The organism is Variovorax sp. VRV01 (assembly GCF_014852545.1).
GTDB classification, from domain to species: Bacteria; Pseudomonadota; Gammaproteobacteria; order Burkholderiales; family Burkholderiaceae_C; genus Variovorax; species Variovorax beijingensis_A.
In genome coordinates, this window is sequence record NZ_JACVBS010000017.1 from 111,362 (window position 1) to 164,699 (window position 53,338).

General features: G+C 67.3%; 49 protein-coding genes and 1 pseudogene (1 of these 50 only partly in view). 32 read left to right on the forward strand and 18 right to left on the reverse strand.

Translation table 11 applies throughout. The annotated features are described in order from the left end of the window. On the forward strand, nt 1-617 hold the 3' portion of the coding sequence (locus IB278_RS25835) for an MmgE/PrpD family protein (RefSeq protein ID WP_192326502.1). Its footprint begins 778 nt before the window's first position; the window shows 617 of its 1,395 coding nt (coding positions 779-1,395); its start codon lies beyond the left edge, outside the window; its stop codon occupies nt 615-617. Between the two features lie 56 nt (nt 618-673). Here IB278_RS25835 and IB278_RS25840 read toward each other — a convergent pair whose 3' ends face one another. After that, entirely contained in the window at nt 674-1,606 is a 933-nt protein-coding gene (locus IB278_RS25840; protein WP_225613170.1) for a LysR substrate-binding domain-containing protein, read from the reverse strand. Between the two features lie 98 nt (nt 1,607-1,704). Between IB278_RS25840 and IB278_RS25845 the strand changes: the two genes are divergently transcribed. The 4 genes from IB278_RS25845 (at nt 1,705) to IB278_RS25860 (ending at nt 6,965) form a co-directional block, all read left to right on the forward strand. Continuing rightward, the gene (locus IB278_RS25845; protein WP_192326504.1) at nt 1,705-2,682 is read left to right on the forward strand and encodes a Bug family tripartite tricarboxylate transporter substrate binding protein; all 978 of its coding nucleotides are present in this window, start codon (nt 1,705-1,707) and stop codon (nt 2,680-2,682) included. Further along, nucleotides 2,682-3,074, forward strand: a complete 393-nt coding sequence (locus IB278_RS25850; protein ID WP_145746922.1) for a 5-carboxymethyl-2-hydroxymuconate Delta-isomerase — start codon at nt 2,682-2,684, stop codon at nt 3,072-3,074. Before IB278_RS25845 ends, IB278_RS25850 begins: the two co-directional genes overlap by 1 nt. A gap of 589 nt (nt 3,075-3,663) precedes the next feature. Then, a complete protein-coding gene (locus IB278_RS25855; RefSeq protein ID WP_225613171.1) occupies nt 3,664-5,343 on the forward strand; it encodes a hypothetical protein in 1,680 nt (559 codons plus the stop codon). After that, a complete protein-coding gene (locus IB278_RS25860) occupies nt 5,340-6,965 on the forward strand; it encodes a phospholipase D family protein (RefSeq protein ID WP_192326506.1) in 1,626 nt (541 codons plus the stop codon). The genes IB278_RS25855 and IB278_RS25860 overlap by 4 nt, the downstream gene beginning before the upstream one ends. Nucleotides 6,966-7,039: 74 nt before the next feature. Here the strand turns inward: IB278_RS25860 and IB278_RS25865 are convergent, their stop codons facing one another. Continuing rightward, the gene (locus tag IB278_RS25865; RefSeq protein ID WP_225613172.1) at nt 7,040-7,597 is read right to left on the reverse strand and encodes a methyltransferase family protein; all 558 of its coding nucleotides are present in this window, start codon (nt 7,595-7,597) and stop codon (nt 7,040-7,042) included. Between the two features lie 114 nt (nt 7,598-7,711). Here IB278_RS25865 and IB278_RS25870 point away from each other — a divergent pair, with 114 nt between their 5' ends. After that, nucleotides 7,712-8,014, forward strand: a complete 303-nt coding sequence (locus IB278_RS25870; protein ID WP_192326510.1) for a DUF5676 family membrane protein — start codon at nt 7,712-7,714, stop codon at nt 8,012-8,014. 741 nt (nt 8,015-8,755) lie between these two features. Here IB278_RS25870 and IB278_RS25875 read toward each other — a convergent pair. From IB278_RS25875 to IB278_RS25895, 5 genes are all read right to left on the reverse strand, one after another. After that, nucleotides 8,756-9,166, reverse strand: a complete 411-nt coding sequence (locus IB278_RS25875; protein ID WP_225613173.1) for a hypothetical protein — start codon at nt 9,164-9,166, stop codon at nt 8,756-8,758. A 268-nt stretch (nt 9,167-9,434) separates the two neighbouring features. Then, nucleotides 9,435-10,283: a fumarylacetoacetate hydrolase family protein gene (locus IB278_RS25880; RefSeq protein ID WP_192326512.1), complete on the reverse strand. Its 849-nt coding sequence runs from the start codon at nt 10,281-10,283 to the stop codon at nt 9,435-9,437. A 49-nt stretch (nt 10,284-10,332) separates the two neighbouring features. Next, on the reverse strand, nt 10,333-11,085 hold the full coding sequence (locus tag IB278_RS25885) for an IclR family transcriptional regulator (protein WP_261380428.1): 753 nt from the start codon (nt 11,083-11,085) through the stop codon (nt 10,333-10,335). Nucleotides 11,086-11,103: 18 nt separating this feature from the next. Beyond that, a complete protein-coding gene (locus IB278_RS25890) occupies nt 11,104-12,603 on the reverse strand; it encodes a bifunctional 3-(3-hydroxy-phenyl)propionate/3-hydroxycinnamic acid hydroxylase (RefSeq protein ID WP_318646714.1) in 1,500 nt (499 codons plus the stop codon). Further along, the gene (locus IB278_RS25895) at nt 12,596-13,153 is read right to left on the reverse strand and encodes a VOC family protein (protein WP_225613174.1); all 558 of its coding nucleotides are present in this window, start codon (nt 13,151-13,153) and stop codon (nt 12,596-12,598) included. The genes IB278_RS25890 and IB278_RS25895 overlap by 8 nt, the downstream gene beginning before the upstream one ends. A gap of 148 nt (nt 13,154-13,301) precedes the next feature. Here IB278_RS25895 and IB278_RS25900 point away from each other — a divergent pair, with 148 nt between their 5' ends. Together IB278_RS25900 and IB278_RS25905 are read left to right on the forward strand one after the other, a co-directional pair. After that, the gene (locus IB278_RS25900; RefSeq protein WP_192326514.1) at nt 13,302-14,291 is read left to right on the forward strand and encodes a Bug family tripartite tricarboxylate transporter substrate binding protein; all 990 of its coding nucleotides are present in this window, start codon (nt 13,302-13,304) and stop codon (nt 14,289-14,291) included. A gap of 329 nt (nt 14,292-14,620) precedes the next feature. Then, on the forward strand, nt 14,621-14,854 hold the full coding sequence (locus IB278_RS25905; protein WP_318646715.1) for a hypothetical protein: 234 nt from the start codon (nt 14,621-14,623) through the stop codon (nt 14,852-14,854). On the opposite strand, the gene IB278_RS25910 is transcribed toward IB278_RS25905, so the two are convergent. The 5 genes from IB278_RS25910 to IB278_RS25930 form a co-directional block, all read right to left on the reverse strand. Beyond that, nucleotides 14,851-15,090: a hypothetical protein gene (locus IB278_RS25910; RefSeq protein WP_192326516.1), complete on the reverse strand. Its 240-nt coding sequence runs from the start codon at nt 15,088-15,090 to the stop codon at nt 14,851-14,853. The two genes, IB278_RS25905 and IB278_RS25910, sit on opposite strands and share 4 nt — an antisense overlap. Before the next feature lie 90 nt (nt 15,091-15,180). Further along, a complete protein-coding gene (locus IB278_RS25915; RefSeq protein ID WP_192326518.1) occupies nt 15,181-15,381 on the reverse strand; it encodes a hypothetical protein in 201 nt (66 codons plus the stop codon). Between the two features lie 14 nt (nt 15,382-15,395). Then, nucleotides 15,396-15,641, reverse strand: coding sequence for a hypothetical protein (locus IB278_RS25920; RefSeq protein WP_192326520.1), 246 nt, complete (start codon nt 15,639-15,641; stop codon nt 15,396-15,398). Next, entirely contained in the window at nt 15,638-15,820 is a 183-nt protein-coding gene (locus IB278_RS25925) for a DUF3606 domain-containing protein (protein WP_192326522.1), read from the reverse strand. Before IB278_RS25925 ends, IB278_RS25920 begins: the two co-directional genes overlap by 4 nt. 157 nt (nt 15,821-15,977) lie before the next feature. Beyond that, on the reverse strand, nt 15,978-16,256 hold the full coding sequence (locus tag IB278_RS25930) for a hypothetical protein (protein ID WP_192326524.1): 279 nt from the start codon (nt 16,254-16,256) through the stop codon (nt 15,978-15,980). Nucleotides 16,257-16,390: 134 nt separating this feature from the next. Between IB278_RS25930 and IB278_RS33960 the strand changes: the two genes are divergently transcribed. Both IB278_RS33960 and IB278_RS33965 read left to right on the forward strand, forming a co-directional pair. After that, nucleotides 16,391-16,591 (forward strand): hypothetical protein, encoded by a 201-nt coding sequence (locus tag IB278_RS33960; RefSeq protein WP_225613175.1) that lies wholly within the window; start codon nt 16,391-16,393, stop codon nt 16,589-16,591. A gap of 118 nt (nt 16,592-16,709) precedes the next feature. After that, nucleotides 16,710-16,928 carry a hypothetical protein gene (locus IB278_RS33965; RefSeq protein ID WP_225613176.1) on the forward strand — a complete coding sequence of 73 codons (219 nt, stop codon included), beginning with the start codon at nt 16,710-16,712 and terminating at the stop codon, nt 16,926-16,928. Between the two features lie 5 nt (nt 16,929-16,933). Here the strand turns inward: IB278_RS33965 and IB278_RS25940 are convergent, their stop codons facing one another. From IB278_RS25940 to IB278_RS25950, 3 genes are all read right to left on the reverse strand, one after another. Next, a complete protein-coding gene (locus IB278_RS25940) occupies nt 16,934-17,221 on the reverse strand; it encodes a hypothetical protein (RefSeq protein WP_192326526.1) in 288 nt (95 codons plus the stop codon). A 483-nt stretch (nt 17,222-17,704) separates the two neighbouring features. Continuing rightward, on the reverse strand, nt 17,705-18,715 hold the full coding sequence (locus IB278_RS25945) for a nucleotidyl transferase AbiEii/AbiGii toxin family protein (RefSeq protein ID WP_192326528.1): 1,011 nt from the start codon (nt 18,713-18,715) through the stop codon (nt 17,705-17,707). Beyond that, nucleotides 18,708-19,304, reverse strand: a complete 597-nt coding sequence (locus tag IB278_RS25950) for a DUF6088 family protein (RefSeq protein WP_192326530.1) — start codon at nt 19,302-19,304, stop codon at nt 18,708-18,710. The genes IB278_RS25945 and IB278_RS25950 overlap by 8 nt, the downstream gene beginning before the upstream one ends. A gap of 432 nt (nt 19,305-19,736) precedes the next feature. Here IB278_RS25950 and IB278_RS25955 point away from each other — a divergent pair, with 432 nt between their 5' ends. Then, a complete protein-coding gene (locus tag IB278_RS25955; protein ID WP_225613177.1) occupies nt 19,737-20,630 on the forward strand; it encodes a type IV toxin-antitoxin system AbiEi family antitoxin domain-containing protein in 894 nt (297 codons plus the stop codon). A 185-nt stretch (nt 20,631-20,815) separates the two neighbouring features. Here IB278_RS25955 and IB278_RS25960 read toward each other — a convergent pair. The 3 genes and pseudogenes from IB278_RS25960 to IB278_RS25970 all read right to left on the reverse strand — a co-directional run bounded on the left by IB278_RS25960 (nt 20,816) and on the right by IB278_RS25970 (nt 25,484). Then, nucleotides 20,816-22,055, reverse strand: a pseudogene (locus tag IB278_RS25960) (tyrosine-type recombinase/integrase). A 267-nt stretch (nt 22,056-22,322) separates the two neighbouring features. Continuing rightward, nucleotides 22,323-24,650 (reverse strand): ATP-binding protein, encoded by a 2,328-nt coding sequence (locus IB278_RS25965; protein WP_192326532.1) that lies wholly within the window; start codon nt 24,648-24,650, stop codon nt 22,323-22,325. Nucleotides 24,651-24,656: 6 nt separating this feature from the next. Beyond that, nucleotides 24,657-25,484, reverse strand: a complete 828-nt coding sequence (locus IB278_RS25970) for a DNA-binding response regulator (RefSeq protein WP_192326534.1) — start codon at nt 25,482-25,484, stop codon at nt 24,657-24,659. 648 nt (nt 25,485-26,132) lie between these two features. On the opposite strand from IB278_RS25970, the gene IB278_RS25975 reads away from it, so the two are divergent. The 21 genes from IB278_RS25975 to IB278_RS26075 all read left to right on the forward strand — a co-directional run. After that, entirely contained in the window at nt 26,133-31,529 is a 5,397-nt protein-coding gene (locus IB278_RS25975; RefSeq protein WP_192326536.1) for a tandem-95 repeat protein, read from the forward strand. Nucleotides 31,530-31,601: 72 nt separating this feature from the next. Continuing rightward, nucleotides 31,602-32,936 (forward strand): TolC family outer membrane protein, encoded by a 1,335-nt coding sequence (locus tag IB278_RS25980; RefSeq protein ID WP_192326538.1) that lies wholly within the window; start codon nt 31,602-31,604, stop codon nt 32,934-32,936. Continuing rightward, on the forward strand, nt 32,933-35,125 hold the full coding sequence (locus IB278_RS25985) for a type I secretion system permease/ATPase (protein ID WP_145746903.1): 2,193 nt from the start codon (nt 32,933-32,935) through the stop codon (nt 35,123-35,125). The genes IB278_RS25980 and IB278_RS25985 overlap by 4 nt, the downstream gene beginning before the upstream one ends. Continuing rightward, entirely contained in the window at nt 35,122-36,357 is a 1,236-nt protein-coding gene (locus tag IB278_RS25990; protein WP_192326540.1) for an HlyD family efflux transporter periplasmic adaptor subunit, read from the forward strand. Before IB278_RS25985 ends, IB278_RS25990 begins: the two co-directional genes overlap by 4 nt. 51 nt (nt 36,358-36,408) lie before the next feature. Next, entirely contained in the window at nt 36,409-36,852 is a 444-nt protein-coding gene (bamE, locus tag IB278_RS25995) for an outer membrane protein assembly factor BamE (protein ID WP_192326542.1), read from the forward strand. Nucleotides 36,853-36,947: 95 nt separating this feature from the next. After that, nucleotides 36,948-37,892 (forward strand): LysR substrate-binding domain-containing protein, encoded by a 945-nt coding sequence (locus IB278_RS26000; RefSeq protein WP_192326544.1) that lies wholly within the window; start codon nt 36,948-36,950, stop codon nt 37,890-37,892. Nucleotides 37,893-37,993: 101 nt separating this feature from the next. Next, complete coding sequence (locus IB278_RS26005) at nt 37,994-39,745, forward strand: carboxylesterase family protein (RefSeq protein WP_225613178.1); 1,752 nt, start codon at nt 37,994-37,996, stop codon at nt 39,743-39,745. Between the two features lie 49 nt (nt 39,746-39,794). Continuing rightward, nucleotides 39,795-40,745, forward strand: a complete 951-nt coding sequence (locus IB278_RS26010) for a LysR family transcriptional regulator (protein ID WP_192326546.1) — start codon at nt 39,795-39,797, stop codon at nt 40,743-40,745. A gap of 156 nt (nt 40,746-40,901) precedes the next feature. Further along, on the forward strand, nt 40,902-41,411 hold the full coding sequence (locus tag IB278_RS26015; RefSeq protein ID WP_145746899.1) for a hydroxyquinol 1,2-dioxygenase: 510 nt from the start codon (nt 40,902-40,904) through the stop codon (nt 41,409-41,411). Between the two features lie 20 nt (nt 41,412-41,431). Then, the gene (locus IB278_RS26020; RefSeq protein WP_145746898.1) at nt 41,432-42,439 is read left to right on the forward strand and encodes a hydroxyquinol 1,2-dioxygenase; all 1,008 of its coding nucleotides are present in this window, start codon (nt 41,432-41,434) and stop codon (nt 42,437-42,439) included. Between the two features lie 134 nt (nt 42,440-42,573). Beyond that, nucleotides 42,574-44,037, forward strand: coding sequence for an aldehyde dehydrogenase family protein (locus IB278_RS26025; protein ID WP_192326598.1), 1,464 nt, complete (start codon nt 42,574-42,576; stop codon nt 44,035-44,037). Between the two features lie 34 nt (nt 44,038-44,071). Next, a complete protein-coding gene (locus IB278_RS26030) occupies nt 44,072-45,049 on the forward strand; it encodes a tripartite tricarboxylate transporter substrate binding protein (protein ID WP_225613180.1) in 978 nt (325 codons plus the stop codon). A 20-nt stretch (nt 45,050-45,069) separates the two neighbouring features. After that, the gene (locus tag IB278_RS26035) at nt 45,070-46,137 is read left to right on the forward strand and encodes a maleylacetate reductase (RefSeq protein ID WP_192326548.1); all 1,068 of its coding nucleotides are present in this window, start codon (nt 45,070-45,072) and stop codon (nt 46,135-46,137) included. A gap of 49 nt (nt 46,138-46,186) precedes the next feature. Next, complete coding sequence (locus tag IB278_RS26040) at nt 46,187-47,440, forward strand: ABC transporter substrate-binding protein (protein ID WP_192326550.1); 1,254 nt, start codon at nt 46,187-46,189, stop codon at nt 47,438-47,440. Between the two features lie 8 nt (nt 47,441-47,448). Continuing rightward, nucleotides 47,449-48,168: an ABC transporter ATP-binding protein gene (locus IB278_RS26045; protein WP_145746895.1), complete on the forward strand. Its 720-nt coding sequence runs from the start codon at nt 47,449-47,451 to the stop codon at nt 48,166-48,168. After that, complete coding sequence (locus tag IB278_RS26050; protein WP_145746894.1) at nt 48,165-48,881, forward strand: ABC transporter ATP-binding protein; 717 nt, start codon at nt 48,165-48,167, stop codon at nt 48,879-48,881. The genes IB278_RS26045 and IB278_RS26050 overlap by 4 nt, the downstream gene beginning before the upstream one ends. Continuing rightward, on the forward strand, nt 48,874-49,746 hold the full coding sequence (locus IB278_RS26055; protein ID WP_145746893.1) for a branched-chain amino acid ABC transporter permease: 873 nt from the start codon (nt 48,874-48,876) through the stop codon (nt 49,744-49,746). The genes IB278_RS26050 and IB278_RS26055 overlap by 8 nt, the downstream gene beginning before the upstream one ends. 14 nt (nt 49,747-49,760) lie before the next feature. Next, a complete protein-coding gene (locus IB278_RS26060; RefSeq protein WP_225613181.1) occupies nt 49,761-50,807 on the forward strand; it encodes a branched-chain amino acid ABC transporter permease in 1,047 nt (348 codons plus the stop codon). Then, the gene (locus IB278_RS26065) at nt 50,791-51,657 is read left to right on the forward strand and encodes an intradiol ring-cleavage dioxygenase (protein WP_192326554.1); all 867 of its coding nucleotides are present in this window, start codon (nt 50,791-50,793) and stop codon (nt 51,655-51,657) included. Before IB278_RS26060 ends, IB278_RS26065 begins: the two co-directional genes overlap by 17 nt. Before the next feature lie 403 nt (nt 51,658-52,060). Further along, a complete protein-coding gene (locus tag IB278_RS26070) occupies nt 52,061-52,339 on the forward strand; it encodes a hypothetical protein (protein ID WP_192326556.1) in 279 nt (92 codons plus the stop codon). Between the two features lie 125 nt (nt 52,340-52,464). Further along, the coding region (locus tag IB278_RS26075; protein ID WP_192326558.1) for an IS1182 family transposase at nt 52,465-53,338 on the forward strand (874 nt) is incomplete at its 3' end.

Sequence of the window (53,338 nt, forward strand, 5' to 3'; positions counted from 1 at the left end):
GACTCGATGCGCCCGAGCGGCTGCACACCGCCACCATCAAGGCCTGGCCGGCGTGCGCGATGCTGTTCACGCCGCTCGACGCGATGCGCGCGTTGATCGAGGAACACCGCATCGGCGCCGCCGACGTGCAGGCGATGGAGATCGAGATCTTTCCGCATGCGCTCAAGATCGCAGGCGTGCAGTGGCCCGCCAGGCCGGCCGAGGCGAGCTTCTGCCTGCGCTACCTGCTGGCGGTGCTGCTGGAGAAAGGAGGCGTGCTCGGCATCGCGGATACGGAGGCCCCCGATCTCGACAACCCGGGCCTGCGCGCCCTGGCCGCGCGCATGCAGGTGCGGCCGAACGAGGCGTTCCAGCAAGCCTTCCCGCAGCGCCGCCCCAGCCGCGTGACCCTCATGCTGCGCGATGGAAGGCAGATCAGCGCCTACCGCGATCTGCGCCGCGGCGACCCCGAAGACCCGTACAACTGGGCCGGCCTGCAGCAGCGCATGCGCAGCTTCGCGCCCGCCATGGAGGAGGCGCAGGCCGCCGCACTGGTGAGGTGGTGCGAGGGCTTCACCGATGCAGCGCAGGACGCCTTGCCCTGTGCGCCGGCCGGCGCGCTGTTCGGCGCAGCCTAGCGCGGCCCCCGGCACCGGGGCGGCGCCATGGCTCCGCCGCGTTCAGGTGGCCAAGCTCAGCCCGGCAAGCCGGCCTTGATCCGGGCCGCCAGGCCATCGGCCGCAGCGTGCATCGCATTCCAGAGGCACACGGCAGCATGCGTGTGGTAGCGGTTGAGCGAACGTATCAGGCAGGCCGTTCGCGCGAGCGTGGGATCATCGATGGCGACGGCGCCGCGCACATCGAGGCTCAATGCCGTGGCCGCATTCACCACGGCCGTCATGCCCCGGTGGCGCGCGGCATGCACCAGGTCTTCCTGGGCATCGGACTCGAAGCGGACCTGCGGCCTGAGGCCTTGCGCGGCAAACAGGCTGTCGATCCGGCGGCGCATGGCGTATTCGGGCGGCAGCAGCGCCAGCGGCTCGCCGGCGAGTTCGGCCAGCGCCATGGGACGCCGCCGCCTGCCCGATCGCACGGCGACATAGGGTTCGGCAAAGCAGGGCTGGACATCCATGTCCGGGCGGTCCGACGCATCGAAGGTGACGGCGAAATCCAGGTCGCCGCGCGCGACCCCTTCGGCCAGCGCCGACACCGTGCGGCGGGACATCGAGATGGACAGGTCCGGCCAGCGCGCCTGCGCCGCACGCACCACCGGCGCCACCCAGCAGCTGCCGTACGACTGGACCAGGCCGATGCGCACGGTGCCCGAAACGGCAGCGGAACGATCGCTCGCGGCGCGCAGCGCCGCCTGGAGATCTCCCATGGTGGCGGTGATGCGCCGATGCAGTTGCAGCGCTTGCTGCGTGGGAATGGCCCGCCGGCCCACGCGGTCGAAGAGGCGCAGGCCCAGGGCCGACTCGAAGGCGGCGATCTGCTCGGACAGCGCGGGCTGCGAGATCGAGCATTCGCTGGCGGCCTTGCCGAAGCTGTCGGCCCGGATGACTGCGTTGAAATAGCGAAGCTGGCGCAGCGAGACGAGTTCCAGCGGATCGCGGGCACGACGGGACATATTGATAGGTTTTTCCGAAGAATATCGAGGATAGAACCGATTTGATCAATTCCCTCCTATCCGTGACATTGGGATGTACCCAAGCAACCCCGAGAATCATGCAGACACGCCGACACTTCATCCAAGGCGCCGTGGCAATGGCCGCGGCCGGCAGTTCGTGGACCGCAGCGCTTGCGCAGGGCTTTCCGGCAAAGCCCATCCGCATCATCTGTCCCTACCCGCCCGGTGCCACTACGGATGCGATCTCCCGCCTGATGGCCACGGCGCTCCAGACCACGAGCGGCGCCACGGTGCTCGTCGACAACCGCGGCGGCGCGGGCGGCAACATCGGGACCGAGGCCGTGGCCCGCGGCGATGCCGATGGCTACACCCTGCTGCTCGGCGCGCTGGGGCCGCTGAGCGCGAACGAGGCCTTGTACCCCCGGCTGGGCTTCAACCCCGGGCGGGACTTCAAGCCGCTGGCGCTCGCTGCGGTGGTGCCGCTGATCATGGTGGCGCACCCGTCGTTTCCCGCAGCCACGCCGGCCGAGGCTGTCAAGCTGCTGCGTGCGAACCCCGGGAAATACGCTTACGCATCGGCCGGCAACGGCACGCCGCAGCATCTCGCCGGTGAACTGTTCAAGCAGGTCACCGCCACCGACTTCGTGCATGTGCCGTACAGGGGCTCGGGCCCGGCGCTCAACGACGCCATGGGCGGGCAGGTCCAGCTGCTGTTCGAGGCCTCGCCTGCCGTGCTGCAGCACATCAAGTCCGGGCGGTTGAAGGCACTGGCCGTCACCACCCGCGAACGGATCGCGGGCTTGCCCGGGGTACCGACATTGAAGGAGTCCGGCATTGATGCCGATATCGGCGGCTGGTACGGCTTCCTCGCCCCCGCGGCCACGCCCGCCGACAGGGTGGCCTGGCTGTCGGAGCAGATGCGGCGTGCCCTGGCCGATCCGCTCGTGCAGACGCGCCTGGCAGACCTGGGATCGCAGAAGGTCGACAGCTCGCCGCAGGCGTTCGCCCGGCTGATCGACGCCGAGCGGGCGCGCTGGGGCCAGTTGATCCGCGAACGCGGGATAAGGCTCGACTGATGCCGCACCTGCATATCGAAGTCAGCGCGGACCTGGCCGCCGCATTGCACTGGAAACAATTGGCCCGCGACATCCACCTCGACCTGGCTGCCCGCGAATGGGCCGACATCGGCGACCTGAAGACACGGGTCCTGGTTTGCGCCGACACCCTGTCGGGCCAGGATGGCGGCGCGCAGCAACTGGTGGCGACCTTGATCCTCACCCGGGCGCGTGCGCCCGAGCTGCAGCGCGCCATGAGGGACCGGGTGATGGCGCACCTGGAACAGGCCGTGGGTGCGTTGCGGCCCGTGCATTGGGTCCAGTGCTGCGTCTTCATCCAGGCCACACCCAGGGACGACTATGCGAAGCGGCAGTGGAACGCGCCGGCCGCGCTGCTCCCGCGCGTGAGATGAGCGGCGTGGCTGCGGCGACCCGCCCTGAGCGGGCGTCAACGCACGGAATTCGCCATACGGCTGGAAGCCACTTGGGCGCAAAGGTTGCCGCCGATCGGCGGTTCGTGCGACCGCCTGGAGCGATCGCGCGCGGCCACATTTCAGGAAGCCGGTTCGAACCATGTTCGCCCTTGCAGGCGAGTGCATGTCCCAGCCCGCTCGCGCGGAACAGCATGCGCCAGGCTGGGCATCTGGCATTCCATCCTGGGCGACTGAAGCGGCATGGGCCTGCGGGCGCGTCGAGCGGGTCGGCGGGCCCCCCACTTTCTCCTGCCATTGCCCGACGGCACAAGCCGCGGGCTTGCGCTTGATCTTCCTCAAGCACCCTGTGGCGCCATCGGTGCATCCTCGTGCCTGGATCGTCGTCTCCTGATCAGGCGGATCCGACCATGACCGAACCGACCCTGGCCCCACGTCCCCATTCGCTACACCGGCCGCGCACTCGCGCCATGCTTTTCCCGGCTGCCGCCATCCGGCGGCGGGTCGTGCACGTCGTGTCGAACGCAGTCCGGTGACTGTGCCTCTTCATCCGATCGTCCGAAAGCAGCGCATGTCCAGGCCCGTTCCACATCTCTTTGGCGACGCCCCTGCCGCGCTGCCGGCACCCGCCACCACGATCGAGCAGCTCAACCGCGAATGCTTCTGTCTCAGCCTCGACCGACAGGCGCTCGCGCATGCGCTCGATGCCGAGCTGGGGCCGCCGGGCCTGTCCCGGCTGGTCCGCGAGCGCTGCCCGTTCATGTTCGCGGCCCGGCCGGTCTTCGTGGCCGCGGCGCGAATACGGCGCATGGCGCAGGTGGTGCGGGCCGTCGAGTCGGTGGTGGCGCTGCCGGCTTACCGCGAACAGGCCCTGGCGGCCGCTCCCGCGATTGCCCGCCTGGGCAGCGCGGGCCCGCGCGGCGTGTTCTTCGGCTACGACTTCCACCTCGACCAGGACCACCTCGGCCTTATCGAGATCAACACCAACGCCGGCGGGGCCATGCTCAATGCGGTGCTGGCGCGCGCCCAGCAAGCCTGCTGCGAAGCGGCGGATTCGATGGTGCCCACGCGGGCCAGTGCGGCCGACTTCGAGCAGCGCATCGTCGGCATGTTCCGCCAGGAATGGCGCCTTGCAGGCCGTCTGCGGCCGCTGGCCAGCATCGCCATCGTGGACACGGCGCCGCCGGAGCAATACCTCTACGCCGAGTTCCTGCTGTTCCAGCAACTCTTCGAGCGGCATGGGCTGCGCGCCGTCATTGCCGATCCATCTTCTCTCGAATGGCGGGACGGCACGCTGTGGCATGGCGACGTGGCCATCGACCTGGTCTACAACCGCTTGACCGACTTCTATCTCGAGCAGCCGGAAAGCGCCGCGCTGCGCGAGGCGTACCTGCATCAAGGCGTTGTACTGACACCCCACCCGCAAGCCCATGCGCTGTACGCTGACAAGCGACAGCTCGCCGTCTTCAGCGATGCCGCGCGGCTGCAGGCACTGGGCGTGCCTGAAGCCACCCGGCAGGTGCTGCTGGACGTGGTTCCGCACACCGAGGTCGTCAATGCTGCCGACGGCGAGCGCCTGTGGGCCGCGCGCCGCAGCCTCTTCTTCAAGCCGGTCGCGGGCTTTGGCGGCCGTGCCGCCTACCGCGGCGACAAGCTCACGCGGCGGGTGTGGCAGGAGATCCTCGCTGGCGGCTACGTCGCGCAGGCCATCGTGCCGCCGGGCGAACGCCTGATCGACGAGGAGGCCGCCCATGCCATGAAGTTCGACCTGCGCGCCTACGCCTATGCCGGCGATGCGCAGTGGGTGGCGGCGCGCATGTACCAGGGGCAGACCACCAACTTCCGCACGCCCGGCGGTGGCTTCGCGCCGGTCTACAGCACGGTCGATGCGTCGGGCCGCGCGCTGCGCCGATCGGGTGGCGACCATGCCTCGTATGTGTTCCTGCTCGACGAGGCTGGCGATGTGCACGCGGTGCCGCACGCGCTGTACGTGGCGCTCGCGCGCCACGAAGCAGCGGCACCCGCATGGGCCGGGCGGAACCTGCGACTGGCCGACTGGTATGTGCGGCTCGAGGACGGTGAGCCAGATGCCATCGTCAATGAGACTTACGGCCTTGTCCGTGTCGACGCGCAGGGTCGTCTCGCGTCGATGGCCGCCCCCGCCGATGCCGGCTGGCCGACGGCGAAGGAGCGGGAGCGCATGCATGCCATGCTTTTCGAGGCGGCGGATTGCCCGAGGGGCGCGCGATGAACGATCGGTGCGATCAGCCGCCGGCCCGCATCGCCTGCTTCGAACGGCTTTGCAGCGGCGAGAGGGCTGGCTTGTACGTTCTCCTGCTTGCTGCGGCCCTGCTGCTCGCTGCCTGCGCGGCGATCGCCTTCGACGCGCCGCGCGCGCCGTCCCATGCGTTCGACCAGCCCCTGCAGACGTCGCTCGGACGGACCTACTTCGCGCAACTCGCATCGGCACCGGGCCAATCGGGCTTTCATCTGCTGGTTTCCGGGCCGGAGGCGTTTGCTGCTCGCGGCGCTCTTGCCGCGGCGGCGGAGCGAACGCTGGACCTGCAGTACTACAGCGTCGCCGACGACTCGACGGCAACGCTGCTGCTGGACGGTGTGCTGCGCGCCGCGCAGCGGGGCGTTCGCGTGCGGCTGCTGGTCGATGACCTCAATGTGGGCGACCGCGAAGCTCACCTGTCGGTGCTTGCCGGGCATCCGAATGTGGAGGTGCGATTGTTCAATCCGTTTTCGCAGCGCGGCAGTTTCGGCCTGGTGCAGGTGCTCGAACTGCTCGGCGATGGCGAGCGCCTGAATCGGCGCATGCACAACAAGCTGTGGATCGCCGATGGCGCCGTGGCCGTGATGGGTGGCCGCAACCTGGGCAACGCCTACTTCAATGCGTCCCAAGAGCGCGACTTTGCCGATCTCGACGTGCTGGCCGCCGGTCCCGTGGTGGCCGAAGTGTCGCGCAGCTTCGACCAGTACTGGAACAGCCGGGAGGCGGTGCCGATTGCCGCCGTCGCCGGACCCGCGCCGCCGCTGGCCGATCTCCGGCAAGCGTGGGCCGAGATTGCCGCGCAGGCCGGACATTTTCGGGAAGGCGCCTATGTGCGCTCGCTGCGCAGGACAGCGTTCGGCGGCCTGGTGCGCTCGGGACGGGTGCCGCTGGTTGTGGCGCCCGCCGAGGCGCTGTTCGACGTGCCCGCGAACTCGCTCGCCGGTTCGCCCGAGGCGACCAGCGCGATCTTCCCGGTGCTGCGCAAGGACGTCGAGCAGGCCCGGCACGACGTGATTCTGGTGTCGCCCTATCTGGTTCCGGGTGCGACCGGTGTGGAGGTGCTGTGTGGTCTGGCTCGTCGTGGGGTGCGGGTGCGGATCCTTACCAATTCCCTGGCCTCGACCGATGTGCCGGTGGTGCACGCCGGATACGCGCGTTACCGCCCGCAGCTGCTCGCCTGCGGCGTGGTGCTCTATGAGTTGCGGCCCGGGGGACCCGGCGCCAGGACCCCGCGCCTGGGACTGTCGTCCGGCGCCAGTCTTCACGCCAAGGCCGTCGTCGTGGATAGCCACGCGGTGTTCATCGGATCGATGAACCTCGATCCGCGCTCCAGCAAGCTCAACACCGAGGTGGCGCTGCGGATCGAAAGCCAGGAACTCGGGGGGCAGCTGACCGCGCTCTTCGGCGAGGCCACCACGCTCGACCAGGTCTTCGAGGTCGAGCTCGATGAGCCGGGCAACGCCGCTTCATCGCTGCGCTGGCAGTCCCTGGATGGCGATCGGCCGGTGCGCTATTCGAGCGACCCCCTCGCCAGCGCGTGGCGCGTCTGGATGGCCCGCTTTCTGGGGGGGTTGGCGCCGGAAGCGCTGCTGTAGAGAGCCCCTGCTTTGCACGCTGGCTGCGCTCCCTGCGGGCCTGCCAGGGGCGCGATCCTGCTGGCGGATCGGCCTCAGTGGCCGCTGGCGGGGCGTGCGTGCGAAGCCTTGAAAAAATTCGGCACGAACCGAGGCGTGGTCTTCGCGTACTCCCGCCAGGCATCGCCGAAAGCCATCTCGGAGTCGCGCTCTTCCGAAATGGCCAACCGAACGTACATCACCACCAGCACCGGGAACATTCCGAGCGTGAGCATCGTGGGCCACTGAAGCAGGAAGCCGAACATGATGGCCACGAAGCCGATGTACTGCGGATGGCGAACGAGCCGGTAGGGACCTGCCTTGGCCAGTTCGTGACGTCGCTGGGCGTGATACAGCACGTGCCAGGCCTTGGACAGCAACGTGAACCCGGCAAAGATGAAGGCGAAGCTCAGGACGTGCAGCGCGCCGAAATGCGGATTGCCGTGCCGGCCCGTGATGAGCCACCACAAATGGCCAGCGTCATGCTCGAGCAGGTTGACGCCCGGAAACTTCGTGCCGAGCCAGCCGGAGAGCAGGTAGATGGTCAGCGGGAAGCCGTACATCTCCGCGAACAGGGCCACGATCGTGGTCCATGGGCGTGCTCCTTTGGTCATCGGGCTCCCCTGCTGTTGCACGAGCGTCGCACGCATTTCGATGCGTGGCTTGATGTGCGTCAATGCAGCCCGGCCCCATCGCGCCAGGATCTGAAGCGCGACCAGGAGAACCTCATGAGCACGACATCGCCTTCAGTCCGGAGCCCGGGATCTGCTCCCACGGCTCCGCGTACGGGGATGGCCTTGGCCGTGACCGTTGCGGTCTTCTACACGCTGTGCGCAATGGTCTGGCTCGCCGTGCCTGGCCCATTTCTGAATTTCATGAATGGCCTGTTCCACGGCATGGACTTCAGCGCACTCCTGCGGCCTGCACCGTTCTCCTGGGCCGGCTTCCTCGAAGCGATGGTCGTGTTGAGCGTTTGGGCATTCCTCGCAGGGTCGTTCTTCGGATGGCTGCGCTGGCGTCTTGACAGCTGAACCCTTCTTCGGGTGTGGTCCTCCCCGCTTCAGGTCCTGCAGACGCCGGTCCGGATCCAAGGCCCGTCCGTACCCGCGATGCCAGATGCGCCCAGGGTGTTCCAGCTGGATCACCTCTGCACCAAGGCCACGGACGACCATCGCGCAGTTCATACAGGCCGCGGACTCCGACATCCATTGGTACACCGAACAGCGGATCAAGATCTTCCTGGGCTGTCCGAGCCCCGTCGAACACCGAGAGCGCGTGGACTTACGACATAGAACCAATCCAGGTTTTCATCCGCCCCCCTAGTGGGTCCGAATTACTTCGGCATTGACATCCAGGCTCAGCGTGTAGCTCAGAATCGCGGAAGGCGAACCCGCCAATCCATCCAAAGGGCACACATGAGCTGGGACCACTCAAGAATTGAAGCGCGTTGCAAGGCGTGCGGCAACACGGGATTTCGAATCGAAAGCTCTGATGATTGGGGAAGATCCGAAACGAGCTGGGAGGGCTTCAATATCGCTCCCGCAAACGACTATGAGGTCGCTCGCATGCGAGTTGGCCAGAACGATCTGCCTCTGTGCATCGGCAGTCGCGACATCGAGGTCGGACGGGCGCCTGTTTGAATGGCAGGTCTGCACCTGAGCGAGCCGCAGCTGCGGCTGTAGCGCCGCGCCGGTCAACCCCGCACCGACGACATGTTCCCCTAGATAAGCAAGCTACGAAATGCGAAGGGGCGCCTCCCCCCTGTGGGGCGTTTACAGCGACGCTGGCGCAGGCCCGGCCGTACCAATCAAGGAAGGGAACGGAGCCACGTCGAGCATGGAGTTGAGGGTGGACAGGGTGAAAACTCGTCCCTCCGTATCGCGCACGACTGGCCCCAGAGCATCATTGATCCGAGCCCAACCAATGCCGCCCAATACCGCCAACAGTGGCACGCCTCCCAATCGAACTGACTCCGCGTGCAATCGAGCAAATCGAAGTGCTTTGTCTCGTGCAGTGCCGCCGTTGTTGGTTCCTTTGCATTCGAGCATGGCTCGTAGCGCGCCAGCATCGTCAAAAATCACGAAGTCCGGCGCTGGAGTGACGCGAACTTCAAACCTCTCGGCAACTTCGGCCTGGTTGTGGCTGCCTGTGCGAATAAAGGGCACGCGCTGCTCGGTAAACATCGGCTCAACGGCGTCCTCGATCAGGTCACCACGCTGGGTCGATGTGGCGTCAAGAATTTGCCGAAAGGCTCCGCCGTAATGTCGTTGTTGGGCCAGGTTACCTCGAAAGCGACTCAGTTCACGAAGGACTTTGAGCTGCAGGAAGTAGCGGCGCCGTCAGAGGAAAGCATTCGCAAATTTCTGACCACGGCGGGCGACCGCTAATGGTGACAGATGAATCTAGTTCCACCCGGAACCGAGTACGAAGACATCCCGTTTACGGCCAGCCTCATTCCGCACGCACTCCATTGCGCAGCACCCCGATCGCGTCGACTTCCACTTCGACGATGTCTCCCGCCTTCATCCACACGGGCGGCGTACGCTTGGCGCCCACGCCGCCGGGCGTGCCGGTGACGATCACGTCCCCCGCGGCCAGCGGCATGAAGGCCGAGATGTGCGCAATCTGCCGCGGAATGCTGTGGATCAGCTTGTCGGTGGTGGTGCGCTGCATCTCCTGGCCGTTCAGGCGCGTGACGAGCGTCATGACCTGGTTGTCCCTGATGTCGTCGCGCGTGACCATCCATGGGCCGAAACCACCGGTGCGCCAGAAATTCTTGCCGGCCGTCCACTGCGGCGTGGCGGTTTGCCAGTCGCGGATGCTGCCGTCGTTGTAGCAGGCATAGCCGGCAATGTGATCCCACGCGTCGGCCTCGGCGATGCGCCGTCCGCCCCGGCCGATGACGATGGCGATCTCGCCTTCATAGTCGAGCCTCGTCGATTCGGGCGGCAGCAAGATGTCGTCGCCATGGGCCACCTGAGACTCGGGCACGCGCAAGAAGAGGGTGGGCTGCTCGGTGATCTCGCGGCCTGTTTCCCGTACGTGCTCGCCGTAGTTGAGGCCCACGCACACGATCTTGCCCGGGTTGGGAATCACGGGTAGCAATCGAACCTCGCTCATTGGCAGCGTCGCGGTGGCTTTCGCCGCCGCCGCGGCAGCTTCGGCCAGCAGGTCGGCGGCGATGAGCGTCTTCAGGTCCGTTGCGCGATTGGCGAAGACTTCGCGCAGGTCGACGATGCGCTCGCCTGTCACCGCGCCGTAGCTGTCGATGCCGTTGTGTTGGTAGCTGATGAGTTTCATGGTCTGTCCGTGAGGCCCGCGAGGGCGCGTGGTGGTTGTGGAAACAGATCTACGCCAGGCGACCTCCAATGCGCGAAGCGCCCTCGGTGATCAGGTGAACCATCTTGTCGAGATCGACGATGGACAGGCGCGAGGTGTCGAAGACCAGCGAGATGGCGCCCCATGCACCCCCGTCGGCTTTCAGGATGGGCGCGGCGACGGCTGCCAGTTGCGGCTCGAGCTCGCCAATAGACACATAGTGGCCCGCCTTGCGGATCGCCGCGTAATGGCGGCGGAATGCGCTCCACTCGGCGGGCAGCCCGCAGCGCACGAGTTCGTCGTGGCGGGCATCGAAGACCTTGCGCAATTGCGCCGGCGCGAACGTGGCCAGCAGCACCTTGGGCGCACCGCCCAGGAACAGAGGACGCGGCCTGCCGCGCCCGTAGGCAAGCGCGGGCGGCGCACCGCCCATCTCGCGGTGCGTGTCCAGCACCTGCATGCCGAACAGGCCCGAGGTCACGCAGTCGAAGCCGGTCGCCGTCACCAGCTCGCGCATCACCGGGATACCTTCGCGCAGCACCGGGTCCGCCTTGCGGATGTAGTGGTCGAGCAGGATGATGCGCGGCCCCAGCGCGTAGTGCGAATCTTCCACGCGCTGAAGCAAGCCGGCCTCCAACAGCAGTCGCACATAGCGGTAGCCCGTGGGGAGCGACACCTCGAGCGCGGCCGAGATGTCGTCCGCGGTGCGCGTCAGGTGCGTGTCGTCGAACAGGTCGAGCACGCCCAGCATGCGACCCAGGCTCGACATTGATTTTTCCGGCACGCGATTTCCTCCAGAATGTCATGGCGCGACGGGGAGGTGTTGCGAGATGCGATCCAGATCGTGCCCCGTGCGCGCAACGCCGACGATATATCGGTCGGGCCGCAGTATCACCGCTTGCGCTTCCTGCGCGTCGAGCCAGTCGCGCAGCGGCGGGTCGGGCTGGTCGATGACCATCGCGTCGGCGCGGCGCCAGCGCTCTACGGTGGCGGGAGCAGCGGCCGCGAGCGCGGCGGGCCGGCCAATCACCGCGCTGCGGCGACCCAGCAGGTCGTCGAGCAGCCGACCATCGCAAAGGCGCGGCTGCGGAAACGGCCGGCCCGCGGGCGAACCGGGCTGCGCGTCGAAGGCGCCCTCGCCCAGCACCTGCGGCGGCAGCTCAAAGATCTCGGGACGGCCCGCCCGGAACTTCGCGTCGCGCTCGGCGGCGAGCGCCGGGTCGGTGGTCTGGATGATGTTGCCCAGCCGCACGGCTAGTTCGATGAGTGCGCGCACATGCGGCGCGCGCTCCGACTCGTACGTGTCGAGCAGCGCATCGGGGGCATGCCGCGCCAGCACCGCTTCCAGTTTCCATGCAAGGTTGGCCGCGTCGCGGATGCCCGCGCACATGCCCTGGCCGAGGAAGGGCGGCGTCTGGTGGCAGGCATCGCCCGCCAGTAGCAACCGGCCCCGGCGCCAGCCCTGCGCAATGACGGAGTGGAAGGTGTAGATGGCTGCGCGTTCCAGCCGCGCCTGCTCGGGCCGAACCCACGGCGCCACCAGGCGCCAGAGCGATGCCGGTTGCACCAGCGCCTTGCGGTCATCGCCGGGCAGTACCATGATTTCCCAGCGCCGCCGGTCGCCGACCACGTTGCAATAAGTCATGGGCCGTGCCGGGTCGCAGTGCTGTACCGTGTGAGCGGGCAGGTCGACCGGCTGCCGCAGCACCACGTCGAACACCAGCCATGGCTGGCGCAGGCCGAGGTCGAGCATCGCGCTGCCCATGTGTTGGCGCACTGACGAGCGCGCGCCGTCGCAGCCGACGATGTAGCGCGCACGCACGGCGGATGTCTGGCCACTGCCGGCTTCGCGCACGGCCAGCGTGGTGCCATCCGCGTCCTGCGCGATACCGGTCACTTCGCTGCGCAGCCGCACGTCCACGTTGGCGAAGCGCGCCAGGCCTTCGCGCAACACCGCCTCGAGTTCGGGTTGGTGAAAGTAGTAGTTGTTCGCGCAGCCGTGCGGCCCGAGCGCAGCACTGCCGCCACGTATCAGCATGGTCTGGCCCGTGCCGTTAACGAAGTGCATGCCCTGTTCCCCGGGGCGTGCGATGGCCAGCACCTGTTCGCGCAGACCCGCGCCCTGCAGAATGCGCAGCACCTCGCCGTCGAAGTGGATCGCGCGCGGCAGCGGGAACACGCCCGCTTCACGCTCGATCACCACCACCGACAGCCCCGCCGCGCCCAGCAGATTGGCCAGCGTGGCGCCGGTGGGGCCGAGGCCGACGATCGCGACGTCGTGCATGCGCTGCGGCTCAACCACGCTGGTCTTCCTCCATGCGTCGCGCCACTTCGGCCTGCCATTGCGCGCGGCTCATGAATCTGGGAAAGCGCTTGGCGATGGCCTCCGCCTGCGCAAGGATGACCTCGTCGGGCTGTGAGAGGTCGATGGGCTCGCGCAGCGGCTGTTCGCAGTACCAGGGCGTGTCCATGAAGAGTTCGAGCCGGTTGCCCTCGGGATCGCGGCAATACACCGATACCGCGTTGCCGTGCGTCACCGGATGCATGTCGCTCGCACCCTCGGCCAGCAGCCGATCGTGGAACTGGCGCAGCGTGGCGATGTCGGGCACGCGAAAGGAGACCTGGTTGACCACGTTGAAGCCCAGGTCGGCCGGCCGGCCGGTGGCGAGCACCAACTGGTGGTGCTCACGCGGGTCGCGGCTCAGGAACACCAGCTGCACCGTGCCCAGATCGCCCGCGTCGGTCTGGGTGAAGCGCAGGGCCTGCCGGTAGAAGCGCGCCATGCGCGGCAGGTCGTTCACGTACAGGCCGATGTGGCTGAACTGCAGGTTCGAGGGGCTGCTGTCGGTCAATTCAATGTCTCCTGGCGATAAAGCGTGCCGGCATTCGGCTTTGCGTTAGGAAAATGATAGTGAAATTATCGTATTTTGACAATAGAACGTATTTATCTATCATCCGATCTCGTGCAAACGGCACGCAAGATCAACAGGAGACAAACCGATGAGAGTTCTGAAGATGACGGCCGGCCGCTGGATGGCCCTTGGCGTGATGGCCGCGGCCGGCGCCGTGGCCGGCGGCGCGGCGGCGCAGGCGGATTACCCGAGCAAGGCGGTGCGCATCATTGCCCCCTTCCCCGCAGGCAGCGGGCCTGATGCGAATGCGCGCGAAATCGCCGCCGAGCTCACGAAGATCCTGGGCCAGACCTTCTTCGTGGAGAACCGGCCTGGTGCCTCGAACATCATCGGCACCGAGGTGGCTGCCAAGGCGCCGGCCGACGGCTACTCGCTGTACATCGGCACGACCAGTTCGCTGTCGGTGGTGCCCCACCTGTACTCGAAGCTGCCCTTCAACGCCGAGAAGGATTTCGCGCCGGTCAGCCTGCTGGGCGTGCTGAACACGGGGCTTATCGCCACGCCCGGCGTCGAGGCGAAGGACGCGCGCGCGCTCATCGCGGCACTCAAGGCCAGGCCCGATTCGGTGGCGGTCGCAACCGCAGGCATCGGCAGCTATTCGCACCTGTCGGCGGTGTGGTTCAACAATGCCGCGGGCGTGAAGACCAATCTCGTGCCCTACAACAGCACCAGCCCCTACACCGATCTGATTGCGGGCCAGGTGCAGGCGATGTTCGATGGCCTTCCCGCTGCCGCCGGGAGCATCCGCGCAGGCCGCCTGAAACTGCTGGCCATTACCGGCAACAAGCGGCACCCGAGTTTTCCGGATGTACCCACCTTCGCAGAAGCAGGACTGCCGGACTACGCCCCGATCGCCTGGCAGGGCATCCTCGCCCCGGCCGGCACGCCGAAACCTATCCTCGAGAAGCTCAGCGCCGCCATGCGAAAGGCTTGCCAGTCCGAGGAACTGGCAAAGAAGTGGCGCGAGTACGGCGGCGAATTGCGCTGCGACACGCCAGCGGAGTTCGCCGCCTTCATCCATGCCGACCGGCAGATGTGGGGCAGGGTGATCAGGCAGGCCAACATCAAGCTGGACTGACGCGCCTTCGCAGATTGCGAGCGCGGACCACGTCGGCCTGAGTGGGCATCACGCAGACGCAAATCGAGGCGTTGGGCGAGGAGCCTCAGGCATTCCGATCGAGTTCTACCGAGAGCACCTCAGAGGCCAGGTGGCCAAGCTGATGGAGCGTCAACTCCAAAACTTCAGATTCGCTCACTGACCGGTCCGCGAGCCACGCCAGAACGAGCTGATCGTGGAATCCGATCCAGGCACGCATGCACGCTGCGGATGGTGCGCCGTGAGGCCTGGCTGGCCTGTGAAACACCTGGATCGACAAGGAGACAGGAGAGGTCTGGGACAACTACACGATGCTCACGCTCAACGCCGACGGCCGCCCGCTGATGGGCCGGATGCACAAGTCCGATCCGAAGCTGCCGCCTGACCAGCATGACAAGCGCAGCCTGATCCCGCTCGAGGGGCACGACTTCGACCGCTGGCTGACCTGCACGGTCGAGGAGGCGAGGGCGATGCTGAAGGTGCCGCCGGTCGAGTTGTTCGACGCTGGGCCGGTGCTGGGCGGCGCCGAGACCGTGGAATCCTAACTTTCGTAGTCGCCCGGGAGTTCAACGCGAAGCGTCACGAACGCCACCTCGGCTGCCCGGCGCGGGTCGAGGTCGGCGTTGAGCGGGTACAGCGTCGAGGTCAGGAGGTCCAACCACTCGCGATCGACTGCGCCATCGCAACGATCGTAGAACTCGCTCCTGAACTCATGCCACCAGGCCTCGACAGGAGGCAGCTCACGGCCTGCGATCACGATGGGCTTGTTGGGCTTCCACATGGTCACCTTCATGCGAGGGGACCGCGCCGAAGATACCACCGAGCCTTCATCCAGATCCGCCATGCAAGGTAAAGGGCCATGATGACTCCTCTATTTCGATGCGGGCGTGCGTTCGGTGGTCGGGCGCGGAGCCGTGGCGTCGTTTGCAGGAACGTTGCCTGGGCCCTTCGATGGATCGCCGATGCCATAGAAGAAAAGCACCCCCACGACGATGACCGCAATGATGGCCGGCAAGGTCCACATCAAGCGGCGCCCGATGTCGCCCTGCTTGTGCTCTTGCTCGGTTGCCATCGTGTTCTTCCTGCTCATCCGACCGGGTTGGCGTCCTCGTCATCGCCCGCGGCACGAGGTCCAATGCGCTCGCCCGATGCATAGCCTTCGAGTGCTCGCACCCCTGCCTGCAAAGCGTCGAGCCACATGTCGTATGCCTCTTCGGCCGACGCAAGTTCTTTCCACCCTGAGGCATCGTCGCCTACTTCCATGAGCACCCAGTAGAAGTGCCCGGGATCGGGCTCATCGACGTGGACGGCGATGCGGCGGATGTGGGTCACTTCGGCCTCTCGGCGAGATACTTCCGCACGGCGTCTGCCGAGTTGCCGACCGTCTGCACGGCGAACCGCAGTTGGTCCTCCGTGCAGCCGAGGCTTTCGGTCCACGAACGCAGCTCGTGCGGTTCGTCCAGGGAGATGAGTTTGCGGTCAAGTCCGGTCTTCTTCGGGTCGTCTGCCATGTTGTGCTCCTAGTGGGCAGCGCCCGTTGGGCGCGCTGTCCGCACAATGGCAGCGTCGAAGCGGGGGGGCCGTATCCAGTAAACGCCTTTTCCTGACAGCGGATCTCCTACGTCTACCGCGCGCTTTTTAGCCTGTCCTCACCAAGATCGCGGCAGATTAGCCGCATGTGTGCTCCTGCGATCCACCGCTTGTGGCACCGTTGTGCGGTCGTGCCAGGTATTCGGCGATCCACAGACGAACCTTGACGGCCAGCAAGGCACGCGCTTCTTCTTCCGAAGACGGCCCGGCAACGACGAGGCGGCAAACCGCCTTGCCGTCGCGCCGGACATCCGCGAAATAGGAGGTTCCCTCGCCGAGTCCTTCCAGGCCCACCGACATGGTCCAGTCTTCGGGTGCTGGCGGGCCGCCGATGCTCTGGTCCGGATGGATTTTCATGCTCGTCCTCGCTCATCCCAGGGGTAGTTGGGCCGGCGGCCTCGGCGCTGTGGGGTAGTTCATCCTACGCTTTCCCGGTCAAGTAGCGCCTTCGACTTACAGCCCTCGGGACGGGTCCGAAGCAACGTGGTTGAATGATCCGGATCGACGATTTCCAGCCTATGTTGCTCGACGAGCGCCCGCTTGACCTCGACGAGCCAGGGTGGATCGACGAGCTGAAAATGGATGGCTACCGGGTGCCGGCCGAGTTCGACGGTTCGGTGCAGTTGCGCACGCGCAATGGCCCCGATGCACGACCTGGTTTCCCGAGGTCACGCACGGTCTGGCGAACCTGAGGAATGGGCATTGCGTGATGGATGGCGAGGTATGCGTGCTCGACGAGATTGGCCGCAGCGACTTCGATCAACTGCAGGATCGGGCGCGCCGGCGGGGGGCGGTATCCCGGCGCCCCCAATGTCGTCTACTGCGTCTTCGCCCTGCTGGTGCCTCCAGCGATCATGTACTTGGGCCACTTCGAGAGCGGCGCGGCTCAACTCTTCAAGGATCCCGCTGAAGCTGGAAGGCCTTGTGGCGAAACGCGCCGACAGCGCCTATCGGCCGGGCGTCCGCTCAAGCGACTGGGCGAAGGTGAAGCGAAAGGGAGCGATACCGCCAGAGCGGTTCAAGCGCTGAACGCCTCAGGCGCGCGGTAGCCCATGCACATATTGCTCCAAGGCCCACGCTGGCGTGTCGTCATCGAATGGCTCGCGGTGCCTCGCGCCGATGCCCATGCTTCGAAGCTCTTCGCGAATGATCTCCGAGGTCTGACCGATATTGCGCAGGCGCAGCTTCGTGAGGTCCGAGGCATTGGCATCGCGCTGAATCAATTCGAAAATCGTGGTCTGGTCATCTTGAATTTGATCGAGCGCTGTCACCAGGAGGTTGAACAGCCTACGTTCCCTCGCATTCATTGCTTTGGTGGCCATGGTGCCGCCCGGTCGGGTTGCAACGTACTGGATATGAGAGGCGTCGCATGTCTTGTCTCATATTCCGCCGCAATGAAGGAAGCCCGCTACCTTTCGGATAGCGGGCTTTTCAGCGATGACGCGGTGTTGGTTGATGGGCCCTGAGTGACTAGAACACTCGACCGACGGATCAAGAGTCCGTTGCTTGCGAGTGCTGGGTTAAGAAATGATCTATCGGTTGAATACGGCCTACTTGAACCGCCTGGAAAGCGAGCGGAATTCAAAGCTTTTCTATGGATGCGCGATTGATTCCGCGATCTGCGCTGTAGCGGGATGGCAATCAGGCCCCCTAGCGTTGCTCATAGGCGTCGCGGCTTTCGCTATCGTCGCGGTCTACCACCAGAAGCTCAATAGCTCCAGCTTGCGCCGCTCAATGGACGAAAGATCGACCATGGTGCGTCCATCGCAGGTCGATGCTATCCAAGGGGCTCGGCCGCCCAGGACTCATGCCGCATTCGCTTTCTCTTGGACGGTCTTGCAGTGTTGGAGAAGGGTGTCGAACGACTCGACCTCATCGAGGAACAAGCCATCGTCAACCATGTGCTGGTAGTCGGCGGCCAGCTTGTCCAAGGCGCCGTCGTCGGGGATGAGGCGAAGACCGCCCGCGACTGCAGCGTGGTAGTCGATCAGTCCACCATCCAGGTTCTTTTCCGCGAAGAAGATGCTCTTGTGATCGGCCACCGCTTTCGCCAGCGCCGCGTCCGCAATCGCCGAGTCGGCGAACCCGGCGGCATCCAGCCGGGTCACGTCGTGCCAATGGCGGGCGAACCTATCTCCGCCTCGAAAGGCACCTTGCGCGCAGAAGACGTGAATCGCAGTGGCTTTTTCCCAGAAGGTCCGCTCGGCACGCATCACCTTTGGCGTCGCTTCGGGAAACACAACGCCCCGCAGGTGTGCGGCTGCATCGCAGTGAACGGAGCGCAGTTCGCACGGCTCGCCGGTGGATCGCGCGCCAAATTCGAGCATGACTGCCGACCGGACATAACCCGTTCCCGAGGCCAAGGACGTGTAGTCGATGAACACCTTGTCATTTTCGGCCCGGACCGTGGCGGGCAGGCCATGCTGCCCAAGGTCTTGCTGGAGCCGCGGGACGACATCGGTGGCCACCCAGTCGGCCAAGCGGGCGCGGATCTCCTTGCTCCATTTCTTTTCCTGACTTTTGCTGGCTGGAAGCGGTGTACCTGCATCGCCGATCAGATCGCCGGCGATGGCGCGGATGTCGTAGGTGAGGTCCACGTCCTCGGAGAAGCGCTGAATGACGCCATAGGCCTTCGAGAGGGATGTGCCACCCTTGAAAACAAGATGCGGCGCATAGGGCGTGGCGAAGAGATGTTGCAGGGACCAGACCACCCAAACGTCTTTTTCCAGCAGATGGGGAGGGCGCCCTGACGCGTTGGCGGCCTGTACAAGGGCCTCCAGGCGTTCGTCGACAGAGAGCTCGAAGAACTCAGCCATGCGGCACCAGCGTACTCACCTCCTGCGCCATCCACGTCGGCAGGCGCGCGCGTGCCGACGCCACTTCATTCATCTCGGCTGGTGGCAGTTTGGCGCGCAGTGCCCGCAGCGCAGCGCCGGCCTTTTCAGGCCCCAACCAGGCCAGCGCTCGCACCACATCGCCGGCAGCGCGGCCAGGAAAGATCAGCTGCCACACCGGCGCATGCCGCAACTCCACGGTCTGCGCCCCCAGCTTCAGGCGGCGGCTGGGGCCGGACGTCAGGTAGACGGCGCGCATCGGCACCTGAGTCGTGAGCCCGAGCGCGTTGGCGGCGGCTGCGCCGTGCGACACGATGGTTTCCCCGCGCTGACTGGCTAGCCCCTCGACCATCCTGGCGGTCGAGGGCGCACGGGAACCAAAGTGGCTCTCGACCGGCAGGACATAAATGCCGCGGCCCGCGCGAAGCAGCGCGCCCCGCTGCACCAGCCGAGAAAGAACCTGGTCCACGGCGGCCCGGTTCCCTAGGTGCAGTAATTCCTTGGCGACCAAGGGCGTGCCTTCCGGCAATCCGGCGGCGTGCTCCAGAACTTGTTTGGCAAGGGTCTGCATGGCGATAACCTTGAGGTGTTAGAAGTATGACGTAATTTCTGACAGTTTTTCAAGACCCTCCTGTTATCGCAGTGATGCAATGGCCGGCGCCGTAAGGCGCCAACGTGTGGGGGGTGTGGACGAAAGATTGGATTACCAGGAGATGCCTCCCTGTCCACGGGAGTTCAAACGCTGCAGGAGTACAGAGATGAACAGCGTGACGGTTAAGGCAGTGTGGCTTGTCTGCAAGACGAGCGGGACCCTGTATTCCGGGCATTCACCGATGAAAGCACTCGTCAAACGCATTTTCAGTTTGCCATGCTAGGTGGCATATATGCCACCTAGCATGGTTATTCAGGCCGATTTTGTCAATTGCCACCGCGGCGCCTTGCTTGATTGTTCAATTTGTTGTTTTGCGCCATGCTGCGAGGCATATATGCCTCGCAGCACTGAATGAATTCGATCACCGATCGTTCTCGCCTCCAGATCGCCAAGCCCGACATCCTGGCGTACTTTGAAGCACTGCCCCCGGTGATCAGGCCCAAGCAGATGATGGGTGTTCTTGCGCGCGAGCGAGCGGGTTGGGGCCTTGCCCAACGGACCACCGTTCGCGATTTCATAGCCTTCCTCAAGAAGGAAGGAAAGCTTCGGGAGCACGAGTTCGCATTCCCCCGTCAGCCGGAGACGCTGTATGTCTGGGGGGAACTACCGACGATGGAGCTGCTGCTTCACTTGAAGCCGCGCAGCTACTACAGCCACTACACGGCCATGCGGCTGCATGGCTTGACGGAGCAGGTGTCGAAGGTTCTCTATCTCAGCCACGAGCGATCCAGCGACAAGCAGTGGAGTACTTCCCTTACTCAGTCGGCGATCGATGACGCATTTCAGCAGCCCGCCCGCCTCAGCAACAACTCCGCCGACTTCAAGAACTGGCAGGTGCTGTTGATCAACAGTTCCAACACGGGTGAGTTGGGCGTGCTGGACCACGAGGCCCAGCTGAATTCGGACAGCCGCGTGAGCGTGCGTGCCACCAACGTCGAGCGCACGCTGATCGATGCAGCCGTGCGGCCTGCTTACTGTGGCGGGGTGTTCGAAGTGGCCAAGGCCTTCGAGCTGGCCAAGGACGTGGTGTCGGTGAACGCGATGGGTGCGATGCTGGGAAAGCTGCGGTTCACCTATCCCTATCACCAGGTCATCGGCTTTTATCTGGAGCGCGCTGGCTACCGCGCGAGTTCGCTGGATCTGATGCGCCGCTTCCCGATGGAATTTGACTTCTATCTCACCCATGGGATGAGCGCGACCAGGTACGTGCGGGCCTGGCGGCTGCACGTGCCCGAGGGCTTCTAGGCCGGCGCCGCGCGTGTCAGTGGCCTCGGCGGGATGACACGTGTATCGGCGGCGCAGGCAACGATACGCCGACCGGAAACGGTCGGACGTGCATTCGCGAATTGATTCATCGCCTCCTTCCGGTTGTGCGCCGCTCGCCCACCGTCGGCCGTGATGTGCTCGATGGAGGTGTTGCGGAATCGCAGCTAGGCCACCCGGAGCGTTGGGACTTGCGCGTTTCGGGCAAGTTGATACAGATAGTCCGCCCAGCGCTGCATCATGTCCTTGCGCATGTCCATGAATTGCGCACGATCGTAGGCTGCGCCCAGCGGCCCGCTCTTGCCATGGGCGAGTTGTGCCTCGATGTCATCGGGCGAAATGCCGTGCAACTGCTCCGCCATGCCCGTGCGAGCCATCGCACGAAAGCCGTGGGCGGTCATTTCGTCGTTGGTGTAGCCGAGCCTTCGCAACGCGGCGTTCACGGTGTTTTCGCTCGTGGGGCGCTCTCCCGTGCGGATGCTGGGGAATACGTACCGGCCATGTCCGCTCAGCGGCGCAATTTCCTCCAGCGTCTGCAGTGCCTGCGTCGCCAGCGGCACGAAGTGGGGACGGCCGTTGAGCTTTTCATGCAGTCGGCGCTTCATGTCCTGCGCCGGGATGGTCAGCATCGCCTTATGAGGGTCAATCCAGGCCCATTCCATCGCACGGATGTTGCCGGGACGCTGGAAGAGCAGGGCGGACAGGAGGAGGGCCGCGCGGGTGATCGGCTGCCCGCTTGTAGCCGTAGATGGCGCGCATCAGTTCGCCTACCTTCTGTGGCTCCAGCACGGCGGCCATGCTCTTGGTGAGCACCGGCCGGAGCGCCCCGTGCAGGTCGGGCGCCGGATTGCTTGCGCACCGGCCGGTCTGCACACCGTAGCGGAACACCTGTCCGGCGCACTGGCGCAGGGTGTGGGCGGTCTCGATGACGCCCCGGCCCTCGGTGCGCTTGAGCGCGTGCAGAAGATCCTTGGCCTGGATCGAGGCAATCGGCAGCTTGCCGATGTAGGGGAACAGGTCCTTGTCCATGATGCGCAGCCAGCGCTCCGAATAGGAGGGGCTCCAGCTGCTGGCCTTGGTGGCATGGAATTCCCGCGCCAACGCCTCGAAGGTGTTGGCTGCTTCCACCGCCCGGGACAGTTTCTCTGCCCGCTTCGCGAGGCCGGGATCGACGTTGTCGGCAAGCAGCTCGCGGGCCTTGTCGCGCCGTTGCCGGGCCTTCGCGAGCGAGACCGCAGGGTAGACGCCCAAGGCCAGCGTCTTCGCCTTGCCGTTGAACCGGTAGTCCATGCGTCAGTACTTGCCTGCCGCCTTGACGCGCAGGTACATGCCGCCGCCGTCCGCGTAGCGCTCGCCGATCTCGGTGCCCTTGTGCTTCACTTGCCTCACGAAAGTGTCTGTCAGCATTGGATTTTTCTCCTTGCTGTCGGTACCTGGCTTTGGCGGCAGCGCAGATACCTGGAGAAGTACGGACGAGACATGCCTTGCCCCGATCTGTCTCGGCGCAAAGAAAACCCCGCTTCTCCTCGAAGGAGAGCGAGTTTCAAGGCAATTCGGAACTGCTCGGGAATGGGAGATGGCCTGCCCGCATCAGTTGTGTTCGTCCGCATCGCCGCCGTCATCATCGCGTCTCGCAAGGCCCAGCTGACGGTCAAAACTATCTCCGGATACTTTCTAGATGGTGCGTGTCTGATGCGCGGGCGCCGCCCGCGCAATAAGGCGGATCTGCTCGAAATCCAGCCGATCGAGCGCCTGGCGAAGCGTCTGCGCCAGCGGCTGGCTGTGTGCGTCCGCGGCCAACCGGTTCACCCATTCGTGCAGATCGCTCCATCGCCCATCGCGGGCCAGCACCTCGAGTTCCTCCTTCTGCGCCGGCGACAGCGGCGTCAATGCCGGCAGCGACCGGCCACGCGCCCTCGGCGTTGCGTGCGGGATCGGCGCGGAGACTGGGTGCGGCGGCGGTGCGGGTGGCGCATCCGATGAGAGCGCAGGCCCGGTCGACAGCGAGAAGGCGATCCGCGTTCCCGTGCCCATGCCGCTGCGGATCGCGAGTTGTCCGCCCATGCGCTGCACGATGCGCTGCGCAATCAACAGCCCGAGGCCGCCGCCCGCCAAGCTCGGTGCGTTGCCGGCCAGCAGGCGGCTGATGCGGTCGAGCGTGTCGGGGTCGATGCCCGTGCCGCTGTCGGTCACCTCGAAATGCAGTTGCCAGGCCTCGCCGAAAGGTTGGGCCCGCAGCCGCAGTCCGATGGCGCCATTGCGCGTGAACCTGGCCGCGTTCGACAGCAGGTTCAGCACCACCTGCTGCAGCCGCTTGCCGTCCAGCCGGACCAGGGTCGGAAGCTCGCCGTCGATCGTCAGTTCGAAGCTGTTGTGCTGCCGCTGCGCGAGCGCCTCCGCGTACCGCGCGATGTTGTCGACCAGCGTGCGCAACTGCACCGGCTGCGCCTCGACGGCCAGCGGCGCCAGCTCGCCTTTGGCATAGTCGACCAGGTCGTCGATGAGCTCCAGCTGGTAGGCCGCGCTGCGTTCGATGGTGGCGAGCTGCGCGGGCGCGGGCGTGCCGCCGGCGTCCTGCATCAGCTTGAGGCTCCCGAGGATGGTGGCCACCGGCGCGCGCAGGTCGTGGCTGATGTAGGCCAGCAGTTCCTTCTGCTCGCGTGTGCGCTGCTCGGCCTGGCCCAGCGCCTTGCTCAGGGCGCGGGTCTTGCGCGCCACTTCTTCGTCGAGCCGCTGCTGCTCCTGGGCCTGCCACAGCAGCAGCGTCTGCTGCGCCGCGTCGCGCTGGCGCGTCTCCCGGAACGACCAGGCCGTGATCGCGAAGGCGGCGGCCAGCATGCCCGGGAATGACAGCGCATCGTGGTCGAAGCCGGACATCGGGTGCTCCGCGAACATCATCGCCGACATGTGCACCAGCATGCCCACGCAGATCACCAGCATCACGAGCAAAGAGAGCCGACCGACCGGGCCAACGCGCTGCTGGTAGATGAAGATGCAGGCCGTGAGTGCGAGCACGATCAGCAGCGCGTTCACGATGCCGACGGCCGCGAAGCTCGCGTAAGGGCCGAACAGGGTGCCCAGCAGCACGGCGATTTCGACACCCGCCAGCAGATGCAGCAGCGGGCGCCCGGGCACGCGCACCGGGCTCCGGCGGCTGTGCTCGTGAAAGTACAGCAGCAGGCACAGCGCCGTGGCCGCCAGCAACACGCCGTGGCTGCGATAGCTCCAGCCGGTGCTGTCCGGCCACAGCGCAATGCGCGCATAGCCGCGGTAGGTGGCCTCGTACAGCGCCAGCAGCACAAAGCTCCCCGCCTGGAACGCGGGCATCGGCGCGCGCGAAATCCACCAAAGCGCGGCCGAATACACCGCGAAGGCCAGCAGCCCGCCGATCAGCAGGCCGCTCAGCAGCGCGTGGTTGCGTTCGAAGTGATGCCAGGCCTCCTCGGTGTGCAGTTCCGGCACCAGCTGGATCTGGTCCGTGCTCATGACCCGCACCTGCACCCGCACCGACTCTCCCGGCTGCAGGTCGATCCGTAGTTGCGGAATGCGGTCGTGGCGGTGCGTCGCATCCATCGGGTCGGACACGCCGGCCTGCGCGTGCGTCCACGCGGGTTGCCCGTTGCGCATGCGCAGCAGGTGGAAGTCGACATGCCGCAGCCACGTCGCGTCGAGCCCGAGCCGTGCCGTGCGGAGGTCCGGCGTGTCATTGACCAGCGACAGGCGCAGCCAGACGGCCGATGACGAAAACCCGCGCACCAACTGGTCGGGCGTGGCGGGCACGAAGCCGTTCGCGCCACCGCTCGGCAGCGCGAACACCTCGCTCGCCGACAGGCGGGCCGTCGGGTCTTCCAGCACCTCCACGGTTTGCGCGACGGCGATGTCGTCCCGGGCCAGCGCGCTGACTTTGATCGCTTCCGCCGCGCGGGCCGCGAAGACGCACAGCCACAAGGCCAGGCCGAGCAGCAGGCAGCTCGTCCATCGGGACAGGCGCGCCGGCTGCATCGCGCCTCAGGTGCCCGACCGGCCGGCGCCGGCCTGGCGGCAGGCAGAGGGCGTGCAATCGAAATACTCGCGAAATGCCGTCGCGAAATTCGCGGCGCTGGAGAACCCGACCGCCGCGGCGATCTCCTCGATGCGCATCGCCGATTCGAGCAGCAGGCGCTGCGCCTCGTGCAGCCGTGCTTCGCGCACGAACTCGAAGACCGTGCGGTCCGCAAGCTCCTTGAACACGCGCGACAGGCGCTTCTCGTGCGTGCCCACGCGCGCAGCCAGCTCGCGCAGCGGCGGCACGCGGCTCAGGTCGGCCAGGATCAGGCGCTCGGCTGCCTGCAGGAGCGCGTGGTCCATGCCCGCGCCCGCCGCACCGCCATCGTTCGCCGCGGGGCGGTCGGGCGGCGGCGCAGGTCGTGTCCCAGCGGCGGTGCGCGCCCTGCGGGATTCCGCGAGCGCCAGGTGGATTTCGATGCGGGCCATCACCTCGGCCGGCTCGAAGGGCTTCACGATGTAGTCGACCGCGCCGGCCCGCAGGCCCGTCAGGCGTTCTTCCAGGCTGGCCGACGAGCTGACAAAAATGACCGGGATATCCGCCGTGGTGGGGTTGGCCTTCAGCAGGCGGCAGACGCTGAAACCGTCGGTGCGCCCCAGGCGCACGTCCAGCAGCACCAGGTCCATCTGCAGCGTCGTCGCGCGTCGGTAGCCCTCCATCGCGTCGAAAGCGAGCGTGATGCGGTAACCGGTACCCCGCAGCGTTTCCAGCAAGAGCTTGAGCTCGTCAACGTTGTCGTCGACAACGAGAAGATGAGCTCTCCGGGGCTCCGGCGCGGACCAATAGGACATGGGCAGGAAGGGCGCGGACACGGCGTTTGCACGCCCGGTGACCGAAACAATGTAACCAAAATATTAATTAATCATTGTCACAAGAAATGCCATTTCAACCAATGACTGGTATTCAGTCCTTATTGGGTGACCTGCCATTCGCGCCGATGGTTCAAAAACGGGATGCCGCGCGCGGGTCTCCGAAACCGCCTCTGCCAGAGGGAAAACGGGGCGCTGGAGGAGGGCGAATCCAGCATTGCCGGTATTGCAGCAAAGAGCCGGCCAATGCCGTCCAGCAAAAGAAGCAGGCGCTCTTACAAAGCCCCAGAAGCCACCGGCCACCTTGGCCCGGCTGCATCTGCTTTCCTTAATGTGCAAATTGTTTGATTTCTTTTGCCATTTGTGTGAAGTATTCGACGTTTGCACACGTTTGTAAACAACTGTCCGCTGCGGAAAAAGCCACAGCCTTTCCAGCAAAAGTCCGGCCGACACCTCGCACCAAGAATCCCGCCCCATGCAAGCGCAAGCCGGCGTGGTCCACGCACCGGGCCTCGCTGCGAGTCCTCGAGAGACGCAAGCTGCGCTCGAGATTTCCCAATGTGCGACCCGGGCTGTTCGTCCAAGACGAAGGCTCGCCCGAGGTTCGAAGTCAAGGAGCAAGGACAAATCATGGAAGCTGTTTACAAGTCTGGTGGCGCCCCCCGCAAAGCGGCGGCTGAAGCCCCTCTGGTTCTGGATCGCCCGTCGATCGTCTCGCTGAAGGTTGCGCCCGAGAGCGTGCTCAAGTTCGAGCGCCGCGGCGGCGACCTCGTGCTCGTGCTGCGCGACGGCCAGGAAATCGCCGTGCGCGGCTTCTTCGCCGAGTACCCCGACGGCGGCCGCAACGACCTCGTGCTCGAAGACGGCGCCGGCGTGCAGTGGTGGGGCCAGTACACCGCGCCCTGGAAAGACTTCCACTTCACCGAAATCGAGTGGAACGACGCCGGCGGCGCGCTGCTGCCCGACGGTGTGCCGGGCTGGCTGCTGGGTGCGCTCGGCGTGTTGGGCGTCGGTGCGGCCGCGAGCGGTGGTGGCGGCGGCGGCGGTGGTGGCTCGGCCTTCATCCCGCCGTTGCTCCCGCCGCAGAACCGTGGCCCCGAAGGCAAGGCCGAGCCCGTCGTGACCGCGCAGGACAAGCCCGTGCAGGGCCAGGTGAACGCCACCGACGCCGATCGCGACGCGTTGAACTACACGGTCACCAAGGCCCCCGAGCACGGCACCGTCACCGTCGACCCGTCCACGGGCCACTTCGTCTACACCCCCCAGCCCGGCTACGAAGGCCCCGACAGCTTCGAAGTGATCGTCAGCGACGGCAGGGGCGGCACCACCACCGTCACAGTGCCCGTGACCGTCTCGCCCGTCAACGACGCGCCCACGGCGCCCGACTACACCGAGACCACGAACGAAGACACGCCCGTCAGCGGCCGCGTGACCGGCAGCGACCTCGACAGCAGCGACACGCTGACCTACATCAAGGGCACCGACCCGTCGCACGGCTCGGTGACGGTCAACCCTGATGGCACCTACACGTACACGCCAGACCCGGACTTCCACGGCACCGACAGCTTCACGGTGACGGTCAGCGACGGCCACGGCGGCACGACGACGAGCACCGTGACGGTGACCGTCGACCCGGTGAACGACGCACCGACGGCACCCGACTACACCGAGACCACCAACGAAGACACGCCGGTCAGCGGGAGCGTGGTCGGCACCGATGTGGAGGGTGACGCGCTGACGTACGTGAAAGGCAGCGATCCGTCGCACGGCACGGTCACGGTCAATGCCGATGGCACGTACGTCTACACGCCGAACCCCAACTTCAACGGCACGGACAGCTTCACAGTGACGGTCAGCGACGGCCACGGCGGCACGACGACGAGCACCGTGACAGTGACCATCGACCCGGCGAACGACGCACCGACGGCACCCAACTACAACGAGACGACAGACGAAGACACGCCCATCAGCGGCCAGATCGTCGGCACCGACGTGGATGGCGATGCGCTGACGTACGTGAAAGGCAGCGATCCATCGAACGGCACGGTCACGGTCAATGCCGACGGCACGTACGTCTACACGCCGAACCCCAACTTCAACGGCACGGACAGCTTCACGGTGACGGTCAGCGACGGCCACGGCGGCACGACGACGAGCACCGTGACGGTGACCGTCGACCCGGTGAACGATGCACCGACGGCACCCGACTACACCAAAACCACGAACGAAGACACACCCGTCAGCGGCCAGGTGACGGGCACTGACCTGGACGGTGACGCACTGACCTATGCGAAGGGCAGCGACCCCGCGCACGGCTCGGTGACTGTCAATGCGGACGGCACGTACACCTACACACCTGGGGCCAACTTCAACGGCACGGACAGCTTCACCGTGACGGTGAGCGACGGCCACGGCGGCACGACGACGAGCACCGTGACGGTGACCATCGACCCCGTGAACGACGCACCCACGGCGCCGAACTACACCGAGACCACGAACGAAGACACGCCCGTCAGCGGAAGTGTGGTCGGGACCGACGTTGACGGTGATGCGCTGACCTACGTGAAGGGCAGCGACCCCGCGCACGGCACCGTCACGGTCAACGCCGACGGCACGTACGTCTACACGCCGAACCCGAACTTCAACGGCACGGACAGCTTCACCGTGACGGTGAGCGACGGCCACGGGGGCACGACGACGAGCACCGTGACGGTGACCATCGACCCGGCGAACGATGCACCCACGGCGCCGAACTACATCGAGACCACGAACGAAGACACGCCCGTCAGCGGCCAGGTCGTCGGCGCCGACGTGGATGGTGACGCGCTGACCTACGCGAAGGGCAGCGACCCCGCGCACGGCACCGTCACGGTCAACGCCGACGGCACCTACACCTACGTTCCCGGAGCCAACTTCCACGGCACCGACAGCTTCACCGTGACGGTCAGCGACGGCCACGGCGGCACGACGACGAGCACCGTGACGGTGACCATCGACCCGGTGAACGATGCACCCACGGTGCCGAACTACACCAAGACCACGAACGAAGACACGCCGGTCAGCGGAAGTGTGGTCGGCAGCGACGTCGATGGTGACGCGCTGACCTACGCGAAGGGCAGCGACCCCGCGCACGGCACCGTTACGGTCAACGCCGACGGCACCTACACCTACGTCCCCGGCGCCAACTTCAACGGCACCGACAGCTTCACCGTGACGGTCAGCGACGGCCACGGCGGCACGACGACGAGCACCGTGACGGTGGCCATCGACCCCGTGAACGACGTACCGACGGTGCCCAACTACAACGAGACGACAGACGAAGACACCCCCGTCAACGGCCAGGTCATCGGCAGCGACGTCGATGGCGACGCGCTGACCTACGCGAAGGGCAGCGACCCGGCGCACGGCACGGTCACTGTCAATGCCGACGGCACCTACACCTACGTCCCCGGCGCGAAATTCAACGGCACCGACAGCTTCACGGTGACGGTCAGCGACGGCCACGGCGGTACGACCACCAGCACGGTGACCGTGACCATCGACCCGGTCAACGACGCCCCGGTGTTCGTCGACGCCGGCGGCACGCCGGTGGACACAAGCACCGGCTACGTCTTCGGCTATGAGGAGAACCGCCCCGCAGGCACCGTGCTCGGCACCGTCCACGCCACCGACATCGACAGTGCAACCGTCACCTACAGCATCCTCTCGGGCAACGACAACGGCTACTTCAGCATCGATCCGGCCACGGGCGAGATCAGCCTGACGGCCTCGGGCGCTGCGGCGTTCGTCAACGACTACGAAGCGGGCGCCAACGCACATGCGCTGGTGGTCGGTGCGAACGACGGCACGGTCACGACGAGCATCCCCGTCACGCTCAACGAGCAGAACCTCAACGAGGCACCCGCGGTGCCCGACTACAACGAGGTCACGAGCGAAGACACGCCCGTCAGCGGCCAGGTCGTCGGCAACGACGACGACGGCGACACGCTGACCTACGCCCAGGGCAGCAACCCATCGCACGGCACGGTCACGGTGAACGCCAACGGCACCTACACCTACGTTCCCGGCCCCAACTTCAATGGCACCGACAGCTTCACCGTCACGGTGAGCGACGGCCATGGCGGCACGACCACCAGCACGGTGAACGTGACCGTCAATCCGGTGAACGACGCACCATCGGCCACGGTGACCAATGCCGACGCCGTGTCCGAAGGCAGCCTGCCCGGCGGCATCGCGGGCGCGGGAGAGCCGCCGGTGCAATCGACCGGCAAGATATCGATCGCGGACCCGGACAGCCTGGCCGGCGACCTGTCGGTGTCGCTCAGCGGACCGGCCGGCGTCACCTCCGGCGGCCAGCCGGTGTCGTGGACCTGGGACGCGGGCACGCACACGCTCACGGGCAGCGTCACCGTCGGCGGTGTCACCACCGAGGTGATGACCGTGGCGGTGGGCAACGTCACCGCCGACGGCGCGGGATTGTTCGAGGCGGGCTACACCGTCACGCTGAAGGCACCGATCGACCACCCCGCGGGCAACGGCGAGGGCGTGTCGAACCTGCACTTCGAGGCGCATGTGACCGACGGCCAGGCCAGCGCCGCGCCGGTGGGCTTCGACGTGCCTGTCAAGGACGACGCGCCGGTGCTCGTGAATGGCGAGCAGGCCGTCGACGTGGCGCCGATCAACACGAACCTGATGGTGGTCCTCGACCTCTCCGGGAGCATGGGGCAGGAAACCCCGACACGCCTCAGCCGAGCGAAAGAGGCCGTTCAGAATCTGATCGACGGCTACGACCTGTACGGCGAGGTGCGGGTGCAGCTCGTCACCTTCAGCACGACCGGGGCGTCGCAGCAGGCCTGGATGACGGCGGCCGAAGCCAAGGCGCTGGTGCAGAACCTGCAGGCCAGTGGCAGCACCAACTACGACGCGGCCCTGGCTGCGGCGATGAACGGCTTCTCGGCCACCGGCAAGCTGGACGGGGCCCAGAACGTGTCCTACTTCCTCACGGACGGCGAGCCGACGCTGGGCGACGGCAACACGGAGCAGTTGGCGAACAGCAGCAACAGCAGTACGGCCGACAGGGGCATCCAGGCCGGGGAAGAAGCGATCTGGACGAACTTCCTCACCGACAACCACATCAACTCGTTCGCACTGGGCCTGGGTTCCAGCCTGGATGCGGCGGCGCAGGGCTTCATCGACCCCATCGCCTACAACGGCAACACCGGCGCGAACACCAACGGCCAGATCATCACCGACACCAGCCAGCTGAACGAAGTGCTGCAGGGCACGATCGGCGTGCCGCCGACGGTCAGCAACCTGCTGACCGGCGGCCTCGGTGGCTCGTCGGGCTTCGGCGCCGACGGTGGCCATGTGTCCACACTGAGCATCGACGGCACCACCTACGCCTTCGACAGCAGCACGGGACTGATGACGAAGACCGGCCCCGCCGCCGGCAGCGACTACAGCTACAACGCGGCGACACACGAGGTCACCATCGCCACGGCGCAGGGCGGCAAGCTGGTCGTGGACTTCGACTCGGGCGAATTCAGCTACCAGGTGGCACCGCGCACCAGCGGCTCGCAGAACTACGACGAGACCGTCAGCTACCAGGTGGTCGACCGCGACGGCGATGCGAGCAATCTGGCCAGCCAGACGCTGCATGTCAACTACACGCCCGCAGCCGGTGCGGCGGCAGCGCTCTTCACCTCGGCCGACTCGCTGGGGCTGGCCGGCGTCGACGAAGTGACGGTGTCGCTCGAGCAGCAGCAATCGCAAGATGCGCCGCATTCCCCCTACGGCGACAGCCCGTGGGGCGGCACGCAGCTGTCCGACATGCTGCATGCCTACAACGCGGCCGAGTCGCTGCAGGCGCTGCTGCAGGCCGCGTTCCCGCCGGCCTTTGCGAGCACGCAGCCATCGCCCACGGTGCCGGCCCTGGCGTCATCGGCCGACTCGCTCACGGCCTACGCACCGCCCGTGGTCCCTTCGCTCGACGACGAGCTTCACATGGGCCTCGCGTTTCACCACTGACCGACCGGGACGTCGGCGCCGCTTGCGGCGTCGACACCTTGTGGTTCACACGCTGTCCGCACGTTCTTACGCATGTCTGCTTCCCGTCTTCTTCCGTCCGCCGCCGCGGGCCTTTTCTTCCTGCTCGCCGGAACGGGGGCGTTTGCGCAAGCGAGCGCCGCCACCCCGCTGGGCATGACCGAGGCCGTGCGCCTGGCCGCCACATCGCACCCGACCGTGCGCAACGCCGTCGGGCAAGCGCTGCAGGCGGGCGAGGGCATTGCGGCGGCGCGCTCGGGCTACTACCCGCAGGTCAGCGCCGGCCTCAGCGCGCGCACGGGCAACCGCCAGCTGCAGACCGACGGGCGCCGCCAGGCGCACGAGGCCTCGCTGTCGGTGACCCAGATGCTGTACGACTTCGGCAAGGTCTCGAGCGCCGTGAACGAGGCCGAAGCCTCGGCCACGGCCGCGCGCGCCAAGCTGCTCATGGCGGTCGACGATGTGGTGCGCGACACCGCGCAGGCATGGATCGAAGTGCATCGCCAGCAGGCGCTCGGCGAAATCGCGCAGGCCCAGGTGAAGGGCGTGCAGTCGCTGGCCGGCCTGGTGGGCGAACGCCAGGCCAAGGGCGCCACCAGCCAGTCCGACGTGGCGCAGGCGCAGTCGCGCCTGGAAGCCGCGCGCGCCCAGCAACTCAACACCGCGTCGCAGGCCGAGCGCTGGCGCCTCAACCTCATGCATCTGACCCAGGGCCGCATGCCGGCCAATATTGCCGGCGAAGCGTCGCCGCCGCTCGCGAGCGCCTGCGCCGTGCAGCCGCAGGCGGCCCTGCCCGCGCCGGCCGTGCAGGTGGCGCAGGCCGAGCGCGACATGGCGCAGGCCGCGCTGCGCGGTGCCGATGCCCAGCTGCTGCCCACGCTGTCGCTGAACGCCGGCGTGAACCGGGGGCTCGAATCGGGCGCGCGGCTCGCCGGCCAGTCCGGCACCGAAAGCACGCTCACCGTGAGCTTCACCGCACCGCTGTACGAAGGCGGGCGCAGCCAGGCCCGCCAGCGCGCCGCCGCGCACGCCGTCGAGGCGGCCGAGGCCGCGCTGGGCTATGCGCAACTCAGCGTGCGGCAGCGCCTCGAAGACGCGCGCGTGCAATCGCAAGGCCACGCGCAGCGCCTGCCCGTGCTCGCCGCGCGCGTTCACAGCACGCAGCGCACGCGCGACCTGTACCGGGAGCAGTACCTGCAACTGGGCACGCGCTCGTTGCTCGACCTGCTCAATGCCGAGCAGGAGTTCCACGGCGCGCGCTTCGAGCAGGCCGAAAGCGCGCACGAAGTGCAGCGGCTGGCGGTCGAGTGCCTGTACCAGTCGGGCCGGCTGCGCGAGGCCTTTGGGCTGGTCGATGCGGGCGAGCTGGTCGCAGGAGGCCAGCCATGACCGCCACCACCGTGCCCGAGCTGTCCGCCGCGCGCGGCCCCGTGCTGCTCGGCAGCTGGGTCGACGCCGTGCTGGCCGTGGCCGCCCACTACCACCTCGACACCTCGCGCGAGCGCATCCGCGGCGCTGCCGCATGGAGCGACCACGAAGACATCGGCGAGCGCGTGCGCCAGATGGCCCGGCAGGCCGGGCTCACCGTGCGCCAGGTCGCGCCGCGCCTGGACACCCTGAGCCCCTGGCGCCTGCCCGTGGTGCTGCAACTGCGCGACGGGCAGGTGGCCGTGGTCACCGCCATCTCGGCGCAGGGCCTGCGCCTGATGCTCGGCGGCGACCAGGGCGCGGAAACCGTGCGCACGGCCGACGAGCTGCAACCCGCGCTCGAAGCCATGGCCGTGCTGCGGCCTGCGCAATCGGCGCCCGACTCGCGCGTGGACGCCTACATCCGGCCGGTGGAGCCGCATTGGCTGCGCCAGATCGTGCTGGCCGACTGGCGGCCCTATGCCCACATCCTCGTCGCGTCGCTGGCCTACAACCTGATGGCGCTGGCCGGCACGCTGTTCTCGATGCAGGTGTACGACCGCGTCGTGCCTGCGCAGTCGCTGCCCACGCTGCATGTGCTGTTCGGCGGCGTGCTGCTGTCGATCGCGTTCAGCTGGGTCATGCGCGGCGCGCGCATGCGCATCACCGACGTGGTGGGCAAGCGCGCCGACCTGCGCATTTCGGACCGCGTGTTCGGCCACGCGCTGCGCGTGCGCGGCTCGGCGCGCCCGCGCGCCACCGGCACTTTCATCTCGCAGTTGCGCGAGCTGGAGCCCGTGCGCGAGATGCTCACGTCGACCACCGTGGCGGCCGTGGCCGACCTGCCGTTCTTCTTCGTGTTCTGCGTGCTCTTCTGGTTCATTGCCGGATGGCTGGTGCTGGTGCCGCTGGCCGCATGCGTGCTGCTGCTCGTGCCCAGCCTGGTGGCGCAGCCGCGCCTGCGGGCGCTGGCCCAGGCGGGCATGCGCGAATCGTCGCTGCGCAACGCCATGCTGGTCGAGACCGTGCAGGGCATCGACGACATCAAGGTGCTGCAGGCCGAGCCGCGCTTCCAGAACCAGTGGAACCACTACAACGCCGTCAACGCCGACTCCGGCCTGCAACTGCGCGCGCTGCTCAACACCCTGAGCAACTGGACGCAGACCGTGCAGGGCGGCGCCTTCGCCTTCGTCGTGTTCTTCGGTGCGCCGCTGGTGATGGACGGCCACATGAGCACCGGCGTGCTGGTGGCCGCATCGATCCTGTCGACCCGCATGCTCGCGCCGCTGGCCGGCGTGACGCAGGTGCTCAACCGCTGGCAGCAGGCCAAGGTGGCCGGCGAGTCGCTGGACCAGCTCATGAAGCTCCCGGTCGACCATCCGCCCCACGAGACGCGCGTGCACCGGTCCGCCGTGCAGGGCGACTACACGCTGCGCGACGCCGTCTTCAGCCACGACGGCCGGACCACCGCGCTGCAGGTGAAGGCGCTGCACATCGGCGCCGGCGAGCGCATTGCCGTGCTCGGGCGCAACGGCGCGGGCAAGTCGACGCTTCTGCAGGCGCTGTCGGGCCTCCTCGAGCCGCGGGCGGGCAGCGTGCTGCTCGACGGCGTGTCGATGGCCCACATCGACCCCGCCGACGTGCGCCGCGACATCGGTCTGCTCGCGCAGGACGCGCGCCTGTTCCATGGCACCCTGCGCGAGAACCTGCAGATGGGCACGCCCCACGCCACCGACACCGAACTGATCGCGGCCCTGCAAGCGACCGGCGCCTGGGCCTTCGTGCGCGGCCTGCCCTCGGGGCTGGACCACCCGCTGCTGGAAGGCGGGCGCGGCCTCTCGGGCGGACAGCGCCAGAGCCTGCTGCTCGCGCGGCTCATGCTGCGCCGCCCCGGCGTGCTGCTGCTCGACGAGCCCACCGCCTCGCTCGACGAAGTGGCCGAGCGAGAAGTGATCGAACAACTGCGCGCGCTGCCTGCAGGCCGTACGCTGGTGCTGGCCACGCACCGCCCGGCCGTGCTCGAAGCGGTGGACCGCATCCTCGTGGTGGACGGCGGCGCCGTCGTGCTCGACGGGCCACGCGAACAGGTGATGGCGCGGCTGCGCCAGGGCGCGGCGGCATCGCGCGAGACGGCGGCTTCCGCAGGCCGTGGCAAGGAGGGGCAGGCATGAACGCCGTGACACGGACCGGGACACAAGTGCAGGCACCGGCCGCATCCACCGCCACCGTGTGGGGACCGGGCGGCGCCGACGACTTCGACGAGGCACGTGCCAGCGGTTCCGCCCGCGTGGTGTGGTTCATCGCGCTCTTTCTGCTCGCGTTCTTCGTGTGGGCCTGGTGCTTCGAGATCGACGAAGTGTCCAGCGGCATGGGCAAGGTGATTCCCAGCTCGCGCGAGCAGCGCATCCAGTCGCTCGAAGGCGGCATCCTCGCCGAGCTGCGCGTGCACGAAGGCCAGATCGTCGAGAAGGGCCAGGTGCTCGCGCAGCTCGACCCCACGCGCGGCGAATCGAACGTCGAGGAAACCGCCGCGCGCTACCGCGCCGCACTGGCCAGCAGCGTGCGGCTGCGCGCCGAGGTGGAGGGGCGAAGCACCCTGCAGTTCCCCGCCGAACTGCAGGCGCACGCGCAACTCGTCGATTCCGAAAGCGCGCTCTTCCGTTCGCGGCAGGGCAGCCTGCGCGACACGGTGTCCGGCCTGGGCCAGGCGCTTGCGCTCGTGCGCAAGGAGCTCGACATCACACGCTCGCTGCAGGTGAGCGGCGCTGCCAGCAACGTCGAACTCATCCGCCTGCAGCGCCAGGCCGCCGACCTGGAGTTGAAGATAGCCGATGCGCGCTCCAACTACATGGTGCGCAGCCGCGAAGAACTCGCCAAGGCCGATGCCGAGGTGAAGTCCTTGTCGTCGGTGGTGCGCGGGCGCACCGACTCGCTCGAGCGGCTCACGCTGAACTCGCCCGTGCGCGGCATCGTCAAGAGCTTGCAGGTCACCACCATCGGCGGCGTCGTGCCGCCCAACGGCTCGCTCCTGACCCTCGTGCCCCTGGACGACCAGCTGCTGGTCGAGGCGCGCATCTCGCCGCGCGACATCGCCTTCATGCGGCCTGGGCAGGAGGCGCAGATCAAGATCACCGCGTACGACTACGCCGTGTACGGCGGCCTCAAGGGCCGCGTGGTGACCATCGCACCCGACACCCAGCGCGACGAGGTCAAGCCCGAGATCGTGTACTACCCCGTGCTCGTGCGCACCGAGTCCGACGCACTCACCGACAAGGCCGGCCGCCGCATGCCCATCGTGCCCGGCATGGTGACCACCGCCGACATCCGCACCGGCCGCAAGACCGTGTGGGACTACTTGACCAAGCCGCTGAACAAGGCGCGCGAAGCCATGCGCGAGCGTTGAACCGCGCGCTCATTCCCCAAGAAACCCATCTGACCAAAGAGGACGCTAGCCATGAACCAGACCCTGCATGCATCACCCGCCGCTGCCACCTTCGTGCTTGTCGCCGCGCTGCTCGGCGTCGCCACCACGGTGGCAGCCCGCGACAACCCCGTGGACCCCGTGAGCAACCCCGACAAGCTGAGCTATCGTGACGTCGAGGCGCGCCGCCCGGACTTCAAGGAACCCTTTCTGCGCGACGGCGTGGTGTCGCGGCCCGAGCGTTTTCGCGAGATCAAGCCCGGCATCAGCCAGGCCCAGGTGCTCGCCGTGCTCGGCCAGGCCCTGAAGGAGCAGCGCGGTGCGCTCGGCACCGAGTGGGACTACCACTTCAAGTTCCAGATGCCCCAGTCGGCCAACTACCTCGTGTGCCAGTACAAGGTCGTGTTCGACGACAGCCAGGCCGTGCGCAGCGCCGTGTGGCGCCGCCGCCAATGCCTGGACCTGGTTCCTCGTTAGGCCCTGCTTCGATCCCACGAACGCCGGGCCCCAGGGGGGCCGCATTCGAGCGGAACGGTGCACGCGGAGAATGCGGGCTGTTCCAGGAGAAAGCGATGGACGAAGAAGGTGGTGTCGCGGAAGACTTGATGCTGCTCGTCGCGGTGATCGAGGCGGGCGGTTTCAGTGCGGCGAGCCAGCGGGTGGGTATCCCCGTGTCGCGCCTGAGCCGCCGCATCGCTGCGCTCGAGAAGCGGCTGAACGTCCGCCTGATCGCGCGCAGCTCGCGCAGCTTCAAGGTGACGGACATCGGCCAGCGCATGTACGAGCATGGCGCAAGCATCCGGGCCGCGACCCAGCGCGCGGTGTCTGCGGCGCATGACAGCCTCGGCGAGCCATCGGGGCCGCTGCGCATCTCCTGCCCCATGGCACTGAGCGCATTTCTCGTCGGCCCTCTCGCCATCGGTTTCAGTGCGCGCCATCCCGCCGTGGCGATCACGCTCGACGCGACCGATGGCCGGGCGTCGGTGTTCAGCGAGCCCGTGGACCTGTGGATCCGCCCCAGCGACCAGTCGCTGCGGGATTCGAGCTGGGTGATGCGCAAGCTGATGGACGTCCCCTACATGCTGGCCGCATCGCCCCGGGTCCGCGACGCCTTGCCCGATGCCGCGACGGCCGCCGGCCTGCGCGGGTGCCCCGCGATCGGCTGGACCTTCAAGCCGCGGCCCGCCGCCTGGCTGCTGCGTCATGCGCGCGACGGCGAACTGGAGATCGATGTGCGCGTGCAGTTCACCAGCGACAGCCTGATGCAGATCAAGGAGGCCGCCATCGCCGGCCTCGGCGTGGCGCAACTGCCGGCGATGATGTGTGTCGCGGACCTCGAGGCGCACCGCCTGGTCGCCGTTGCACCGGGATGGGCGCCGCCGTTGATGTCGCTCTATGCGCTGTACCCCTCGCGGCGCGACCTGACCATCGCGGGGCGCATGTTCCTGGACGAACTCTGCAAGGCCGCGGCCGGCATCGCAGGCCCGCCGGCGCCGCCGCAAGCCTCGCATTCATAGAAAGCTGCGTTGCACGGATGGCGCTGTCGTCCGCGGGCCATCGTTCATAGACTCGCCTGCGTTTCGGGCCTCTTCAGGCCCGGCGATCAGAGGATGCGGCCATGAACCCGAGCGCTTCACGCGAACCCCTGGCGGCCGACCGGCGCCGCTTCGTCCTGGCAGCCGGCGCGCTGGCGGCGCTGCCGCTGGCAGGATGCGGCGGTGGTGGTGGCGGCAGCGGCGGCTTCCCCGCGGTCGCGGTGCCGCCCCCTGCACCGGCACCCGCACCGGCCCCGGCGCCCGACACGCGGCCCGTGGCGGACACGAGCTCCGGAAAGCTCCGGGGGCAGCGCAGCGCCGACGGCAGCATCGTGTCCTTCCTCGGGGTGCCGTATGCGCAGCCTCCCGTCGGCGCACTGCGCTTCCGATCGCCGCAGGCCTACCGGGCGGCGGCCGGCACTTTCGAGGCCTCGGCCTTCGGGGCCGCGGCCCTCCAGACGCTGCCTCCCTATGTCACATGGATCTATCCGCGGCCGGACCGCCAGGACGAGGACTGCCTGAGCCTGAACGTCTGGGCACCCAGCCAGGACGGCCGGCTGCCCGTGGTGGTGTGGCTGCACGGCGGCGCATGGCGCACCGGCGCGACGAGCATGCCGCTGATGCATGGCGAGGCATTGGCCCGCAAGGGCGTGGTGGTGGTCACGGCCAACTTCAGGCTGGGCGTCCTCGGCACCCTCTCGCACCCCGATCTCGCCGATCCCGACACCGGCATGCAGGCCAACTGGCAGCTGCAGGACCAGATCGCCGTGCTGCAATGGGTCCGGGAGAATGCGCAAGCCTTCGGCGGCGATCCTGGCAACGTCACGCTGATCGGACAGTCGGCCGGCGGCACGAGCGGTGCCATCCTGGCGCAGAACCCCGTGGCCCGGGCGTGCTTCCACAAGGCCCTCCTGATGAGCCCGGCAGGCGTCCCGCCGCCCACCGCCTTCACGCTGGCCGACGCGGCCACCTATGCCCAAGCGCTGGCGGCGCGCCTGGACACCACCCCCGCCGGCCTGCGCAACATCCCGGCGCAGACCCTGCACAACGCCGAGCTGGCGCTCAATGCGCTGCCGCTGCCCGCCGGCATCACCTCGGGCCGGGGTTTGCGCGCCGCACCCGTCATCGACGGGAGGACCTGCCTTGGCGACTGGACGCGCACGGCATGGCCGGCCGACATGCCGCTGATGCTGACCAACACGCTGACCGAGGGCTCGTTCTTCCTCGATGCGTACGACCCGGCCACCCAGGCCATGCTGACGCCGCCGCTGCCGGCAAGCCGCTCGGAGCTGCTCGCGCTCGTCACGCCCCAGGCGGGCGGCTCCCAGGCGAATGCCGATGCCGTGATCGACGCCTACGCGTCAGCCGCGGCGAGCGACAACCGCCCGTCCACGCCGGGCGACCTCTGGATCGAGATCTACGGCGACCGGGTGCTGCGCAACTTCGGCGTCAGGTACGCCGCCCGGGTCGCCCAGGCCGGCGGCAACGTCCGCTACGCCACCTATGCCCACGAGATCGTGGCACCGGGCCGCGGCGTGCCGCACTGCGCGGAGCTTCCGATGCTGTTCGGCAGTTACGGGCTCGACTACTACCGCGACAAGGTCGGGGCCGGACCGGCCGAAGCGCAGCTCGCGGACATCCTCATGAACGCGGTGGTGTCGTTCGCGCGCGGCGGCAACGCGCAGCTCGGTGCCGGCGCGGCCTGGCCGGGCCTGGCCGACCTCGCCACCAGCGCCGTATCGCTGGGCGCAGCCGGCGATGCGGCGGGCTTCAGCATCGGCGCGGTGCCGAAGCTCGCGCAGCTGGGCATCTGGGATTCCATCCTGGGCTACTGAAGCGGCATGGGGTCCGCGGGCGCTGCAGAAGCGCTACATTGCATGCGCCATGGACCGCCTCGAAAACATTGAGACCTTCGTACGGGTCGCGCAGACCCAGAGCTTCGCGGAGGCCGCACGCCAGCTGCGGGTCTCCAAGTCCGTGGTGACCAGCCGCGTGAAGCAGCTCGAAGACCATGTCGGCGCGCCGCTGTTCCACCGCAGCACGCGCGTGGTGCGCCTCAGCGACGTGGGACAGGCCTTCCTGCGCGACTGCGTCGAGCTGGTCGGCCGGGCCAACGACATCATGGACCAGATGCGCGACGCCAGGGACGGGCCCACCGGCACCTTGCGCGTGCATGCGCTCACCGGCTTCGTGCTCGGGCATTTCGCCACGCTGCTGCGGGCCTTCCAGTCGAGCTTTCCCGACATCCATCTCGAACTCATCGTGAGCGATGCGGTGGTCGATCCGGTGAAGGCGGGCGTGGACTGCGCGCTGCAGATCTTTCCGGCGGCGTCGACCGAGCTGGTGTCGCGCTCGCTGTTTCCGGTGCGGCGGGTGTTCTGCGCCACGCCCGAATACCTGCGCGCGCACGGCCGGCCCGCGAGCCCGCGCGAGCTGCACAAGCACACGCTCGGCCTGTACTCGGGCTACCCGACGCGCGACCGCTGGACCTTCCACCATGGCGGCGAGCAGGTGACGATGTACATGAGCGCCGCACTGCTCACCAACAGCGTCCACCTGCTGCGCGAATACGCGATGGAACATGCCGGCATCGTCTGCCTGCCGACGCTGGTGGCCGGCGAGGCGATCCTGCGCGGCGAGCTGGAAGTGGTGCTGCCGTCGCACCAGCTGTCGTCGTTCTCGCTGAGCGCGGTCTATGCGGGGACCTCGCGCAATGCGTTCAAGCTGCGGCTCTTCATCGAGCACCTGACCCAGGCCTTCTCGAAGATGCCGCCATGGGATGCGGCCATGATCGAACGGGGCCTGCTGCCGCCGGGCCTGATCTGGGACGCTTGAGGCGGACGCGGGCCGTTCGCGGGTAAACCCTGCGCATTGGACGGAATTGCCGAACAATGCGGACCGCGTTTCGGGCCTACCGCCCGTGCGGCGCGTTTCCTACAGTGCGTACATCGCAGCGCCACGCTGCATCGCCCAGCACCTCAGGAGACATCCATGACCGTTGCCTACCAGACCCGCTTCGGGTCGCTCAAGCACTTCGAGAAGGGGCACGTCGAGCCGATCGACGACGACGTGCGCCACTACGCGTTCTCCAACTGCTTCGAGATCGCCAGCATCAGCCGCCCGTACGAGAAGGTCGTGTTCGGCCAGAACCAGATCTACGTGCTGGAAACGCTGCGCGCCGAAGGCACCTCGCCCTGGTACACCAGCGCGCACGACGAGTTCGCGCTGGTGATGGATGGCGAGGTGGAAGTGCACCTCGTGCAGCTCGATGCCGCCCAGGCCGTCGCCGACAAGGACAAGAACGGCGCCGTGCTCGTGGAGGGCGAGCCCAAGGGCAGGAAGATGGGCTGGATGAAGCTCTCGCGCGGCCACCAGGGCCTGCTGCCGAAGAACGCGGCCTACCAGTTTCGCGTCGCCGGCGACCCGGGCGTGATCGTGCTGCAGACCTGCAAGGGCGACCTCTCCGTGGAGAAGTGGGCCGACATCTGCCAGACGCAATGAACGCATCCAGGAGCCACACCATGAACGCACCCGCAGAACTCGCCAAGGTCCTCGCCTCGCAGCCCGACGCCACGCTCGGCTACAAGGACTTCTCGCTCGGCAGCTTCGGCTTCCGCCGCGACGAGTACTTCGCCCACATCACCTGGAAGACCCGCGACGGCCGTCCCATGAGCCACACCATGGACGCCGGCAGCTACCTGCGCGCGCTGATGCGCGACGTGGCCTGGGGCTTCTTCTACGGCTGGGTCAACTTCGACGACGTGTTCGGCACCATCAACCACTACGACTCGGTCGACCTGTATGCCGGCAGCTTCAACGGCACGATGAAGGACGCGGGCATCGACCTGCTGGAGAACTTCCCCACGGCGCAGATCCGCGCCACCTTCGAGGCCATGCTCGACGACTGGACCAACGAGAGCTTCGACCCCTTCGCCGCGCCGCAGGAAACCGGCTCGCCCTACGGCCGCAAGAGCGGCAACAACACCGCCAAGATCACCCGGGCGCGCGAGCTGGCCAAGCGCTGCGTCGGCCTGAAGGGCGACCTCGACCTGCGCAGCGACGAGCGCGGCGCGCCGGTCAACCGCGCCTTCGCGGACGTGCCGCAGGGCCAGCCCGAACTGCACCCCGAGCCCGGCTTCGAGAACGAGGTGCACGCCTTCAACCTGTTCGGCTTCCTGAGCCGTTCGCAGGTCACGTGGAACCCGAGCTTCACCTCGGTGGTCAAGCACAGCTTCATGTGCCCGACGACCGAGGAGCACATCCTGCCGATCATCCACGGCAACGACCGCGTCGAGTGGTTCTTCCAGATGACCGACGAGATCCACTGGGACTGCGGCGACAAGAACACCGGCCGTCCCATGGCCCGCGTGATCATGAAGGCCGGCGACATGGCCGCCATGCCCGCCTACTGCCGCCACCAGGGCTTCAGCCCCAAGCGCTCGATGCTGCTGGTGTGGGAGAACGGCTCGCCGAGCCTGGTGTACGAGATCCAGAAGGGCGAGAGCCCCGAGATCCCGGTGCAGTTCTGAACTGACTTGCTCCCTCCCCCGCTGGGGGAGGGCAGGGGTGGGGGCCCTCCGAGCCCGCGCCCTCCTTGATGAAGCCCCCACCCCAACCCTCCCCCAGCGGGGGAGGGAGAGGAACGCCCATGCCTATTTCTTCCATCCGCCACCAGCTCTTCATCGACGGCCGCTTCGTCGACGCCGAATCCGGCGAGACCCTCGCCACGCTCAATCCGCACGACAACACGCCCATCGCCCAGGTCGCGCTGGCCGGCAGGGCCGATGTCGACAAGGCCGTGGCGGCCGCCAAGCGCGCGTTCCCGAAGTGGAGCCGCATGGCCGCCGCCGACCGCGGGCGCATCCTGCTGAAGCTCGCCGACCTGATCGAGGCCAACGCCGAAGAACTGGCGCGGCTCGAGTCGCTCGACACCGGCCATCCGATCCGCGACTCGCGCCGGCTCGACGTGCCGCGCACCGCTGCGTGCTTCCGCTACTTCGGCGGCATGGCCGACAAGTTCCAGGGCGAGACCATACCGGTGGAAGAGGGCTTTCTCAACTACACGCTGCGCGAGCCCGTCGGCATCGTCGGGCAGGTGGTGCCGTGGAACTTTCCGCTGATGTTCACGAGCTGGAAGATGGCGCCCGCGCTCGCGGCCGGCAACTGCATCGTGATGAAGCCGGCCGAGATCACGCCGCTCAGTTCGCTGCGCATCGCCGAGCTGATGGCCGAGGCGGGCGTTCCGCCCGGCGTGGTCAACATGCTGCCGGGCCTGGGCAGCGTGGCAGGCCAGTCCATCGCCGAGCATCCGGAGATCGCCAAGATCGCTTTCACCGGCAGCACCGCCACCGGCCGGCGCATCGTGCAGGCCAGCGCGGGCAATCTCAAGAAGGTCCAGCTCGAACTCGGCGGCAAGGGCCCCAACATCGTGTTCGAGGATGCGAACCTGCAGGCCGCCGTGAACGGCAGCGCCTGGGCCATCTTCCACAACCAGGGACAGGCCTGCATCGCGGGCTCGCGGCTGATGCTGCACGAGAAGATCGCCGACGCCTTCCTCGAGCAGTTCATTCCGCTCGCGCAGTCGATCCGCCTGGGCAACCCGCTCGACGAGGCCACCGAGATGGGCCCGCTCACCAGCGCCCAGCACCGCGACCGCGTGCTGGCCTATGTCGAGGTCGCGCAGGGCCAGGGCGGCGAGGTGCTCGCGGGCGGCATCTCGCCCGGTGGCGATCTTGCGCAGGGCTGCTACGTGGCGCCGACCGTGGTGCGTGCGAAGTCCTACCAGGACCGCGTCGCGCAGGAAGAGGTGTTCGGCCCCTTCGTCACCGTGCTCACCTTCAAGAGCGACGAGGAGGCGATGCAGATCGCCAACGGCACCGACTACGGCCTGGGCAGCGGCCTGTGGACGCGCGACCTGCAGCGCGCCCACAAGGTGGCGCGCGACCTGCACGCCGGCATGGTCTGGATCAACAGCTACAAGCGCGTGAACCCCGGCTCGCCCTTCGGCGGCGTGGGCCAGAGCGGCTACGGCCGCGAGATGGGCTTCGACGCGATGCGCGAGTACACGCAGGTCAAGAGCGTGTGGGTCAACGTCGACGCGCAGATTCCGCCGCACTTCGCGCGCTGAGTTTCCTTTTCTTTCAATCCACCGGGCACACACGATGTCTTTTCCGATCCTTTCCCGGGCGCTGGCCGCCTGCATGCTGTTGCTGCTCGGCGCCGCGGCCCAGGCCCAGGTGCCGGCCTGGCCCGCCAAGCCCGTGCGGCTGGTCGTCGGCTTCCCGCCGGGCGGCATCGTCGACACGGTCGCGCGCCAGCTGCAGCCGCGCCTGCAGGCCGCGCTCGGCCAGACCGTGATCGTGGACAACCGCAGCGGCGCCGGCGGCACCCTGGCGGCGGCCGAGGTGGCGCGCGCGGCGCCCGACGGCCACACGCTGCTGATGGTGTTCGACAGCTACGCCACCTATCCGCTGGTCTATCCGAAGCTGAGCTTCGACATCGCAAAAGACCTGCAGCCCGTGACCCAGGTCGCGAGCAATCCGCTGGTGCTGGTGGTCAACCCGAAGGTGCAGGCCAAGGACTTCCAGCGCTTCGTCGGCCTGCTCAAGGCGCAGCCGGGCGGCCTCAACTACGCGAGCGTCGGCCCGGGGTCGAGCAACCATCTCACGGCCGAATACTTCAAGGCCGTGAGCGGCACCTTCGTCACGCACATCCCCTACCGCGGCGGCGGCCCGGCCCAGCAGGACCTGCTGGGCGGACAGGTCGAGATGAGGTTCCTCTCGGCCGTGCTGGCCCAGCCGCACGTCAACGCGGGCCGGTTGCGCGCCCTGGCCCAGACCGGCGCGCAGCGCGTGGCCGCCTATGCCGAGGTGCCGACCGTGGCCGAGAGCGGCTATCCCGGCTTCGAGGTGAATTCCTGGGTCGGCCTGCTGGCCCCGGCCGGCACGCCGCGCGCCGTGGTCGACCGGCTGCAGGCCGAGGTGCGCAAGGCGGTGACCGAGCCGGCCTTCCAGCAGCGGCTGCGCGAACAGGGCCTGACGGGCATCGCCAACACGCCCGAGCAGTTTGCCGCCGTGCTGCGCACCGAGCAGGACAAGTGGACCCGCCTGGTGCGCGACCGCCGCCTGAGCCTGGAATAGGCAGACCGAAGGAACGCGCCATGCACGACTTCATCCACACCACCCATCCGCAGCGCGTGGTGTTCGGCGCCGGCTCGCTGCGCCACCTGGCGCGCGAAATCGACGCGCTGGGCGCGAAGAGGGCGCTGGTGCTCTGCACGCCCGAGCAGCGCCCGCAGGCCGAGCGCGTGGCGGCTTCGCTCGGCGCGCAGGCGGCCGGCCTGTTCGACCGCGCCGTGATGCACGTGCCCGTCGAGACCGCGCGCGAGGCGCGCGAGCTGGCGCGCCGGCTCGGCGCCGACTGCGCCGTGGCGCTCGGCGGCGGCTCCACCACGGGGCTGGGCAAAGCCATCGCGCTGGAAGGGGGGCTGCCGATCGTCGCCATTCCCACCACGTACGCAGGCAGCGAGATGACGCCGATCTACGGCCTCACCGAGAACGGCCTGAAGAAGACCGGCAAGGACCCGCGCGTGCTGCCGCGCACGGTGATCTACGACCCCGAGCTGTCGCGCACGCTGCCCGTGGGCCTGAGCGTGACCAGCGGCATCAACGCCATCGCCCATGCGGCCGAAGGCCTCTATGCGCAGGACAGCAATCCGGTGATGGACCTGATGGCCGAGGAGGGCATCGCCGCGCTCGCACGCGCGCTGCCGGCCATCCGCGCGCAGCCCGGCGATCTCGCGGCGCGCTCGGACGCGCTCTACGGCGCCTGGCTCTGCGGCAGCGTGCTCGGCGCGGTGGGCATGGCACTGCACCACAAGCTGTGCCACACGCTCGGCGGCAGCTTCAACCTGCCGCATGCCGAAGTGCACACGGTGGTGCTGCCGCACGCGCTCGCATTCAACGCGCAGGCCGCGCCGCGCGCCATGGCGCGCATTTCGCGCGCGCTCGGGGGCATGCCGGCGCCGGCGGCGGTCTATGCGCTGGCGCAGGGCAACGGCGCGCCGGTGGCGCTCAAGGACATCGGCATGCGCGTCGCAGACCTCGACCGCGCGGCCGACATCGCCGTCGCCAACCCGTACTGGAATCCGCGGCCCTTCGGCCCGGCGGAGCGCGGCGAGATCCGCGCACTGCTGCAGCGCGCCTTCGACGGCGAGCCACCGGCATAGGCGCAGCACGCGCACGGAGAAACACGCACGGACAACGAAGGAGACAGCCATGACATTCAACCGCAGACAGTTCACGCAGGCCGCCGCCGCGCTCGCCGCCACGGGCGCCGCGCCGCGGGTGTTCGCCGCCGACACGCTCAAGATCGGCTACGTGTCGCCCCAGACCGGGCCGCTCGCGCCCTTCGGCGAGGCCGACAAGTGGGTGATCGAGCAGATGAAGGCCGCCTTCAAGGACGGCATCGCCGTCAACGGCAAGAAGTACGCCGTGCAGATCGTGCTCAAGGACAGCCAGTCGAACCCCAACCGCGCGGGCGAGGTCGCGAATGACCTGATCCTCAAGGACAAGGTCGCCCTGGTACTCACCGCCGGCACGCCCGAGACCGCCAACCCGGTGAGTGACGCCTGCGAGCTCAACGAGGTGCCGTGCATCTCCAGCGTGGTGCCGTGGCAGCCCTGGTTCTTCGGCCGCAAGGGCGACCCGGCCAAGGGCTTCAACTGGACCTACCACCTGTTCTGGGGGCTGGAAGACGTCATCGCCAACTTCACCAACGGCTGGAAGTCCGTGGCCACCAACAGGAAGGTCGGCGGCCTGTTCCCCAACGACGGCGACGGCAATGCCTGGGGCGACAAGGAACTGGGCTTTCCCAAACCCCTATCGCAGATGGGCTTCACGCTCACCGACCCGGGCCGCTTCCAGAACGGCACGCAGGACTTCAGCGCGCAGATCGCGGCCTTCAAGCGCGACAACGTCGAGATCGTCACCGGCGTGGTGATCCCGCCCGATGCCAAGACCTTCCTCACGCAGGCGCGGCAGCAGGGCTTCAAGCCGAAGCTCATCACGCTGGGCAAGGCACTGTTGTTCCCGGGCGCGATCGAGGCGCTGGGCGATCTGGGCGACGGGCTGTCGACCGAGGTGTGGTGGAGTCCCTCGCATCCGTTCACGTCGAGCCTCACGCAGCAAAGCGCGAAGGCGCTGGCCGAGGCCTACGAGGCCGGTGCGAAGAAGCAGTGGACGCAGCCCATCGGCTTCGCGCATGCGCTGTTCGAAGTGGCGGCCCATGCCCTGTCGCGGTCGAAGTCGTTGAAGGCGGCCGACGTGCGCGATGCGGTCGCATCGACCTCCATCGACTCCGTGGTCGGCCCGGTGAAGTGGGGCGGGCAGGGCCCGTTCAAGAACGTCAGCAAGACGCCGCTGGTGCTCGGCCAGTGGGGCAAGGGCAAGAAATACAAGTACGAGCTCGACATCGTGAACAACGAAGCGGCCAAGGGCATTCCGGCCGGCGGCGCGCTGCGGCTGCTCTGAAGAACGCCATGGCACTCCTGGCATTGCATGCGGTGAGCAAGTCGTACGGCGCGCTGCGGGTCACCGACGACATCTCGCTCGAAGTCGCCGAGGGCGAGACGCTCGGGATCCTCGGGCCCAACGGGGCGGGAAAGACCACGCTGTTCAACCTGATCTCGGGCGACGCGCGCGTCGATGCGGGGCGCGTGGAGTACGCGGGGCGCGACGTGACGCGGCTGCGGCCGCACCAGCGCTGCCATGCCGGCATCGGGCGCAGCTACCAGGTGCCGCAGCCCTTCGGGAACATGAGCGTGTTCGAGAACCTGGTGACCGCGGCCTGCTTCGGCGGGCAGCAGACCGAGCGCGAGGCGTGGCGGACGGCGCACGAGGTGCTCGCGCAGACGGGGCTGATGCCGCATGCGAACAAGCCGGCGGGCGGGCTCACGCTGCTCGACCGCAAGCGGCTGGAACTCGCGCGCGCGCTCGCGACGAAGCCGCGCCTGCTGCTGCTCGACGAGATCGCGGGCGGGCTCACGGAGCCCGAGGCCGCGGTGCTGGTGGCGGAACTCCAGCGCATCAAGGCGCGCGGCGTGACCATGATCTGGATCGAGCACGTGGTGCATGCGCTGCTGTCGCTGGCCGACCGGCTGTTCGTCATCAACTTCGGGCAGAAGCTGGCGGAAGGGGCGCCGCTGGAGGTGATGAACGATTCCGAGGTGCGTCGGGTGTACATGGGGATGGAAGCATGAACGCTCTGCTCGAAACCCACGGCCTCCAGGCCTTCTACGGCGACGCCCAGGCCCTGTTCGGCATCGACTTCTCCCTGGCCGCCGGCGAGCTCGTCGCCATCATCGGCGCCAACGGCGCGGGCAAATCCACTTTCCTCAAGAGTCTCGCCGGCCTCGTCCGCGTCCCGCGAGAAACCGTCCGCTTCAAGAGCGAACCCATCGGCGGGCTTCCTCCCGGCGAGATCGTGCGGCGCGGCCTGGCCATGGTGCCCGAGGGCCGCCGCCTCTTTCCGAGCCTGAGCGTCGAGGAGAACCTGCTCATGGGCACCACCGCGGCCCGCAAGGGCCCGTGGAGCCTGCAGCGCCTGTACGCCCTGTTCCCCATCCTCGCCGAGAAGCGCCACGCGCCCGGCACTTCGCTGTCCGGTGGCCAGCAGCAGATGGTCGCGCTTGGCCGCGCGCTCATGAGCAATCCCGAAGTGCTGCTGTGCGACGAACTCTCGCTCGGCCTCGCGCCGATCGTCATCCGCGAGATCTATGCGGCCATGCCCACCATCACGGGCGAGGGCATGACCGTCGTCATCGTCGAGCAGGACGTGACGATGGCGCGGCAGGTCTCGCAGCGCATCTACTGCTTCCAGGAAGGCCGCGTGTCGCTCGAAGGAAAGTCGGGCGAGCTCACGCGCGAACAGATCTCGCAGGCCTACTTCGGCATCGAGGCCGCCCATGCTTGAAACGGTCATCCAGGGCGTGCTGCTCGGCGGCCTCTACACACTGTTCGCGCTCGGCCAGTCGCTGATGTTCGGCGTCATGCGGCTCACCAACACGGCCCAGGGCGACTTCATCATCCTCGGCGCCTTCGCCGTCATCGCGGGCGTGTCGGCGGCGGGCGATGCCACGCCGGGGCTTGTTGCCATGGTCGCGCTCGCGGTGCTGCCGGTGGCCTTCGCGTTCGGCTACGCGCTGCAGCGCTGCGTGCTCAACGGCACGCTCGGCAAGGACCCGCTGCCTTCGCTCGTCGTCACCTTCGGCTTGTCGATCGTCATCCAGAACCTGCTGCTCGAACTGTTCTCGGCCGACCCGCGCGCCATCGAGACCGGCGGGCTCAGCACGCAGGGCGTGGCGCTGGGCGACACGCTTTCGCTCGGTGTGCTGCCGCTCGTCGTGCTCGCCGTCGCGCTGGTTGCAACGGCCGCGCTGCAATGGCTCTTCGCGCGCACGGCGCTGGGCCGCTCGTTCCGCGCGGTGTCCGACGACCGCGAGATCGCCGAACTCATGGGCCTGGACGCGAAGAAGGTCTATGCCTTCGCGACCGCCATCGCCTTCGTGCTGATCGCCATCGCCGGTGCGCTGCAGGGCATGCGCACCACGGTGTCGCCGTCGGACGGTCCGATGCTGCTGCTGTTCGCCTTCGAGGCCGTGATCATCGGCGGCATGGGCTCGTTCTGGGGCACGCTGGCCGGCGCGATGATCCTGGGCATCACGCAGCAGGTCGGTTTCCGGCTCGATCCGGGCTGGGGCATCTGGTTCGGCCACATCGTGTTCCTGGTCGTTCTGGTGCTGCGGCCACAGGGCCTCTTTCCGAAGACACGTGGATGAAGCGGATGACGAACATGCCCCCACCCCTCATCGCCGTCGAGCGTGCCACCGCCGCGAGCCGCGTCGCGCTTGCCGCCGGCATCGCGGTCGTGCTGATCGCCGCCAGCCTGCCCTTCTGGGGCGAGCCGAGCTGGATGCGCGAGTTCGTCGAGATCGCCTGCTACTTCATCTTCGCGATGATGTGGAACCTGCTCGCCGGCTACGGCGGCATGGTGAGCATCGGGCAGCAGGCCTTCTTCGGCTTCGGCGGCTACGTGATGCTGATGCTCGGCAACTTCGCGGACATCAACCCCTTCGTGGCGGTGCCGCTGGGCGCGCTGGCGGCGGGGCTCATCGCCGTGCCCGTATCTTTTGTCGCGTTCCGGCTGTCGGGCGGCTACTTCGCCATCGGCACCTGGGTGATCGCCGAGGTGTTCCGCCTCAGCTTCGCCAACGTGTCGGCGCTGGGCGGCGGCTCGGGCACCACGCTCACGGCGCTGCGCGGCATCGAGCGCGCCACGCGCGAAAGAACCACCTACTGGATGGCACTGGCCTGCGTGGTCGCGGCCGTTGCGCTGGTCTACCTGTTCCTGCGCAGCAAGCGCGGGCTCGCGCTGCTGGCCATCCGCGACAACGAGGTGGCCGCGGAGTCGCAGGGCATTCCGGTGGCGCGCATGAAGCTCGCGGTGTATGTGGTGGCGGCCTTCGGTGCAGGGCTCGCGGGCGCGCTCTACTTTGTCGGCAACCTGCGCATCAGCCCCGACGCAGCCTTCAGCGTCAACTGGACGGCGTTCGCCATCTTCATGGTGGTGATCGGCGGCATCGGCCGCATCGAGGGGCCGCTGGTGGGCGCGCTCGTCTTCTGGGCGTTGAACAAGTTCCTCAGCGACTACGGCACCTGGTACCTGCTCGGGCTCGGGCTGCTGGCCATTGGTGTCACGCTCTTCTTCAAGCAGGGACTGTGGGGCTGGGCGCAGCAGCGCTGGGCCTGGTCCCTGTTCCCGACACAACGGCGGCTCTTGCCGCCCGCGCTTTCTTCTTCTTCCGACCTGGAGCGAGGCTTCCATGCGAAACATCGATGAACACACCATCACCGCCGCCGTGCTCGAACGCATGGCCGGCTGCGAGGACGCGCGCCTGAAGGAAGTGATGTCGGCGCTCGTGCGCCATCTGCACGACTTTGCGCGCGAGGTGAAGCTGACCGAAGCCGAATGGAGCGCCGGCATCGAGTTCCTGACCGCGACGGGCCAGAAGTGCGATGCGCAGCGCCAGGAGTTCATCCTGCTGTCGGACACGCTGGGCCTGTCGATGCTGACCGTGGCGATGAACCACGCGAAGAGCCCGCAGGCCACCGAGGCCACCGTGTTCGGCCCCTTCCACGTGGCGGGCGCGCCGCAGCTGCCGCTGGGCAGCGACATCTCGGGCGGCGCGGTGGGGGAGCCGCTGTTCGTGCAGGCCAGCGTGCGCGGGCGCGTCGGCGAGCCGCTCGCCGACGCGGTGGTCGATGTCTGGGAGGCCGACGCCGAAGGCTTCTACGACGTGCAGCGGCCCCTCGCGCAGCCGCAGGGGCGGGCGGTGCTGCGCACCAACGCCGAGGGCCGGCTGTGGTTTCGCGGCGTGGCGCCGGTGGCTTATCCGATCCCGACCGACGGCCCCGTGGGCGCGATGCTGCGCGCGACCCGGCGCCATCCATGGCGCCCCGCACACGTGCACTTCATGATCCAGGCGCCGGGCTACGAGACGCTGATCACGCACGTCTTCCGCGAGGGCGATCCCTACCTCGACAGCGACGCGGTGTTCGGCGTGCGCAGTTCGCTGATCGGCGACTTCGTGCCCCATCCCGCGGGCCGCGCGCCCGACGGCAGCCAGCAGGAGGGGCCGTTCCACACGCTGGAGTTCGCGTTCGTGCTCGAGCCCGCCGGAAGAGGCTGAGCGGCTGCAGGGGCTGTCGAGCTTGACTGCCAGGCCAAACCCGAAGCCCTTCGAGATTACCTACTTGCGCGCGAGTCGATCCTTGGCGTTGGCAGCGGCGTTTCACCTGGAGTGGAAGTTCTCGGGGTTTGCGTCACCAATCTTGGAATTGAGCGGCTAATTTGCGGACTCGGCACCAGCGTCACAGGTCGTTGTGGTGATGCGGTGCCCAACAAGAGGATTGCAATCGGCCAGGAGTCGGCCGTTCATCACAAATTCTCTGTTTCACTGTCAACAAGCTTGGCGACGTGCGACCTCATGGTTAAAGTGAGCCGGGCGCAAGACATCCATATTGCTGCGCGTGGGGCAGAGGTTCACGCGGCCTTTGTCATTACATATTTTTCGGCCCAAGGAGAGCCGACCGATGAAACAACAAATTGAACGATTTTCCCCTCACCAGAATGCCAAGGTCTTCGGCGTCCTGATGGCTGTGAGTTCGCTGATCATCATGCTGCCGTTCTCACTCCTGCTCTTCGCCACGGCTCCCACACAAGCTAGACCACCAGTCTTTTTTCTTCTGCTTGCACCGCTGATGTACTTAGTTATGGGCTACGTCATGGTCGCGGTGGGATGTGCAATCTACAACTTCATGTTCAAGTACATCGGCGGCATCGAGTTTCAAGCCAAGACCGACGACGCTTGAGCGCCGTCGGCTACACAGTCGGCCAAGACCGGCTCGGACAGCAATCGGCCGAGGCCGTGTGAAAACGGGTTGAATAACTGACGGTGCTCGCCTAGATTGTGGCAACGCTACTGAAGGGCAACCACATGAAGCGATTCATCGAAGGCGAGGATCGACAGCAGGTCACTCTGCTGCCAGAGTGCCTTGACGACTATATCGGCGAAGACAACCCGGTGCGAGTTGTCGATGCCTTCGTCGAAGAACTGGATCTTCATGCACTGGGTTTTGAAGGCGTCGATCCGGCAGCCACCGGTCGACCCTCGTACCACCCCTCGGTCCTGCTGAAGCTCTACATCTACGGCTATCTGAACCGCATCCAATCGAGCCGCCGCCTGGAGCGCGAGGCGCAGCGCAACGTTGAGCTGATGCGGCTCACCGGCCGCCTTGCCCCGGACTTCAAGACCATCGCCGACTTCCGTCACAACAACGGCGCTGGCATCCGCAATGTCTGCAAGCGCTTCATCGCCATGTGTCGAGAGCTCAAACTGTTCACGCAAGCCATCGTGGCCATCGACGGCAGCAAGTTCAAGGCGGTCAACAGCCGCGACCGCAACTTCACACCCGGCAAGATCGATGCGCGTCAGCGCCAGATCGAGCAGAGCATCCAGCGCTACCTCGACGCCCTGGAGACGGCCGACCGCACGCAGCCTGCGGAGGTCGAGGCCAAGACCGAGCGGTTGACGGAGAAGATCAAGAAGCTGCGCGAGCAGATGAAGCAGCTCGGTCGCACAAAGGAACAGCTGAAGAAGGAGCCAGATGGGCAACGCTCGCTCACCGATCCCGATGCGCGTTCGATGAACTCGCAAGCCACCGGCTCGGGCCTGGTGGGCTACAACGTCCAGGCGGCGGTCGACGCCAGGCACCACCTGATCGTGGCGCACGAGGTCACCAACGAGGGCAACGACCGCGCGCAGCTCAGCAACATGGCCAAGGCAGCACGCGAGGCGATGGGCAAGACCA

Excerpts from the sequence above, each read along its gene's own strand:
- IB278_RS25855 (WP_225613171.1), top strand. The coding sequence starts at position 3,664 with ATGTCCAGGCCCGTTCCACATCTCTTTGGCGACGCCCCTGCCGCGCTG.
- IB278_RS26060 (WP_225613181.1), top strand. The coding sequence starts at position 49,761 with ATGCCCCCACCCCTCATCGCCGTCGAGCGTGCCACCGCCGCGAGCCGC.
- IB278_RS25980 (WP_192326538.1), top strand. The coding sequence starts at position 31,602 with ATGTCTGCTTCCCGTCTTCTTCCGTCCGCCGCCGCGGGCCTTTTCTTC.
- IB278_RS25860 (WP_192326506.1), top strand. The coding sequence starts at position 5,340 with ATGAACGATCGGTGCGATCAGCCGCCGGCCCGCATCGCCTGCTTCGAA.
- IB278_RS26020 (WP_145746898.1), top strand. The coding sequence starts at position 41,432 with ATGAACGCACCCGCAGAACTCGCCAAGGTCCTCGCCTCGCAGCCCGAC.
- IB278_RS25985 (WP_145746903.1), top strand. The coding sequence starts at position 32,933 with ATGACCGCCACCACCGTGCCCGAGCTGTCCGCCGCGCGCGGCCCCGTG.
- IB278_RS25955 (WP_225613177.1), top strand. The coding sequence starts at position 19,737 with ATGAATTCGATCACCGATCGTTCTCGCCTCCAGATCGCCAAGCCCGAC.
- IB278_RS25915 (WP_192326518.1), bottom strand. The coding sequence starts at position 15,381 with ATGGCAACCGAGCAAGAGCACAAGCAGGGCGACATCGGGCGCCGCTTG.
- bamE (WP_192326542.1), top strand. The coding sequence starts at position 36,409 with ATGAACCAGACCCTGCATGCATCACCCGCCGCTGCCACCTTCGTGCTT.
- IB278_RS25975 (WP_192326536.1), top strand. The coding sequence starts at position 26,133 with ATGGAAGCTGTTTACAAGTCTGGTGGCGCCCCCCGCAAAGCGGCGGCT.
- IB278_RS33965 (WP_225613176.1), top strand. The coding sequence starts at position 16,710 with ATGTCGTCTACTGCGTCTTCGCCCTGCTGGTGCCTCCAGCGATCATGT.
- IB278_RS26045 (WP_145746895.1), top strand. The coding sequence starts at position 47,449 with ATGGCACTCCTGGCATTGCATGCGGTGAGCAAGTCGTACGGCGCGCTG.
- IB278_RS25910 (WP_192326516.1), bottom strand. The coding sequence starts at position 15,090 with ATGTGGAAGCCCAACAAGCCCATCGTGATCGCAGGCCGTGAGCTGCCT.
- IB278_RS26050 (WP_145746894.1), top strand. The coding sequence starts at position 48,165 with ATGAACGCTCTGCTCGAAACCCACGGCCTCCAGGCCTTCTACGGCGAC.
- IB278_RS25845 (WP_192326504.1), top strand. The coding sequence starts at position 1,705 with ATGCAGACACGCCGACACTTCATCCAAGGCGCCGTGGCAATGGCCGCG.
- IB278_RS25840 (WP_225613170.1), bottom strand. The coding sequence starts at position 1,606 with ATGTCCCGTCGTGCCCGCGATCCGCTGGAACTCGTCTCGCTGCGCCAG.
- IB278_RS25905 (WP_318646715.1), top strand. The coding sequence starts at position 14,621 with ATGCTCACGCTCAACGCCGACGGCCGCCCGCTGATGGGCCGGATGCAC.
- IB278_RS25965 (WP_192326532.1), bottom strand. The coding sequence starts at position 24,650 with ATGCAGCCGGCGCGCCTGTCCCGATGGACGAGCTGCCTGCTGCTCGGC.
- IB278_RS26035 (WP_192326548.1), top strand. The coding sequence starts at position 45,070 with ATGCACGACTTCATCCACACCACCCATCCGCAGCGCGTGGTGTTCGGC.
- IB278_RS25880 (WP_192326512.1), bottom strand. The coding sequence starts at position 10,283 with ATGAAACTCATCAGCTACCAACACAACGGCATCGACAGCTACGGCGCG.
- IB278_RS26000 (WP_192326544.1), top strand. The coding sequence starts at position 36,948 with ATGGACGAAGAAGGTGGTGTCGCGGAAGACTTGATGCTGCTCGTCGCG.
- IB278_RS25870 (WP_192326510.1), top strand. The coding sequence starts at position 7,712 with ATGAGCACGACATCGCCTTCAGTCCGGAGCCCGGGATCTGCTCCCACG.
- IB278_RS33960 (WP_225613175.1), top strand. The coding sequence starts at position 16,391 with ATGATCCGGATCGACGATTTCCAGCCTATGTTGCTCGACGAGCGCCCG.
- IB278_RS25925 (WP_192326522.1), bottom strand. The coding sequence starts at position 15,820 with ATGGCAGACGACCCGAAGAAGACCGGACTTGACCGCAAACTCATCTCC.
- IB278_RS26015 (WP_145746899.1), top strand. The coding sequence starts at position 40,902 with ATGACCGTTGCCTACCAGACCCGCTTCGGGTCGCTCAAGCACTTCGAG.
- IB278_RS25900 (WP_192326514.1), top strand. The coding sequence starts at position 13,302 with ATGAGAGTTCTGAAGATGACGGCCGGCCGCTGGATGGCCCTTGGCGTG.
- IB278_RS26065 (WP_192326554.1), top strand. The coding sequence starts at position 50,791 with ATGCGAAACATCGATGAACACACCATCACCGCCGCCGTGCTCGAACGC.
- IB278_RS25865 (WP_225613172.1), bottom strand. The coding sequence starts at position 7,597 with ATGACCAAAGGAGCACGCCCATGGACCACGATCGTGGCCCTGTTCGCG.
- IB278_RS26040 (WP_192326550.1), top strand. The coding sequence starts at position 46,187 with ATGACATTCAACCGCAGACAGTTCACGCAGGCCGCCGCCGCGCTCGCC.
- IB278_RS25945 (WP_192326528.1), bottom strand. The coding sequence starts at position 18,715 with ATGGCTGAGTTCTTCGAGCTCTCTGTCGACGAACGCCTGGAGGCCCTT.
- IB278_RS25875 (WP_225613173.1), bottom strand. The coding sequence starts at position 9,166 with ATGTTTACCGAGCAGCGCGTGCCCTTTATTCGCACAGGCAGCCACAAC.
- IB278_RS25930 (WP_192326524.1), bottom strand. The coding sequence starts at position 16,256 with ATGAAAATCCATCCGGACCAGAGCATCGGCGGCCCGCCAGCACCCGAA.
- IB278_RS26010 (WP_192326546.1), top strand. The coding sequence starts at position 39,795 with ATGGACCGCCTCGAAAACATTGAGACCTTCGTACGGGTCGCGCAGACC.
- IB278_RS25990 (WP_192326540.1), top strand. The coding sequence starts at position 35,122 with ATGAACGCCGTGACACGGACCGGGACACAAGTGCAGGCACCGGCCGCA.
- IB278_RS25850 (WP_145746922.1), top strand. The coding sequence starts at position 2,682 with ATGCCGCACCTGCATATCGAAGTCAGCGCGGACCTGGCCGCCGCATTG.
- IB278_RS26030 (WP_225613180.1), top strand. The coding sequence starts at position 44,072 with ATGTCTTTTCCGATCCTTTCCCGGGCGCTGGCCGCCTGCATGCTGTTG.
- IB278_RS25970 (WP_192326534.1), bottom strand. The coding sequence starts at position 25,484 with ATGTCCTATTGGTCCGCGCCGGAGCCCCGGAGAGCTCATCTTCTCGTT.
- IB278_RS25940 (WP_192326526.1), bottom strand. The coding sequence starts at position 17,221 with ATGGCCACCAAAGCAATGAATGCGAGGGAACGTAGGCTGTTCAACCTC.
- IB278_RS25950 (WP_192326530.1), bottom strand. The coding sequence starts at position 19,304 with ATGCAGACCCTTGCCAAACAAGTTCTGGAGCACGCCGCCGGATTGCCG.
- IB278_RS26005 (WP_225613178.1), top strand. The coding sequence starts at position 37,994 with ATGAACCCGAGCGCTTCACGCGAACCCCTGGCGGCCGACCGGCGCCGC.
- IB278_RS26070 (WP_192326556.1), top strand. The coding sequence starts at position 52,061 with ATGAAACAACAAATTGAACGATTTTCCCCTCACCAGAATGCCAAGGTC.
- IB278_RS26055 (WP_145746893.1), top strand. The coding sequence starts at position 48,874 with ATGCTTGAAACGGTCATCCAGGGCGTGCTGCTCGGCGGCCTCTACACA.